We start from the raw sequence: 56944 nt of genomic DNA on the forward strand, positions 1-56944 counted from the left end.
GGGGCCCGGTGCGGTGGAATCGGGCGTGCCCGAGTTCCTCGACCGCCACATGCAGACACCCTACGCCGCCGGGGATATCTGGTACATGCAGGGCCCCTTCCTGGAAGCGCCCAGCGAGTTTGGCTACCAGGGCAAGCTGGCGCTGCGCGACATCCTGCGCGTGGGCATTGCTGCATTTGATGCGCAGTGCCGCCAGCAGCACCAGGGCAAGACCTTTGCGCAGCTGGACCACGCCGAGCAGGAAACGCTGCTGAAGGCGGCCGAGGGCGGCAAGCTCGAGCTGGAAGGCATTTCCAGCAAGTTGTTCTTCTCCAACCTGCTGGGTGAGGTGAAGAACGGCTACTTCGCCGATCCCAAGTACGGCGCGAACAAGGATATGGGGGCCTGGAAGATGATCGGCTACCCCGGCATGCGCGCTGATTACCTGGATTGGATTGGTGTACGGGACAAGGCCTACCCCTTGCCGCCCGTGGACCTGGCTGGACGGAGAGGCTGAAGCAGATGGCACTTGTGAAACCGAAGGTCGACGCGGTCATCGTCGGCATGGGCTGGACGGGCGCGATCCTGGCCAAGGAACTGACCGATGCGGGCCTGCATGTGGTGGCGCTGGAGCGCGGCGGCGACCGCGATACCCAGCCTGATTTCGCCTACCCCAACGTGGTGGATGAGCTGGAAGGTTCAGTACACCGGCGTTATCTGCAGAGCCTGTCACAGGAAACGGTGACCATCCGCCACAAGACTTCCGATACGGCTGTGCCCTACCGGCAGATGGGCTCGTTCAAGCCGGGTACCGGTGTGGGCGGTGCAGGCAGCCATTGGTCAGGCGCGCATTTCCGGCCGCTGCCGGAAGACATGAAGCTGCGCAGCAACGTGGAAGAGCGCTATGGCAAGGCCTTCATTCCGGCCGACATGACCATCCAGGATTTCCCGGTGACCTACGCCGAGCTGGAGCCGCACCTGCATATGTTCGAGCTGGTGTGCGGCACCTCCGGCAAGGCCGGTGTCATCAACGGTGTGGTGCAGCAGGGTGGCAACCCGTTCGAGGGCTCGCGCTCGGCCGAATATCCGCTGGGCCCCAATCCCAATTACTTGGGCGGTGAGCTGTTCTACAAGGCGGCCAAGGAAATGGGCTGGCACCCCTACCCCATCCCGGCCTCCAACGCTTCCGGCCCGTACGTGAACCCGTATGGCTGCCAGCTGGGGCCGTGCAACGCGTGCGGTTTCTGCAGTGATTACGGCTGCCTGAACTATTCCAAGGCCAGCCCGAATGCCTGCATCCTGCCGGTGCTGCGCCAGCGCCCGAAGTTCGAGCTGCGCACCCATTCGCAGGTGCTGAAGGTGAATCTGGATGGCAGCCGCAGCAAGGCCACGGGCGTGACCTACCTTGACGCGCAGGGCCGCGAAGTGGAGCAGCCGGCGGACATGGTGCTGCTGTGCGCGTTCCAGCTCTACAACGTGCACCTGATGCTGCTGTCCGGCATTGGCCAGCCCTACGACCCGGAAAGCAATACCGGTACGGTGGGCCGCAACTATTCCTACCAGAACCTCAACCGGGTGGTGCTGTTCTTTGACGAGACGGTGCAGGCCAACGGTTTCATCGGCATTGGCGGTGCGGGCACCACCATGGACGACCTCAACGGCAACCAGCTGGACAACGCCAAGGCGGGCTTTGTGGGCGGCGGTCTGGTGTGGGCGCGGCAGCCCGGTGCGGGCCCGGTGCGTGGCATCAACGTGCCCAGCGGTACGCCCGCCTGGGGCGCGAAGTGGAAGAAGGCGGCGGCGGACAACTTCCGCCACAACTTCTATTACGAGGTGCAGGGCGCGTGCATGTCCTACCGGCAGCACTACCTGAGCCTTGACCCGACCTACAAGGATGCTTTCGGCCGGCCGCTGCTGCGCATGACCTTCGATTGGCACCCCAACGAGATCAAGGCCTCGCAGTTCTTCGTGGACAAGGCCATGCAGATGAGCAAGGTGCTGGACCCGCTTTCGATGAGCGGCGATGCCAAGAAGGACGGCGAGCGCTACAACATCACCAAGTACCAGAGCACGCACACCTGTGGCGGCGCGATCATGGGCGCGGACCCGAAGACCTCCGCGCTCAACCGCTACCTGCAGAGCTGGGATGTCTCCAACGTTTTCGTGATTGGCGCCAACGCCTTCCCGCAGAACAACGGTTACAACCCCACCGGCCTGGTGGGCGGGCTGGCGTACTGGGCGGCCACGGCCATCCGTGAAAAGTACCTGCCCGACCCGGGCCCGCTGGTGCAGGCCTGAGGACGCGACCATGAAGAAGCTGTTCCTCTGGATGATGGCGGTTGGCCTGGTCGTGTTGCTGGCGGCCCTCGCCTACGCGTTTGTGCCGACCAGAACCCGTGTACTGGCCGATGGCCCTGCGCCCGATGGGGCCCTGATTGAACGCGGCCGCTACCTGGCGGCGGCGGGCGACTGCACCGCCTGCCACACGCGGCCGGGTGGAAAACCGTTTGCCGGCGGGCTGCCGGTGGCCTCGCCGCTGGGCAACATCTACAGCACCAACATCACCCCGGACAAGGACACCGGCATTGGTGGCTATTCGCTGGATGACTTTGATCGCGCGGTGCGGCATGGCATCGCACCCGATGGCCGCACCCTGTACCCGGCCATGCCCTACCCCTCGTATGCGCGCATCACCGATGAGGATGTGCGGGCGCTGCATGCCTACTTCCTGCACGGTGATATTGCCCCGGTGAAGGAAGCGAACAAGCCGGTGGAGATCACCTGGCCGCTGTCGATGCGCTGGCCGTTGGCCATCTGGCGCAAGACCTTCGCGCCACAGGCCGATGCGGTGGCCTTCGATGCCAGCCGCTACAGCGATGCGCAGCTGGCACGGGGCGCCTACCTGGTGCAGGGCCTTGGTCATTGCGGCAGCTGCCACACGCCGCGCGGGTTTGCACTGCAGGAAAAGGCACTGGACGAATCCGGCGCTGCATACCTCAGTGGTGGCCAGATCATCGATGGCTGGAACGCGGTGAACCTGCGTGGCAACCCGGCCGATGGCTTGGGCCGCTGGAGCGAGCAGGACATCGTGGACACGCTGCAGACCGGCCGCAACGCGCACAGCACCGTTGTGGGTACGCCGATGGCCGACGTGGTGGTGCACAGCACGCAGAAGCTGACCGAGGAAGATCTGCGGGCCATGGCGGTGTACCTGAAGCAGTTGCCGGGCAGTGGTCATGACCCCTCCTCGTTTGCTGCCAGCGATGCCACCGCGCGCAAGCTGCAGGCCGGTATCAACGACAGCCGCGGTGCCGAGCTGTTTGTGGACAACTGCGCGGCCTGCCACCGCACCGATGCCCACGGTTACAAGGACGTGTTCCCGTCCATTGCGGGTAACCCGACGGTGCTGGCGGACGACCCGACCTCGGTGGTGCGCCTGCTGCTGCACGGCAGCGCGTTGCCCTCCACCGACAAACGCCCCTCCAACCTGGGCATGCCGGGCTTTGCCGAGCGCCTGAGCGATGAAGAGATCGCCCAGCTGGCGACCTTCATCCGCCAGGAATTTGGCAACACGGCGTCTGCAGTGGATGCGGGACAGGCCAGGAAGGTGCGGGCGCAGTTGCAGAAGGAGCAGAAGCACGCTTCAGCAGCGCACGACCCGACCGATGCTTCTGACGATGAGGCGCCTGCCAAGTAAGCAAAGCGCCAGAGAGGTGGCGCGCCGGGATCAGCCCCGGCGCGCCTCAGAAGTAGAAGCCGATGTTGACGTTCAACCGGGAATGCCAACGCGAGGGGCCACCATCGTTGATGCCGATGCCTTCGCCGCCGGCAAACCACATGTCACGGCCTGCAATCCAGTCGACGTAGGTGGTCATGATGCCCTTCTGCAGGCTGCAGCCGGTGACGTTCTGCCACGAGTCGCGGGTGCCGGCGCTGTGCCCCACCGGGCGCGTCATGCTGAGGTTGTTGTAGCAGGTCAGGTCATCCAGCCGACCCTTTCGCGCAAACGAATAGGCGATGTTGGCACTCGGCACATCGGCCTGCGCTGCAATCTCGAACGGCGCCTGGAAGGCTGACATGGCGATGCGCTCGCCGGGGATGTCGTAGCGGTAACGGGCCCACTGCAGCTGCGTCGTCCAGCCATCGCGCTTCCACTGTGCGTGCACGGCTGCGCCCTGGTGACCGTGATGTCGGCGCGTCTGCGTGTTCTGCACCTTGCCCGCAAAGGCCGATGCACCCAGCAGCAGCTCGCCGCCTGCCCAGGCATGCGCCTGCTCTACCCGTGCATGCAACCGCTGCCGCTCGCGGTATGGCAGTGCGTCGGTCTGCGCCACATCGAACGAATAGCGATCGTAGCGGGCACCGGAGCCGTATTCGTCGCCGGAGAACCAGCCGACATGCCAGGTGGTGTCGCCACGGGTGTGCACCAGCACCAGGCCGGGGTCGTAGTCATCCTCGATGCCCAGGTAATAGCCGGAGCCGAACCAGAAGCTCTGCGAGGCGGTAGGCAGCAGCCCGAAGGGCACCTGCTGGATGCCGGCCTTCAGCTGGGTCTGGTCAGTGAACTGCCAGCCTGCATAGGCGTGATGCACGGCGTGGAAGCCGTCGTACCAGCGGTACTGCGCGGAAAAGGAGAAGGGGCCGGCCCCGGCATCCAAGTCTGCCTGCAGCAGTTCCAGCTGCAGGCGGCTGGTGGGCGCGTAGTCCAGCCAGCCATAGTTGAAGCGCACGGCGCCGCCGGGCTCGAAATAAGGTGTTGCATTCCGGCTGCGCTCTGATGCGCTGGCCTGGAACGTGATGCCTGCCAATACCGTGGCAACAACAAAGGAAATGGGTCTCACGAGGGCGCCGCACGCCTCCCTGTTCTGCGGGGAAAGCGCGCTAGTGTGCTGTAGCTGCGATGAAAGATGCGTCTGCTTGCAGCGCGCGCTCAGTGGCTGGGATGGCCCCGCTGCTGACGGCAGCGGTCTGAACAGTAGCGCACGTTGTCCCAGTCCAGCGCCCACCTGCGGCGCCAGGCAAACGGCCGACCGCAGGCGGCGCAGATTTTCTGCGGGAGGTCTGCCTTCTTCCTCATCTTCGCCATGCGCGCGTCCTCCTTTCAACGTGCCCTTGCCTACGCATTGAACGGGCCGCCGGATGCATCCGGAACGCCCTTGGGCGCGTAGACGTTCAGAAAGCCCAGTCTCATCCCCTGCGACCTGCCAATGCCCTTGAACCAGCCGCCGATGGCTATCTCTGGTACTCGCGATGATTCCGCGGCCTGCCTGCGGCTGGTGCTGGGCGACCAGCTCAACCTCGAGCACCCCTGGCTTTCCGAACAGCGGGACGACGTGGTGTATGTGCTGATGGAGATCCGCCAAGAGACGGATTATGTGTTGCATCACGCGCAGAAGATCCTGGCCATCTTTGCGGCGATGCGGCGCTTCGCGTCGCAGTTGCGCGAGGCCGGGCACCGGGTCTGCTATCTGGCCATTGATGATCCGTTGAACCGCCAGTCCCTGCCGGACAACCTGAGCGCGCTGCTGCAGCGCTACGCGGCCGAAGCGCTGGAATACCAGGCGCCGGACGAATGGCGGCTGGACCAGCAACTGCGCGGGTACGCGGCGCAGCAGACCATTGCCGTGCGCTGCGTGGACTCCGCACACTTCCTGACCACCCGAGAGGAAGTTGCGGAGTTCTTCGGCAACCGCCCTCAGTGGACGATGGAGGCGTTCTACCGCTATATGCGGCAGCGTCATGGCGTGCTGGTCGAGCCCGATGGCAGCCCAGTGGGCGGGCGCTGGAACTTCGACGCGGAGAACCGCAAGCCCTGGCGGGGCGACCCACCCGAGCCACCGGACCTGCGGCCACGCCATGACCTGAGTGCGCTTTGGCAGGCGATTGCCCAGGCCGGCGTGGCGAGCGTCGGTGATCCGCAGGCCGATGCGCTGCGCTGGCCGCTGGATCGCAGCGAGGCGCTGCAGCAGCTCGACGCCTTCATCGAACACGGCCTGCCGACGTTTGGCGATTACCAGGATGCGATCAGTGCGCAGGCATCGCGCCTGTTCCATTCGCTGCTGTCATTTGCCCTGAACGTGAAGATGCTCTCGCCGTGGGAAGTGATTGCACGTGCGCAGCAGGCTGGCCAGCAGGGCCTGGCGCCGCTGGCTTCGGTGGAGGGCTTCATCCGCCAGATTCTGGGGTGGCGCGAGTACGTGCGTGGCGTGTACTGGGCGCGGATGCCGGGCTACGAGCACAGCAACGCCTTCGGCCATGGCCGCCCGTTGCCGGAATGGTTCTGGACCGGAAACACCCGCATGGCCTGCGTACGCGCTGCGATCGGGCGCTCGCTGGTCAATGCCAATGCCCACCATATCGAACGGCTGATGGTGATCGGCAATTTTGCCCTGCTGGCCGGGCTGGACCCGCACGCCCTGCACCAGTGGTATCTGGGCGTCTACATCGACGCGTTCGAGTGGGTGGAGCTGCCCAACACCGTTGGCATGAGCCAGTTCGCCGATGGCGGCCTGCTGGCGACCAAACCGTACATTTCTGCAGCGGCCTACCTGCACCGGATGGGCAACCACTGTGGCCGTTGCCCCTACCGGCAGGATCAGCCGACCGGCCCCAGGGCCTGCCCGTTCAATGCGCTCTACTGGGATTTTCTGGCCCGCAATGCGGATGCGCTGAGCGGCAACCCCCGACTGGACATGCCCTACCGGCAGTTGGCGCGGATGCCTGCCAGCCGCCGCGACGCGCTGGCCCAGCAGGCTGACGCGCTGCGGCGCAACCTTGACGCGCTGTAGCCTGCACTTCGCCTTGTCGCGGTGGGCAGTAGGCTGGGGGCTCCTGCCGCCCAAAGGCCGCACCGCATGCCCAGCCCCGACCGACCTGCCGGATGCGCCCTCTGCCGCAATGCAGAGCCACTGCCGTTCGAGTTCAGTTACGCGTTCCAGCCGATCGTGGACACCCGCGCACGCCGGATCTACGCGCACGAAGCGCTGGTGCGCGGCACCGCAGGTGAGTCTGCCCATTCGGTGCTGTCGCAGGTGGTTGCCGAGCAGCAGTACGCGTTCGACCAGGCGTGCCGGGAAAAGGCGATCCGGATTGCCGCCTCGCTGCAGATGCAGTCCCATCTGTCGATCAACTTCCTGCCCAACGCCATTTACCGGCCCGAGGTGTGCATCCGCTCGACGCTGGAGGCTGCGCGCCGGTATGGCTTCCCGATCGAGCGCATCATCTTCGAGACGGTGGAAGGCGAGAAGATCGACGATGGCAGGTGGCTGGCGGAGATCCTGACGGAGTACAAGCGCATCGGTTTCAAGACGGCGATTGACGATTTCGGGGCGGGGTTTGCCGGGCTGAACCTGCTGGCCGACTTCCAGCCGGATATCGTCAAGCTGGACATGGCCCTGGTGCAGGGCATCGACCGCAGCCCGTCGCGACGCGCGATTGTTGCCGGGGTGGTGGCCATCTGCCGCCAGCTTTCCATCGAGGTGATTGCCGAGGGCATCGAGACAGGCGACGAGGCGCGCTGCCTGTCCGATCTGGGCATCACGCTGATGCAGGGGTACTGGTTTGCGCGTCCCCGGTTTGAGGCGGCCGCTTCCGAGGCGGATATTGCCTGGGAGGCCTGAGCGCCACACCGCCATCACGGGGTGACGCGCATAACACTGCCGGCCTCCCCTTCCGTGCCCTGGCAGCCGCCCTGTGATCGACCCCACCCCCGATGCGCCCGGGCGCCGGCGCGCCGAGCGCGGCCTGGATGGCCTGAATTTCTTCCTGGCAGACGTTCGCGATGGGCTGGGCCCCTACCTGGCCATCTATCTGCTGTCGGTACACCACTGGCAACCGGCCAGCATTGGTGCGGTCATGACGGTGTCGGCCATCATCGGGTTGCTGACCCAGACGCCCGCCGGCGCGCTGATGGACCGCATCCATGCCAAGCGGATCACCCTGGCCATCGCTGCCCTGCTGGTGACCGCCACCTGCCTGCTGCTGCCGTGGACGCAGGGCTTTGCGGTGGTGGCCTCGACCCAGGCGTTGAGTGCCGTAGCGGCCTCGGTGATCGCCCCGGCCATCGCGGCCATTTCGCTGGGTGTCAGCGGGCCGCGCGCGTTCGCGCGTCGGATGGGGCGCAACGAGACCTTCAACCATGCCGGCAACGTGGTGGCGGCCCTGCTGGCCGGTGGCCTGGCCTACCTGTGGGGGCCGACGGTGGTGTTCTACCTGATGGCGGTGATGACATTGGCCAGCGTAGCCGCCGCGGGCGCGATCCCAGGGGCGGCCATCAATGATGCACAGGCGCGTGGCCTGGCTGCCCAGCCGCAGGGGGCAAATCCACCCTCCCCCGGGCGCCTGCTGTTGCGGGACCGCCGGTTGTTGCTGCTGGCCGCGTGCAGCTGCCTGTTCCACCTTGCCAACGCGGCGATGCTGCCCCTGGTGGGGCAGAAGCTTTCGGTGAGCAGCCCTGCCCTGGCAACCACACTGACTGCCGGCTGCATTGTTGCCGCGCAGCTGGTGATGATCCCGGTGGCGTGGCTGGTGGGCGCGCGTGCAGATCGCTGGGGCCGGCGTCCGCTGCTGCTGGCGGGCTTTCTGATCCTGCCGATCCGTGCTGCCCTCTACCCCTTGTCCGATGCCCCGGCCTGGCTGCTGGGAGTGCAGCTGCTGGATGGCGTCGGCGCGGGCATCTTTGGTGCGCTCATCCCCATCATGGTGAGCGACCTGAGCGAGGGGACCGGGCGATTCAACGTCACCTTGGGCGCGGTCACCACGGTGTTCGGGGTGGGCGGTGCGCTGAGCCCCGCCCTGGCGGGCTTCATCGTGCAGCGCGAAGGCTATGATGCCGCCTTCCTGGTGTTGGCGGTGATCGCCACGGCGGCATTGCTGCTGGCGTTGAAGGTGCCGGAGACACGGAGTGCGCCGGCAATCGAGCGCTCCCCGTAGGGAGCGCAGGCGAGCTAGCTCTCCGTTACCCGGCCAGGGTGAAGACTGAGCCTGAGTCAACGCGGATGTTGGCGCCATTGATGAAGCTGGCGCGCTCGGAGCACAGCAGCAGCACGGCGGCGGCAACCTCTTCCGGTCGCCCACGACGCTTGAGCACCATACCGGGGCGCTCTTCATCCAGGAAGGTGCGGATGGCCTCTTCGAACGACATGCCCTTTTCCTTGGCACGCTTGTGCATCATGGCGTCGGTCATGGGTGTATGGATGAAGGCCGGCGACACGGTGTTGATCATGATGTTGTCCTTGCCGTACTGCTTGGACAGGCCCTTGGCCAGGCTCAGCACGCCCGCCTTGGACGCGCAGTACGGAAGTTCGTCGGTATACGGCTGCACGGCATCTTCCGAAGCAAACAGCACGATGCGGCCCCAGCCCTTGGTACGCATCGCGGGGATGGCCTGGCGGCACATGCGTACGGCACCCATCAGGTTGATATCCAGCGTGCGCAGCCAGCCCTCGTCGCCCACATCGAGGAAATCGCCGGTGGCCCCGGTGACGCCGGCCGCGTTGACGTAGATATCCGGGTCGCCCAGCGCGCTGCGTACGGTGGCCCAGATGCGCTCGACGTCCTTGGCTTCGGTCACGTCACCGGCGACAGCCATCACCTCGCCCAGCGGCGTCAGCTCCTGCAGGGCCTCATCCAGCGTGCCGTCGGGCACATCGGTGATGGCAACGCGCGCGCCGGCCTGCAGCAACTCGCGTGCGGTCTGCTTGCCCATGCCCGAATCAGCACCGCTGACCAGCGCAATGCGCCCTTCTATTCCGAGATCCATGGTGTGTCCTTCTTGGGGGAAAATGTGGTGCGGCGCGGTGGCTGCGTCTGCAGGAAGCGCTCGGCGGTGCGCAGGCCCAGCGCCATCTGGGTCAATGCCGGGTTGGCCGCCAGCGCGCTGGGGAAGGTGGAGTTGTCGCAGATGAAGAGATTGGGGATGTCGAAGCTGCGGCCGTCGCCATCCACAACAGCGGTTTCAGCCGAATCGCCCATGCGGCAGGTGCCCAGGGTGTGGGCCGAGCGCGCCGCGGCGAAGATGCCCGTAGCACCTGCGGCCTGCCAGATGCGGGTAAGCTGGGCCTGCGCGTGCGCGTCCAGTGCCCTTTCGTTCGCGCCATAGCTGAAATCGACCCGCGCGCGCCGCATGCCAAAGGCATCACGCTCGTCGCTGAGGGTCAGCTGGTTGCCGTCCTGTGGCAGGCACTCGCCGTTGATGCCGATGCCGGCCAGATGCCGGTAGGAAGAGAGCGCATCCACCAGTGGCTGGCCCCACAGGCCGGCGCCCCGGGCCAGTGTATTGGCCAGTGTGGCCGGCTGCACGCCCAGGCTCTGTACCAGGTAGCCCCCGGCGAACGAGGCGTCGTGCGGGCGCACGAAATCTTCTGTGATAAGCGAAGACGGGTAGCCGCGGTTCATGCACATATCGGCGTCGAAAAATCCCCACACCTGGGTGGCCACGTGGGCCATGAAGTTGCGGCCGACCTGCCCACTGGTGTTGGCCAGCCCCAGGTTGAGCAGCAGGCGCGGTGTTTCCACGCCGCCGGCACACAGGAAGGCAGCGGCGCATTTCACCCGGTGCAGGCGATGTTCGCGTTGATAGACCACTGCAGTGATGCGGCCGTGGGCATCGCGCTCCAGGTCCACCACCCGGCTTTGATCACGGATCGCGGCACCGTGTGCCACGGCCCACGGCAGCCAGGAGGTATCCATGGTGGCCTTTGCGCCGTTGCTGCAGCCTTGGTGGCATGCGCCGCAGTGGTTGCAGGACTGGCGCAGACCCCAGTGCGGCTGCTGCCGTGCCTGGCTGACCAGCGCGGCAGGCGCATCCGTGGCGCGCACGCCCAGTGCATCACAGCCACGCTGCATGGCCTGGGCGGACGCGTTGCGCAGTACGGGTGGATAGCTGTACTGGCGGGAGGCGTCCCACGGATAGTGGGCAGGGCCGGATACACCAATGAATGCCTCGACGCGCTGCACGTACGCCTGCAGCTCTGCCGCTGCGATGGGCCAATCGGCCCCCTGCCCTGTCAGCGAGCGCAGGCGCAGATCGCGTGGGTCCGGCCGTGGGCAGAAGGCACCCCAATGGAGGGTGGAGCCACCCACGCCCTGCCCGGAATTATTGGCCCCGAAGGCGGTGGGGGTCTGGCCGCCACTGAGCCGCTCTTCCATCCAGTAGATGTCGGTGGCCAGTTCGTCGGCGAGGTGGTCGTCAGGTGCGAATGTTCGACCCGCTTCCAGCACCAGCACCGATACGCCGGCGTCAGCCAGACGGGCTGCCAGCGGCGCGCCGCCCGCGCCGCTGCCGATGATGACGGCGTCGAACGACTGGTCTGCGCTGTGGCTTGGCTCGGCGCGACTCAGCATGGGAGCTGCCACGCGTCGATCATGTCGGCCGCTGTGTGCTCGTAACCTGGGCTCCGCGCACCTTTGCCGCCGACAGCGAAACCGTCATAGCCGATGGCGGCCCAGGTCGAGGGAAGACTCATCCAGGTTCTGGCATACAGCGCTCTCGCGTCCTCAAACCAGTGCGCCAGTTGGACGGGATCCAGCACGGCGTTGTCTGATGTGAAGGGGCTCTGCTGCTGCACCCGATCAAGCAGCGCGTGCTGTTCGGCAAGGGCAAGCGTGGTGAATCCGTTGGCGGCCACATCCAGTTGATCCAGGGCCTGCGCCCACGCCTCTGCGTCGGCAGGCAGATCGGCAAAGCGCCAGCCATCGCTTTCGTGATCCACCAGCGCGTGACCGATACGCAACGCCAGATCGTTAGGGTCTGCGGCGGGTACGAGGCATATCGCCAAGGCAGCCAGCAGTTCCAAGTGCCGTGCAGGCATTGCCGACGTCGGCAGCGGTAGCGGTCTCGCATGCCGCGCCAGCAGGCGGGCGCGCATGCGCGGTGCGACGCGTTCGGCGTTGAGCAGCTGAATGAATTGCGGTGGCAGCGCGACTGCGGCCAGCGGGAGGGCCCACGCGGCGATGTGCTGGGCAAGCCATTCGGGCTGTTCAACGGGGATCAGGTGCGCGGCGGCAGGCGCGGCCTCGACGGATGCATGCAGATAGTGCGGTGCGTTCAGTACGCGTTGTGCCGCTTCGCCCAAGTCACCGTCCTCGGCGCCGGCCAGTATCAGCGCGGGGATGTGCAGATGCGCGGCCTCTTCCTGGTGGTGCTCGCGGCTGCTCTGCTGCAGCCAGGCACGCCAGGCTACCGGGTCGGTGCGCAGCACATCGAGGATGGCGACTTCGCGGGTCGCACCCTGCAGGGGCCGATGTGTGTTGGCGTCGATGAATGCTTCAGCATGGACGCGCGCGGGTGCTCCGTTGGCGAACCAGCCGAGCATCCTTTCCCGGCGTGCCTCTTCCATGGGCTCGGGGCACGGCGGCGATGCGGCGACCAATACCACGCCCGTCAGACCTGCCAAGCCCTGTACGCCATCGCGGCTGCGGGCGGCGAGCAGCGTGGCGATCTTGCCGCCCATGCTATGGCCGACGGCAAACCAGCACGCGGGAGCACGCGTAGTGACTTCCTGCTGAAACCAGTCCACGAGGGCGTCGATGTCGGTCGCACCGTCTGCAATGGTGCCGCCGAATCCAGGAATATCCAGCGCGACACACTCGAACGCGTCGCCCAGGGCGCGCTGTACGGCACTCCATTCCCGATGGCTGGCGCCCAGGCTGTGCAGGAGGAAAAGGACGGGACGTTGCATGCTGACCTCGGGATGTAGCGGCGCGAGCATGGTCGTCGGCCTGTCCACGTGGCGTGCAAGCATGCGTCAACGCAGTGCAACGATCACGTGGCGTTGAGCACTGCCTCACTCTGCCTGCGCATGTGGCTCTCTAGGTTCAATCCACCCCACGTCTGGACATCCACCATGTGCACCCCCGCCGCTGTTCCGGCAGCCTTGCATGCTCGCCGGAGGGTGCGTTGATGTCGACGTTGCCCGAAGTTGCTTCCCCCGATGCGTCCCCTGTGAGCGATGCCCCGGTTTCCATCGAGCGCAGGAAGGACGGTGCGCTGCCCATCGAACAATACTCGGCGCTGGGCGAAGGCCGCTCCGTTGCCTTGATCGGCTGCGATGGTTCCATCGATTGGTGGTGTGCGCCCAACATGGACAGCCCGCCGTTGTTTGATCGGCTGCTGGACGGCAACAACGGCGGCTACTTCAGCATTGCGCCTACCGAGCCCTGCACCGTCGAACGCCAATACCGGGCGGACAGCAACGTGCTGGAGACGGTCTTTACCACGGCATCCGGCCGTGCGTCGCTGACGGAATCGTTGAACAGCGGCAATGCGGGTCGCCTGCCCTGGTGCGAGCTGGCGCGGCGCATCGAGGGCCTGGAGGGCGAGGTGCGTTTTGCTGTGCACATCTGCCCCAGCACCCGTGCGCAGTCTGCCAGCCCGTACTGCTCCTCGATTGGCGAACACACGGTCTTCCACGTGCAGCGGTTGCTGGGCGTGGCCATTCATCACCCGGCATTGCAGCTGCGCTGGACCGACGAAGGCGCGCGCGGTGAATGCACGGTTGGTGCCGGCGAGCGGGTGACCGTGGCGCTGGTGGTGGGTGAGGATGAGCCGCTGGTTGCGCCGTCGGTGGAAGAAGTGGATGGCCGCATCGACCTGACCGACCGCGAATGGAAAGCCTGGGCGCGCAATGTGTCCTACGACGGCTGGGATCGCGCGACGTTCGTGCGCAGTACGCTGGCGTTGAAGCTGCTGCTGTACTCGCCCTCGGGTGCCATCGCAGCGGCCGCCACCACGTCGCTGCCCGAGCGTATCGGCGGTGACAAGAATTTCGATTACCGCTATGCCTGGGTCCGCGACGCTGGGTACACCATCCAGGCCTTCCTGGCCGCCGGTCTGGAAGCGGAATCCAAAGCGGCGTTCACCTGGCTGCTGCGACAGCTGCGGCGCCATGGGCCGAAGGTGGTCTTCACCCTGGATGGCGAAAAGGTGGAGCCGGTGCAGGAACTGCCCATGCGCGGCTACCGCGATACGCAGCCGGTGGTGAAGGGCAACCTGGCCGGTGACCAGCACCAGCACGGCATCTATGGCGACATCTTCGAGACCGCGTTCTGTTTTGTGGCGGCTGGCAACATCCTGGATGGCGCCAGCGCGGAGCTGCTTTCCCGCATTGCCGACCTCTGTGCGGACCACTGGCGCGCAAAGGACTCGGGCATCTGGGAGCTGCCGGAGCTGGAGCATTACACGATGTCCAAGATCAGCTGCTGGCAGGCGCTGGCGCGGGCGGTCGAGCTGGCCGACCAGGGCCAGCTGCCGACGACCTGCCGCGACCGCTGGCAGCGCGAACGCGACCGCATCAGTGACTGGATCGAGACACATTGCTGGTCCGACGCCCTGCAAGCCTTCGAGATGTACCCCGGCAGCGGCAAGCTGGACGCGTCCGTGGCGCTGGCGGTGCGCTTCCGCTTTGACGGCAGGGACCGCCTGCTGGCCACCCTGCGCGCCCTCGACCGTGAACTGGGCCAATCCGGCTTCCACTACCGCTATTCGGGCATGCCCGAAGAAGAGGGCTGCTTCATTGCCTGCTCCTACTGGATGGCAGAAGCGTATGCGCGGCTGGGCTTCGTTGAGGACGCCCGGGCGCGAGTGGATGCATTGAACGGCGCCCTCGGCCGCTGCCAGGGCGTGCTGAGCGAAATGGTGGACCCGGCCACGGGCCACTACCTCGGCAACACCCCGCAAGGCTTGAGTCACCTGGCCCAGGTAATGGCCATGGCCACGATTGCAGATACCCAGGGCTGCCCTTGAGCCGCCCACTCTCCCCCGCCCCACGATAAGGATCGACCATGAATGACCGTCTGAAAATGCAGGACCCGCGCAGCCAGTATCCGCAGCCGCCTTTCCCCGCCCAGCCGCAGCCCGTGCCGGGCAAGGCGGCAGCCATGGATCCGGTGCCGGACCACGGTGAAACCAGCTACCAGGGCTCGGGCAAGCTGAGCGGACGCCGTGCGCTGATCACCGGCGCCGACAGTGGTATCGGCCGCGCTGCGGCAATTGCGTATGCGCGCGAGGGTGCCGATGTCGCCCTGTCCTACCTGCCCTCCGAAGCGTCGGATGCGGAAGAAGTGTTCGCGTTGATCGAGGCCGAAGGCCGCAAGGCACTGGCGCTGCCGGGTGACATCACCGACCCGGAATGGTGCAAGACCATGGTGGAGCGCACCGTGGAAGCCTTCGGCGGCCTGGACATCCTGGTGGTCAATGCGGCCCGCCAGCAATACCGCGAGAGCATTGCCGAGCTGAGCGCGGAAGACTTCGACAAGACGATGAAGACCAACCTGTATGCGATGCACTGGATCTGCCAGGCGGCGGTTCCGCATCTGCCGGCAGGCGCGTCCGTCATCACCACTGCCTCGGTGCAGGCGTACGACCCTTCGGCGATCCTGCTGGATTACGCCACCACCAAGGCAGGCATCGTCGCCTACACCAAGGCGTTGTCGGCACAGCTGGTCGAAAAGGGAATCCGCGCCAACGTGGTGGCGCCAGGCCCGTTCTGGACGGCGCTGCAGTCCTCCGGTGGCCAGCCGACCGAGGCGGTGACCAAGTTTGGTACGCAGGTGCCGATGAAGCGCCCGGGCCAGCCGGTGGAGATCGCGCCGATCTACGTGCTGCTGGCCAGCCAGGAAGGCAGCTATTTGACCGGTGAAGTGTTCGGCGTAACCGGCGGCGCAGGCATCGCCTGAGGGACAGCGTTGGCGCGGGCATGAGCCTGCGCCAACGTCCAACGCACTAGCATTCTGTAACTCGTCTGTGAAGCGCCAGACGCTTTTTCTGAATTGTTAATGATGAACGCGGTCACAAAATGCTGTTTGTGGCATCGTGTGCGCCTTCAAACGCTCCAGCGATTGGACGGAGCAGTTCCCCCGCTGCCAAAGGAAGTGCGTGTCGAACGATCAATTCAAGGGATTCCCCTCACCCGCTGTCAGAAGCCACCAGCAAGCCGGCGTGGGTGACAAACGGTCGGATATCTTCTTTAGCGCGGTGGAAACCACGCGGATGCCGATGATCATCACCGACCCGCACCAGCCCGATAACCCCATCATCTTCGCCAACCGGGCCTTCGTGGAAATGACCGGCTACGAGCGCGAGGAGTTGGTTGGCCGCAACTGCCGCTTCCTGCAGGGTCCGGACACCGACCCTGATGCGATTGCCGAGATCCGTGAGGCCATTGCCGAGACCCGCGAGGCGGCCACCGAGGTGCTGAACTACCGCAAGGACGGTTCGACCTTCTGGAACGCCCTTTTCGTGTCGCCGGTCTTCGACGATGACGGCACGTTGGTGTACTTCTTCGGTTCCCAGCTGGACGTGTCGCGGCGACGCGATGCGGAGGATTCGCTGCGCCAGGCGCAGAAGATGGAAGCGCTTGGCCAGCTGACCGGCGGCATCGCGCACGATTTCAACAACCTCCTGCAGGTGATGTCCGGCTACCTGGAAATGATCACCGGCACCTCCGAGCAGGAGCTTGGGCCGGACAGCTTTGTCAGGCGCGCGGCGACGCAGGCGCAGTCGGCGGCCAACAAGGCGGCGGTGCTGACCCAGCAGTTGCTGGCGTTCTCGCGGCGGCAGAAGCTGGAAGGCCGCACGGTCAACCTGAACTCCCTGGTGTCCTCCACGGTGGAACTGGCCGCCCAACGCGTGGGCGCCGAGGTGGAACTGGAGATGGATCTGGCGCCGGGCCTGTGGAACTGCAGGATAGACACCACCCAGGCCGAAGTCGCCATCCTCAACCTGGTCATCAATGCGCGTGACGCGTTGAAGGGACGTCCCGATCAGCGGGTGCTGCTCGCCACGCGCAACGTGGAGGTTTCCAAGGGTGCCGCCTCCGGTGACCTCGACCATCTGCCTTCCGGGCGCCTGGTCTGCATTTCAGTGCAGGACAACGGCAGTGGCATGTCGCCGGATATCGTGCGCCGGGTGATGGATCCGTTCTTCACCACCAAGGACGAAGGTGAAGGTACCGGGCTGGGACTGTCCATGGTGTATGGCTTCGTCAAGCAGTCCGGCGGCACCGTGCGCATCGCCTCCGAGCCAGGCGTGGGCACGACCGTCAGCCTGTATTTCCCTGCGACGACCGATGCGCTGACCAAGGATGTTGCGCCCTCCAACATGGCCATGGACCGCGGTGGCAGCGAGCGGATCCTGATTGTCGAGGACCGCGATGACGTCGCTGAACTGGCGCAGATGCTGCTGGAGGCCGGCGGCTACCAGACCCGCGTTGCCAACGATGGGGCATCGGCGCTGTCGCTGCTGGAACAGGGCGAGGTGTTCGATCTGCTGTTCACCGATCTGATCATGCCGGGCGGCATGAATGGCGTGCTTCTGGCGCGCGAAGCGAAGCGCCGGTTGCCGAGAATGAAGGTGCTGCTGACCACGGGCTACGCCGAAGCCGGACTCGAGCGCACCGATGCGGGCGGCTCGGAATACGAGGTGCTGAACAAGCCGTTCAACCGGCAGCAGCTGCTGCGCAAGGTGCGGCTGGTGCTGGAGGGGCCCACGGGCGTTGGCTGAGCGTTGCACTGCCCTGCGGCGGGCAACCTGGGCTGAATCCCGTCATGGCATTGCATTGCACGCGCGGCGCGCAGCTCCCACCTGATCTCTGCGCCCACGCATGGGCGCTCTCAGGAGAAATACATGCCGCACCATGAAAAAATCGCCTTGTCCGGCGTCGTTGAACACGTGTTTGCCCACCGCTTCACGCTGCTGGCAGATGGCCAGCCCTATTTGGCCGATCTGGGGCCCAAAGGTGCCGACGCGTTTTCCATCGAGCCGGGTCTTGCAGTCACCCTGGAGGGTGAACGGCGGCCGTCGGAGATCAAGGTGCTCAACATTGCCCGTACGGGCGGCAAGCGGGTGGAGATCGAGCACAAGAAGCCGCACCACGGGCTGGCGCATCATGCGGGGAAGCACGCAGACGCAGATCCCGCCGCAGCACTGGACGCCGTGAAGCAGGCGGGGTGGACACCTGCCGGTGAGCCGCAGCGTCACCCCAAGCACTTCGAAGTACTGGCCCGGCAGAAGGGCGGCGACTGGATGGAACTGCACGTTGATTTCGGCGGGACCATTTACAAGCAGAAGCCAGCAGCCGCGCACAAGTGGGATATTGCGTAAGTAGTTGAAGCCCCGCGTGAGCGGGGCTTCTTTGTAATGCTCAGCCTGCAGCCGCCGTGCCGCACCGGAAAACGGTCAGGCTGCGTGGCGGGGCCAGGAAGTGGCCAGCGCCCTTCACGGCCTGTTCGCCGGTGAGACCCGCATCGGTGGTCAGCAGCATCGACCAGTCCAGCGCCGCACCTTCGTCGTCCGGCAGCGCAAACTCGACGCCCTCATGATAGGCGTTGATGACGATCAGCAGGCTGGCATCGCTCGCATGTTCACGCACACCGGATGCCTGTGCCCTGCCCTCCAACAGCAGCCCGACCGAACGCGCGCCGGCGTCATTCCAATCGTCATCGGTCATTTCCCGGCCGGCCGGGTTGAGCCAGGTCAGATCGCGCACGTCGGCCTGCTCGTTGTACTGGCCGTTGAGGAAGCGGCCGCGGGTCAGGATCGGATGGCTCTGGCGCAGCGTCAGAAGGTCACGCACGAACTGCGCCAGCCTGCCTCCGGTGGTATCGCGTCCCCAGTCGATCCAGGCCGTTTCGTTGTCCTGGCAATAAGTATTGTTGTTGCCGCCCTGCGTCTGCGCCCGCTCGTCACCGGCCAGCATCATCGGCGTGCCCTGCGAAAGCAGCAGGCTAGCCAGCAGATTGCGCATCTGCTGCTCGCGCAGCGCGTTGATGCCCGCGTCGTCGGTCGGACCCTCGGCACCATGGTTGCAGGACGAATCGTTGTTGGAGCCGTCCTGGTTCCCTTCGCCATTGGCGTCGTTGTGCTTCTCGCTGTAGCTGACCAGGTCGTTGAGGGTGAAGCCGTCGTGCGCGGTGATGAAGTTGACCGATGCCCACGGGCGGCGGCCGCGTCGGTCGAACAGGTCCGCAGAGCCGGTCAATCGGGTGGCAAACTCAGCCAGCTTGCCTTCATCGCCTTTCCAGAAGCTGCGCGCGGTATCGCGGAACTTATCGTTCCACTCTGCCCAGCCCGGCGGAAAATGCCCGACCTGATAGCCGCCGGGGCCACAGTCCCAGGGCTCTGCAATCAGCTTGACCTGGCTGAGCAACGGATCCTGGCCGACCGCATCGAGGAACCCGCCCCGCTGGTCGAAACCGGTCGGTTCCCGGCCCAGGATGGTGGCCAGGTCGAAGCGGAAGCCATCCACGTGCATGTCATGCGCCCAGTACCGCAGGGAATCGCAGACGAAGCGGATGGCCTGCAGGTTGCTCAGATTGAAGGTGTTGCCGGTGCCGGTATCGTTGATGTAGTACCGCTTGTCTTCGGCCAGGCGGTAGTAGCTGGCGTTGTCGATGCCCTTGAACGACAGCGTCGGCCCCAGTTCGTTGCCTTCGGCGGTGTGGTTGTAGACCACGTCCATGAAGACCTCGAGCCCTTTCGCGTGCATGGCCTTGACCATGTCGCGGAACTCGTCGCGGTGCCCGCTGGCCAGGTAGCGGCGCTTGGGCGCAAAGAACGCCAGCGTGTTGTAGCCCCAATAATTGCGCAGGCCCTTGTCCAGCAGATAGTTGTCATCCAGATAGGCATGGACCGGGAGCAGCTCTACTGCGGTGACGCCGAGGCCGCGGATATAGTCCAGCACGGCAGGCTGGGCAAGGCCGGCACAGGTTCCGCGCACGTCGTCGCTGACTTCGGGGTGGCGCTGGGTAAAGCCGCGCACGTGGGTTTCGTATACGACGGTGCGGTTCCAGGGCGTGAGCAGGCGCTCATCGCCTTCCCAATCATAGGTGTCTTCCACCACCACGGCTTTGGGCATGAACGGTGCGCTGTCGCGTTCATCAAAACTGAGATCGCCATCGGGGTGGCCGATGGTGTAGCCGTAAAGTTCATCGGCCCAGGTCAAGTCACCATCGATTTCACGTGCGTAAGGGTCGAGCAGCAGCTTGTTGTGGTTGAAGCGGTGCCCTTCCGCTGGCGCATAGGGGCCATGCACCCGGTAGCCGTAGCGCTGACCGGGCTTCACATCGGGCAGGTAGCCATGCCAGATCTCGTTGGTGTACTCGGGCAACTCGATGCGCTGCTCGTTGCCGTCCTCGTCGAACAGGCAGAGTTCAACCTTGGTGGCGTGTGTACTGAAGAGCGCGAAGTTCGTACCTTGCCCATCGAATGAGGCGCCCTGCGGGAACGGGCGGCCTTCGCGGATGCGGGACGGGGTGGCGTAGCGGGAGGATTTGACCTGGTCGCGCATGGGGGAGGCTCTGTATGCCGGCTGCGGGCTTGCAACCGGTCTGTATGCCGGCTGCGGGCTTGCAACCGGGGAGCGCAGAGCATCCCTTTCGTGCTGTAGAGGCCGCGTGGCGGCGGCATCACACAGAATTGCGGCGGCCGGAGCTTGGCAGGCTGTCAAAGACTCCTTGGCCGATCGCCTGGCGATTGCTGCAATGGGTGCAGCTCAATACGGCGCCCCCGGAAATCGCTGTCAGTCCGACAGGCTCGCGCGCGACGAAGTCGCTGTCGCAGGTGTGGCAGTGCGCGTGCACCTTGACGATGCTTGGCCCGTCCGGTCGAGCGACGTCCAGGCATTCAACCTGGTCCAGTCGAAAGCGGCCGGTTTCGCCGGCGGCACCGCAGCTGTGGTGTTCCTCTCGCTCGCACATGTGATTTCCAGCCGTGGTGTTTGGTGCAGCATCCTGCTTTGCCGGGGAACATGGCGTGCTGCGCCCCTGATCCCTGCGTGAAGACGGGTGAAAGGCGGGAAATCCACTGGGCGGAAATGGTCAAGCGGACCACGGCTGGAAGGAGTACCTTGTCTGCAACCCATGACCGGACCCCTCCATGCTGCGTGCTGTCGCCTACCGAAGTGTTGCCGTGCAGGGAATTGATGCGCTACGCCTCGAGCGCATCGTGGAGGGCGCCCAGCGCTTCAACCGGATGGCGGGCGTGACCGGTGCCATGCTGTTCGATGGGGCACGCTTCCTGCAGTACGTCGAGGGGCCAGCGGACGGCATCGAGGGGGCGATCGGGCGCATCCGCGCCAGTGCCGACCATGATCGGTTGCACATGCTGGGCGACGCCGTGATCGATGCGCGTCGATTTCCCGCGTGGGACATGAGCTGCCTCATGCAGCCCAATACCGTGCTGGACCGGTTGTTCGTCGCTCGCTGGGGACGCGTGGATCACGCGCTTGATGATGCCGGCACGCCTGCCGGTGGGGTGGTTCTCCTTCGCCGATTGTTGGAGCGACCAGACGCGTAGCCGGTAAAAGGCGCACAAAGCGCTCGGTGCATCGGACCGATGAGCCGAATAGCTGGTCTATTCGGCTCACTCAATGAGCCGAATAGCCGCCTTTCGTGGCTCGGTGCAGAAAAGGGCATAGGTCTGCACCTCATTGGATCTGGCACCGCCCCGGCTGGCCTGCCTTCACATGGGACGCAACAGCAGTTGCGGGACGGCTGCGCGAACGCCAGCAGGTCCAGGACCAGCTGCTCGGCATGGCTGGGGCTGCTACGGGCGAGCAGGTCAAGGTGCTCAACCGCATGCTCGACGGCGGCGAGCGAGGCTTCGAGCACGGCATCAGTGCGGCTCAGTACCAATCAGCTGCCAAAGTTTCCAAGGCCACCGCTACCCGCCACTTGGCGGACCTGCTGAGAAAGGGCTGCATGCATCGTCTGCCAGGTGGCGGCCGTAGCACCCGGTATGTTGTTGACATACCTGCGTCGGACATCGCGTTGCCCGAGCGCCTGGCCCGAGGCAGCGCCACCTGAGAAGCGGGGCCAAGGCCTCAGTCCAGGACCACGGTGAACCGGATGGCCAGCGCTGACGGTATTACGGCCACCCCTCGCCGCTTCAATTCCACCAGGCCGTAGCGTTCCATCATCTTCAGGGTGCGCGAGAGACTTGGCACCTTCCGTCCGGTCAACCCGGCAAGTTCGGTCAGGGATTGCGGCTCGCGCTGGTGCAGCGTGTGCAGGAGGCGACGGTTCTCATCGCTCAACACCGCAGCCAACGAAGACAACGATGCGAAGGTGATCGTATCTGGCTGCTGCTGCTGCTGCTGCTGCTGCTGCTGCTGCGGCGGCGCGGAGCGCCCTTCCCGTTCGCCGCCGATGATGCAGCGGCGGCAGGCGGTCGTTGGGTGGATGGGAGTGCGGTCTGGCTCGTTCATCAGAGCAATCGGTTTGAGCAGCGCTGTAGTTTCGCGTTCCGCCCCGGGGTGGGATTGAACAAACCGCGCAATCGCGTGCTTCTGGCCGAACGTGTGTTGATGGTTTGCCGGCCAGCGGCCGGCACTACCGAGCATCGGCCGGAAAGAATGCCGACGCAGATCCGGCGGCGGGGCTTCACTTCACAAGCAGCTGCTCGGCCAGGCCGCGATAGATCGGCACCGGGCAGACCAGCCCGGACACCGCGCGGGCGATCAATACCGTCGCCAGGATGGGCAGCAGCAGGTCGCCGCTGTCGGTCAGCTCAAGCGAGATGACTGCCGATGTCAGCGGTGCCTGGGTCACGCCGGTGAGGTAGGCGCACATGCCCAGCAGCACGAAGGCGCGCGGGTCGACGGCGGGCATCAATGCGGCAAGGTTGTGGCCGATGCCAGCGCCCACGGCCAGTGCCGGCGAGAACAGGCCGCCGGGAATGCCCGCAATGTACGAGGCCAGGTTGGCGAGCAGTTTCATCAGGCCGAACTCGTGCCCCACCTCGGCGTGGCCCTGCACCAGGCTGCGTGCCTGCTCATAACCGGTGCCGTACGCCCCATCCCCGAATGCGGCGGCCAGGCCGACCACCACCAGGCCGCACCCTGCGGCGAGCAGCACCGGGTGCCGTTGCCGCAGCGTGCCCAACCAGCGCGGCCGGCCGGCAACACTGGCCAGCACCATGCGTGCGAATACCCCGCCCAGCAGGCCGGCGACCACCCCGCACATCAGGATGGCCAACCAGGCCTGGCCGAGCGGCATGCGCGCGGTCACGTGGCCGAAGTAGGTGTAGTTGCCGAGCAGGCCCAGCGAGACTACGCCGCCCACGATGACCGCGGTCAACAGCGTGCCCGAGAACCGATGCTCGAAGCGCCCGCTCAACTCCTCAATGGCGAACACGATGCCGGCCAGGGGCGTGTTGAACGCCGCCGCGATACCGGCAGCACCGCCTGCCAGCAGGAAGTGCGACAGCTCTTTGGGATCCTTGAAGCCGAACCAGCGCCCGAACAGATACATCAGGCTGGCGCCGACGTGGACGGTGGGGCCCTCGCGGCCGACTGATGCGCCACCGAGCAGCGAGAGCGAGGTCAACAGGAGTTTGCCGGCAGAAACCCCGGGCGAGAGATTGACCTGGCGGAAGGATTCATCGGGCTTTTCCAGCGCGGCGATGACCTGGGGAATGCCGCTGCCCCGGGTCGGGCGCAGGGCGCCGCTGGTCAGCCAGGCGAGCAAGGCGAAGATACCCGGCGTGAGCAGCAGCGCCCACCACGGCGAGTGGTTGATGGCGCGCTGGAACAGGCCGAACGCTGCGTCGCTGGCCTTGGCGAACAGGATGGCGACCAGCGCGACGGCCACTGCGCCGATCCACAGCGCGGCGCGGCGACGCCAGGCCTCGCTGCGCAGATGGCCGGCCAGAGAGGCCTGGATGCGGCGGAACGGGTTCATGGGCAGCAGTATGGTCAGTCTGGCGGGCCTGCGAAAGCAGCCACCGTGGCGGCCCACCTTGCGGCATGCGGCGGCTGGCCCCGGAAAAGCGGGTGCCGAACTCGGCCAGCGCCCAGGTGTAAAGCCGAGCCAATGCTCGGCTGCTCTCCGCCAAATGCAGCCGAGCACGGGCTCGGCTCTACCCGCTGATCAGTCGAGCAAGCTCGACTCTACAGATGATCAGTCGAGCAAGCTCGATGCTACCCGCGCGTCGAGCCACTGCTCCAGCGCGCCCTTCGGCATCGGCGGGGCGAACAGATAGCCCTGGAAGTGATCGCAGCCCAGGCCCACCAGCAGCTCCCACTGCGCGGTTGTTTCCACGCCCTCGGCCAGGGCGCTCATGCCCATCACCTGGGAAATTTCCAGGATCTTGCCGAGCAGGCGCTGCGCATTCTCCTGGCTCACGGCTTCTACGACAAACTGCCGGTCGATCTTCAACTTGCGCACCGGCAGCGTGCGCAGGGTGGCCAGCGAAGAGTAGCCGGTGCCGAAATCATCCAGCGCCCAGGTCAGCCCCAGGGACTCGAGCGCTTTCATCTTCTCGATCACGATGCCAGCATCGTGCGACAGCGCGGATTCGGTCAGTTCCAGTTCGATCAGCGCCGGATCGACCTCGGCCTGGGCGATGACTGCAGCCACCGAAGGCACGAACGCATCGTCGAGTACCTGCACCGGGCTGATGTTGACCGCCACGCGCAGGTGCCGTGCATGCGCTGTGCTGGACCATTGCTTGAGTGTTTCGCAGGCCTGCCGCAGGACTTCCAGGCCGATGTCCCGGATGGCGCCGCTCTCCTCCGCCTGCGCGATGAACGCGCCCGGCGGCAGCAGATCGCCGGAGGGCCGCCGCCAGCGCGCCAGCGCTTCCACCCCGGTGACCACGCCATTGCCGTGTACCTGCGGCTGGTAGTGCACTTCGATCTCACCATTGCGCACCGCACGGCCGAGCTCGCGCTCAAGCCGCAGGCGGTTGCCGATGTCCTTGCGGTAGATCGCAAAGATCGCGGCCAGCAGGATCATCGAGATAACCGTATTGGAACGCGCGCCCCACACGCGTACTTCGATGGGCGGCGACGTGCCGGGCGCGAGGAAATCCAGCGCGCCGATGGCAAACGCGGCGAACGTGGCCAGGCAGACCAGCGGGAAGACCAGGGATCCGTAGCGTTCGCGCGCATCGAAGGTAAAGGCGGCACCGGCGGCCAGCGGCAGCAGGAACAGATGCCCCGAACGCGGTACCCAGGCGATGGGAGCGTCGATGATGGCCACGCCCACGACCGACAGGAAAACGCCATGGGCAACGATCAGCAGGGACGTGCCATCGGCGCGGCGGCTGCGGACAACGGCCAGTACGCCCACCGCCATCACCCCGAGGAAAGGCGCGGCCAGCTCGGCACGGTCGACGTACAGGTAGCACGCCGTCCAGCCCAGGCCCAGCAGGATCGAGGAAATGCCTGCCAGTGACAGGATGGTGCCGATCTTCCTGCGGCGCGGTGCCTCCTGGAATTTCGGCAGGCCCTGCCATTTCCGTGCTGCTCTGTTGGGCATCTGCCGAAGCGTCCTCTTGGCGTCCGGGACGCGCGTGGTCGCGCCCCGGACGAAGGGTAGCAAAGCCCGCGCGCGGGCCAAATAGTGCCGTTTTTCTGGCGCGTGCCGGGTCTACGGCGCCTGTCCTTCGTCACGCCTTGTCAACGTCGTTGAACCATTCAAAAGACGGTTGCAATCGGCCGCATCCAAGCGCCCTGCATCACTCGTAGAGATAGGCACAACGCGCTGGCAAGGCTCCCATGGGCGCGTTATCCGCAGGCATTCCTGCATTCATGAAGAGGCCGAAGGGCCTCGTCCAGCGAGGACACGAACATGCGTAACCAGATCCAGCGTCTTGCCATTGCCGCGGGCATCGCGGTTGCTTGTGCCGCACCCGCAGCGTTTGCCGCCGATAACCCGATGGTGGGCGGCGTGCCGATGTATGCCAACAAGACCATCGTGGAAAACGCCTCGACGGCCAAGGACCTCAGCACCCTGGTGGCTGCGGTAAAGGCCGCCGGCCTGGTGGACACGTTGAGCGGCAAGGGCCCGTTCACGGTATTCGCGCCCACCAACCAGGCCTTCGAGAAACTGCCCGCCGGTACGGTGGACACCCTGCTGAAGCCTGAAAACAAGGCCAAACTGAGCAAGCTGCTGACCTACCACGTGGTGTCAGGCACCTACACCTCCACCCAGCTGATGGCGGCCGCGCGCAGCCATGGTGGCACCAGTACCCTGAAAACCGTGCAGGGTGAGCCGCTGACGGTGAAGCTGCAGGACGGCAAGGTCTGGGTGATCGATGCCAAGGGCGGCAAGGCGTCGGTGACGACTGCCGATGTGATGCAGTCCAACGGCGTGGTGCATGTGGTGGACAGTGTGCTGATGCCGAAGTAACGGCTGCTGGCGGAACCCGTGGTCAGCCATGGGTTCCGCGCTGCTGCGCGCGCTCAGTGCACCTGCGGCTGGCGGCGCGCATCCAGCGCTTCCTTGATGCGTGCAATATCGCTGCCGCCTGCGTCGGCCAGTCGACGCACCTGCTGTCGCTCGAGGGGCGGCAGCGGCGGCAGTGGTGGCGCTGCCTGGGGAGGCGGTGTGGCATTGACCAACCGTGCCACGGCATCGCGCAGCCGCAGTTCCGGGTAGAGACGTGCTGCGCACCAGCGCTCGGCAAAGCGTTTGCCCTGGCGGATGCTGGCAGCACGCACATCCTTGGTCTGCCACATCTTCTGCCCCTTCATCCAGAGACGAACGCCCGGCCGCCCGTCCGGGGCGACCGCGGCGATTTCGCGTGCGTTCCACCACAGCGCCCAGCGCTCACCGGTCTGCACCCAGCCGGAGACGATGCGTGCGCGATTGACGTCTTGATGTGCGGAGGGCGTAAGCATGGCCCAGAGGATACGGAGGGCGGTCTCACGGCCTGCGACGCCAGCGGGAGCAACGCAAAGGCCCCGGCACATGACGGGGCCCCGTCACTCACTTTTCCTGCAGGAAGGTCAGCAGGTCCTGGTTGACCTTGTCCTTGTGGGTGTCGGTCAGGCCGTGCGGTGCACCCGGGTACACGATCAGCTTTGCGCCCTTGATGAGCTTGGCCGACTGCCGGCCGGAGATGTCGATCGGCACGATCTGGTCGTCATCACCGTGGATGACCAGGGTCGGCACATCGAACTTCTTCAGGTCGGCGCGGAAATCGGTGGCCGAGAACGCGGCGATCGAGTCGTAGGTGTTCTTGTGGCCACCCTGCATGCCCTGCGCCCACCAGGCGTCGATCAGGCCCTGCGAGACCTTCGCCCCCGGGCGGTTGAAGCCGTAGAACGGGCCGGACGGAATGTCCTTGTACAGCTGCGCGCGGTTGTCCATCTGCGCCTTGCGGATACCGTCGAACACTTCGATCGGCAGACCGTTGGGGTTGTCGGCGGTCTTCAGCATGAACGGCGGCACCGAGCTGATCAGCACGGCCTTCTTCACCCGGCCGGTGCCATGGCGGCCGATGTAGCGCGCCACTTCACCGCCGCCGGTGGAGAAGCCCACCAGGGTCACGTCGTGCAGGTCCAGGGTGTTGATGACCGTGGCCAGGTCATCGGCGTAGTGGTCCATGTCGTTGCCATCCCAGGGCTGGCTGGAACGACCGTGGCCACGACGGTCATGTGCGATCACCCGGTAGCCGTGATTGGCCAGGAAGATCATCTGCGATTCCCAGCTGTCCGAGTTCAGCGGCCAGCCGTGGCTGAAGGTAACGACCGGGCCGTCCTTCGGGCCCCAGTCCTTGTAGTACAGCTGCACGCCATCGGCGGTGGTGATGTAGCTGGCGGTGCGCGCGATGCTGGTGACGGCTGCCGGCTTGGCCGGTTCGGCGGCGTGTGCGGACAGGCCAGCCTGGACAGACAGGGCCAGCGCGGCGGCGGCCAGGGTACGGGTGAAGGTGTTCATGGATGAACTCGCTTGGGTGGGTGGTGTGGGACGTACTGTGCGCCCGATTTCAGGCGCATCGGTGATGTATGGTCCGGAATACTTGATGGATCGTCTTGCACCATTGTGCGGATCACGGCCGCACGCAGGCGACGGCGTCGCAGCCGCCGGCAGCGATGCGGCCCTTCTCCAGCACCAGGATCCGGTTGGCGGCCCACAGCGCGCAGGACATGGCGATGCAGTCACAGCGCGCAGGTTGCTTCTGCTTTTCCCAGAGCAGCTCGAAGTAGCCCTCGCCGACCCGGCCGCGGATGGTGCCGGCCGCCTCGTGCTGTACCGATCCACTGCAGGTCAGTCCCCGGTGCAGTCCCCAGCGATGCAGCTCGGGCAGTGATTTCGAGCGCAGCGCCTCGTCGACCAGGCCCATGAGGCCTGCGGATGTCTGTGTTGCCAGGTACTGCATTGGGGTTTCCGGAAAGGCCTGATGTGCGCAGGGCGCCTTGTGGGGCGCCCTGCGGTGTAGCCACGTGCGGCAGACAACGGCGTTGTCAGATGTCCTGGTGGTGGTGTGCAGGCGGAGCCACCGGCGCATCGCCGCCGCCCACGAAGTGGCGGACCACCGGGGCGCGCTCACCCCTGTGCAGCGCCCGCAGCGCTTCCTGGATCTGCTTGTCGTCGGCGGTGATGCGTTCGTGCTGGCGCAGGTGTTCCAGCCAGGACGCGGCGACGAAGTACTCCAGGTGGATGCCCGGGCTGGCCACATCCTCGACGACACCCCAGACCACGGCACCGTCGCGGCGGCGGATGATGCCCAGCTGATGCATGTGTGCGTGGAATGCCGCGCGATCCGCTTCGTCGATGCGGTACTCGAGGGTGACCAGCACCGGGCCGCGGTCATGCGAGACGGCCACCGACAGTTCCGGTGCAGGCCAATGCCCGGCCGGGCGCAGGTTCAGTTCTTCGGTACCGGCAATACGCACGCGCCAGACCAGCAGGCCACCGACCACCGCGCCGATGGCGGCCACCAGCAGGGCCAGCTCCGGCGACGTCCGCTGCGCGAGCGCGCCCCAACTCAGGCCACCGGCGGCCATGCCGGCCGAGAAGATCATGATGTACAGCGCCAGGGCACGCGCACGCACCCAGGCCGGCACCGCGGTCTGCGCTGCGATCTGCAACGAGGACAGCACGGTGATCCAGGCAAAACCATTGATCATCATCACCGGCGGCAGCAGGTACCAGCTGCGCAGCAGTGCCAGGCCCACCAGGCTGGCGGCCAGCGAGAGCGTGGCCAGCAGTACCAGCAGGTCGCGGTCGAGCTTCGCGCGCAGCTTGGGCAGCAGCAGTGCGCCACCGACGGCACCGATGCCGATGCAGCCCAGCAACATGCCGTACTGCCCTGCCCCGCCGTGCATCTGGCCGCGGACGACGACCGGCAGCAGCGCGTTGGCGGCGGCAGCAAAGAAAAAGAAACCGACCGACTTGATCAGCACCGCCTGCAGCTTGCCTGCCTTCGTGGCGTAGCGGATACCGGCCTTGAGGCCGGCGCCGAAGCCTTCCGGCGGCAGGCTCGAAGCGGTTGCATCGCGCTTCCACGCCCACACCACCACCAGCATGGCGGCAAAGGTGATGGCGTTGAAGGCAAACGCGTACATCGCGCCGAGCTGGGACACGATGACGCCACCGATGGCCGGACCAATCGAGCGCGCGATGTTGATGCCGATCGAGTTGAGTGCAACCGCCGAAGCCAGCATCGGCTGCGGCACCAGTTCGGACACGATTGCGGCCTGTGCCGGCATCGCCATGGCCGCGCCACAGCCCATGCAGAACGTCAGCAGCACCAGCAGCTCCGGGGTGAGCATCTGCAGGTGGGTCAGCACGGCCATCACCAGCGCCACCAGCAGCATCCAGCCCTGGGTGAACACCAGGTACCTGCGGCGATCGACGATGTCAGCCAGCGTGCCGGCGGCCAGCGCCAGCAGCACGATCGGCACCGTCGTGGCCGACTGCACCAGGGCCACCATCAACGGCGAGCCGGTGCGCTCGGCCATGACCCAGGCCGCGGCCACGTCATTCACCCAGGTGCCGATGTTGCTGGCCAGGATGGCCAGCCACAGCGATCGGAACATGCCGATCTTCAACGGGGACCAGGCACCGGCCTGGGAAGTGTTCTGTGATGCGGCTGCATTCACCATTGCCATGCTCCAACGATCGAGGCGAACAGCGTGTCCTGGCCGCCGGCCTGCTTCAGTGCAGGACCCGCATCCATCCAGGCGAGCTGCAGCTGCCATTGCCAGTCTTCGCTGGCCTGCCAGCGTGTTTCGGATTTGTATTGATTGCCGATGCGGCGGGGGCCGCCTGCCGTACCTGGCAGGGCCACCAGCGGTGCCGGCGTGGTGTAGACCGCATCGGCGCGGCGGTGCTTCCAGGCCAGCTGCACGCCCAGTTCGGTGGTCACCTTTTCATGCAGGCGCAGGGCCAGCGTGGGCTGGATGTCCATCAGGTTGGCCGGCGCCAGCAGGCTGGCTTCACTGAAGTAGGCCGACTTCGGGTACAGCGCATTGAACGTGCCCAGGCGGCTATCGTGCAGGTTGCCATCGCCACTGGCGATGTCCGCCTTGACGCCCAGCCGCGGCTGCAGGGGCATGCTCTGCCACTGCCAGCCGGTATCGGTGGCGACCGTCCAGGCACGGATGTCCAGGTCGGCCGCTGCGGTGCGCAGTTCGCCGCCCTGGGCGACCAGCTCGGTGTTCCAGTCCAGGCCGCCCGCGCGGCCGAACCAGCGTGCACCCAGGGTCTGGCGGCGCTCGATGCCGCTGCCGGCGGCAAAGCGGCCCGCCTCCCTGCGGTAGTCGAGCAGGTACAGGTCCCACTGGCCGGGCCCGTGGCCGCGGGCGGTGGTGGCATAGGCACCCGACAGGTGCGCGCCCCGTTCGCCTCGGTCATCAAACGCGCCCGGGCGGTTCTCGACCGCGCGCAGTGCCATCAGGTCCAGCGTGCCGAGGCGACCGTTCCAGCCGACGCGTGCACCGTCGAACGCCAGGCGGATGTTCGGCCCGTCACGCACGGACAGCAGCCGCGAGCTGCCGTAGCCGGCTTCCTGCCGCCCCAGCTGCACGTGCATGCCGTTGTTTTCCCAGCGCCAGTACGCCTGCTGGATGTCGAGCGCGCCACGATCGGTCTTGCCCGGGCCGCCGGCCTTGCCTTCCTCGGCATGGGCGCCCAGCTGCAGCATGGCCTGCCAGTTGTCCTGGCGGTACCGCGCCGATGCCAGGGCGCGCAGCAGTCCATAGCCATCCTCGCTTCCGCCGATGCCGAACCGGGTCGGGTCGTAGTACATGCCGCGCAGGCGCAGCGAGGCATCCAGCTGCAGCTGGCCATCGCCTGCGTCGGTACAGGCGCCACCGCCGCAGGCCAGGGCCAGCGACGGCGTGGCCAGCAGGGCCAGGGTCAGAACGCGAAGCATGAGCATCCCATTGCACCCCAGAACGAGGTCAGTTCATTGGTCGGCGCGGCGTGCAGCGCCGCATGGCCGTGCGCGCCGTGGGCACCGCAGGGCGCGCCGTGGTGGTGGTGATGGGCCATGGCCAGGCCGGTGGCGGTGCCGCCGACGTGGTAGCCACCGAACGTGTTGACCGGCGACCAGTCCGGCATCGCCGGCGGCAGCGGTGCCGCGAGGCCTTCGAAATCGCCATCGGAGTGCACGATCCTGCCGCCGACCACGGTCAGCAGGCTGGTGATATCGGCAATCTGGCTGTCGTCGACGCGGAAGAAATCCGACGACAGGATGCTGAAGTCCGCCAGCTGGCCGACCTTCAGGGTGCCCTTGGTGTTCTCGTCACCCGAGAACCACGCGCTGCCCTGCGTCCACAGGCGCAACGCCTGTTCGCGCTCCAGCAGGTTCTCTTCGCCATACAGCGCCAACCCACCCACGGTGCGTCCGGTCACCAGCCAGGACAGCGCCACCCACGGGTTGTAGCTGGCCACGCGGGTGGCATCGGTACCGGCACCCACCGGCACGCCTTCGGCCAGCATGCGCTTGACCGGCGGCGTGTGCCGCGCGGCCTGTACGCCGTAGCGCTCGACGAACGCCTCGCCCTGGTAGGCCATGCGGTGCTGCACGGCGATGCCGCCGCCCAGCGCACGGATGCGCTCGATGTTGCGCGGGGTGATGGTTTCGGCGTGATCGATGAACCAGCGCAGGCCGTCGAACGGGATTTCGCGGTTCACCTGCTCGTAGACGTCGAGGATGCGGGTGATGCTCTCGTCATACGTGGCGTGGATGCGGAATGGCCAGCGTTTCTGCACCAGCAGCTTGACCACGTCGTGCAGTTCGGGCTCCAGCTCCGGCGGCAGTTCCGGGCGGGGTTCGTTGAACAGTTCGAAATCGGCCGCCGAGAACACCAGCATTTCGCCGGCCCCGTTGTGGCGCAGCAGGTCATCGCCCTGGCGCGGCGTGAGCATGTCCGTCCAGCGCTCGAAGTCGGCCATCTCCTGGCCCTGCTTCTGGGTGAACAGGTTGTAGGCGATGCGCACGGTCAGCTGGTCATCGCGGTGCAGCTTCTCGATGACCTGGTAGTCCTCGGGGTAGTTCTGGAAGCCGCCGCCGGCGTCGATCACCGAGGTGATGCCCAACCGGTTCAACTCGCGCATGAAGTGACGGGTGGAATTGGCCTGGTACTCGATCGGCAGGCGCGGACCCTTGGCCAGGGTTGCGTACAGGATGAGCGCGTTGGGCTTTGCCAGCAGCAGGCCGGTCGGGTTGCCCAGCGAGTCGCGCACGATCTGGCCACCCGGCGGATCCTTCGTATCCTTGGTGTAGCCCGCCGCGCGCAGCGCCGCGCGATTGAGCAGTGCGCGGTCGTACAGGTGCAGCAGGAACACCGGCGTATCCGGTGCGATGTCGTTGAGTTCCTGCAGCGTGGGCAGGCGCTTTTCCTGGAACTGGGTGGCGGTGAAGCCGCCGACCACGCGAACCCATTGCGGTGCCGGGGTGCGGTCGACCTGGGCCTTCAGCATGGCCATGGCATCGGCCAGCGAGCGCAGGCCATCCCAGCGCAGTTCCAGGTTGTAGTTCAGGCCACCGCGGATCAGGTGGGTGTGGCTGTCGTTGAGCCCGGGGATGAGCCGGCGCCCCTGGCCGTCGAGGATGGTCGCCTCGGCGGCCCAGCCCCGCATGACCTCTTCGTTGGTGCCCACGGCCACGATCCGGCCATCCTGCACGGCCAGCGCCTCTGCATGCGGCATGGCCGGGTCGAGGGTGGTGATGCGGGCGTTGCGGATGACCAGGGTGCTCATCCGCTTGCTCTGCTCGGGCGAGAACACCTTGGCGAAGCTGCGGCCGACGAAGCCCATGGCCAGGGCGGCGCCTGCGCCGACGATGACGTTGCGGCGCGACGGGAGAATCGGTTCGTCACTCATGATCTGGCATCCAGGTTCGCGGCCCGCAGGCCATCAATGGAGAAACGACCGCCGCCGAGCAGCGCGACCGAGAGCAGTGCCGCCAGCCACATCAGCGGGTATTCCACGCCCGTGCCCATCCAGAACCAGCCGTGCGGCAGCGCGATCCACACCGTGGTGGCGATGAAGCCGGCAGCAACGATCGCGGAGATGCGGGTCCAGGCGCCGAGCAGCACGGTCAGGCCGAACAGGCTCTGCACCACGGCCAGCACCAGGGCGACGGCCGGCGTGGCCGGCAGGCCGAACTGGGCCAGCTCCTGCACGAAGCCGCCCAGGCCCGGGCCGCCGAACCAGCCGAACAGCTTGCCCAGGCCGTGCGGCAGCAGGAAGCCGCCCGCACTGAGCCGCAGAAGGAGCACGGCAGCATCACGTTGAAGGTTCACTTCTGCGGCCTTTTCCATCAGTGGCCGCCTTCCTGCGCGCCGAACATGGTCTTGGCGTACTGGATGCCGATGCCGTAACCGCCGGCGTGATCGCGGGCGATGCCGGTGGTCAGGCCATAGGTCTCGCCGCGTGCCCAGTCGCGCTGCAGTTCCAGCAGGTACTGCACGCTGGTGATCGGGCGCGCGCCGGCCTGCACCATGCGGGTGATGGCACGCTCATGTGCTTCGTCACTGACATCACCGCAGGCATCGGTGATCACGTAGACCTCGAAGCCCTGCTCCAGCGCCGACAAAGTCGGGCCGACGATGCACACGCTGGTCCACAGGCCCGCCAGCACCAGGCGCTGCTTGCCGATGCGGTTGATCTCATCGATCACCGGCTGGTCTTCCCAGGTGTTCATCGAGGTGCGGTCGAACACGGCCTGGCCGGGGAAGATCTGCGGCAGTTCCGGGAACATCGGGCCGGAGAACGACTGCTCGGCAACCGTGGTCAGCACCACCGGCACGTTGAAGCCCTTGGCCCCCTTGCTGATCAGCGACACATTGTTGCGCAGCGCGGAGATGTCGATGGTGTGGGTGGCGAACGCCATCTGCGACTGGAAGTCGATCAGCACCAGGGCGTGGTCGGTCGGGGAAAGCAGGCCCTTGGCAGGCGTGGCGGTAGCGGTGGTCATGTCGATGTCCTTTGGGGGGTCAGGTGCTTCGTGCGGAATAGAGCGTGGGGGTGCAGCCCATTTCTTCGCGGAAACACCGCACGAAATGGCTCTGGTCGAAGAAGCCGAACTGGGCTGCGATCTGGGCGATGGGCTGGCGGCGCCGGCGCAGTGCCAGGCTGGCCTGCTGGACGCGCGTGCGGCGAACGTACCGGGATGGCGTGGTTCCCAGCCCGGTGCGGAACAGGCGCGAAAGGTGGAAGCGGCTCACGCAGGCGGCGGCCGCCACGTCCTCGATGCGCAGTGGCGTGTCCAGGTGGCACGCGATGTAGCGCAGGGCACGATCCAGTGCCGCGCTCTGGCTGTGTGCCTTCGCTGGCCGCGCGGCATCGGAGGGGACGGTGTGGGCCATCGACCGCAGGGATTCGTGGGGGCAGCACAGCTTGCCGGTGCCCTGCCCAACGGCGTAGCCCTGTTGGTTGGCCGCGTTGGTTACTCTTTCGGGTTACGACCCACGCCTACCAGATCGATCACACGGCGGCCGAAGGAGCACGCATCCAGCGAATACGCACCTGGCCCGAGCAGCAGCAAGCCCAGTGGAAGCAGCACCTGTGCGGTCAGTGGTCCGGTCCAGAGCATGACGCCGGTCGCCAGCAGCACCGCGAACAACGTCAGCCATCCGGCCGCGACGAGGGCCGAGACCAGCAGCGATGCCGCGGTGTGCCAAGGGTCATCGCCGATCGACAGGCACAGCGATGCGGCCAGGCACAGGCGCATCCAGAGCAGCCCGATGCCGGGCGCCCTGTCAGGGAACATTACGTAGAGCCGCTGCAAGATCGCTCCCCCTGGGCCATGAAGCGCATTAGTAGCCGATGTAATCGGTTTCCACCTGCCCCGAACGGGGTATGTCGGACCCCTGCGCAGCGCGGGCGACTACTGCCATTTCGTTATGGCTGCGTGGCGTGAACGGCTGCTAAGCTCGGCCCGCTCCCTGCTGGCTGGCCACTGTCCGCGCCCTCGGGGCCATCCCCTACCCCGCAGTATCCCCGCCGTATTTCCCGCATGATTCTCTGCCGCGCCTTTCCCCGCCGCTCGCTCCGCGGGCTCCTGCTGAGCGCGTTGCTGGCGGTGTGTCCGGTTGCCTGGGCCACGCAGAACCCCCCTGTGCACGTCGGTTTCAGTGGCTACAACCACACGGCATGGCGGGCGGGCCAGGGTGCACCCGGTGATATCTGGGATATCCAGCAGGACGAAACCGGCCGGCTGTGGTTGGCCACGGGTTCGGGCCTCTATACCTTCGATGGCCAGCGCTTCGAGCGCCAGGAAAGCGTGGCCGGCGCCGGCGCGCCCTCGCTGAACATGATCACGCTGTTTGCCGATCGCCCCGGCAGCATGTGGATCGGCTACTACCACGCAGGCATCGGCCACCTGGCCGAGGGCCGCACGCTGAAGACCTACCAGCGCGGCGAAGGCGTGCCGCCCGGCGTGGTGTCCAGCTTTGCCTATGACGACCAGGGCGTGCTGTGGGCGGCCGTGGAGCAAGGCCTTCGGCGCTTCAGGAACGGGCGCTGGGAGAAGCTGCCGGCCTCGATGGGCGTGCCCGAACGGCGTGGCCACTGGCTGCTGAAGGATTCGCGCGGCACCTTCTGGGCGCTGGTCGGCCAGCAGGTCTGGTACATCCCCAAGGGCGGCGCGACGTTCATGGCGACCGGCATCGGCGTCGCACAGATGTCCACACTGGCCGAGAGCCCGTCTGGCGAAATCTGGCTGGCCGACCGCGGTCGCGGCACGATGCCGATCGCCGATGCGCACGGCATGCTGCCCGAGGCCGAGCGCGAGGCGCGCCGCCTGCCCGGCATCATCGCCAGCCGCCTGCATTTCACTGCCGATGGTGTCATGTGGGCACCGATGCGCGGCATCGACGGTGTCGGCGGTGCGGCGCGGGTGATCTTCGACGGCAAGACGGCGGTGTCGATGGAAACCTTCAACGTCGCCCAGGGCCTGACTTCCCCGGCGGCGGTACCCGTGTTCGAGGATCGCGAAGGCAACATCTGGATCGGAACCAATCTCGGCCTCAGCCGCTTCCGCGCGCAGAGCGTACGCACGCTCAGCGAGGGGCCAACCGATCCGTACCGCGTGGTCGGGCGCAACACCGCGGGCGAACTGCTCGGTTATGGCGAGGATCCCGTTCCCTACGCCCTGCAGCGGCAGACACTCGGCCTGCCGCGTGCCGGCCTGCAGGCGGCGGCCCTCCGCAACAGCACGCCGTTCTGGCAGTTTGAATGGACCAACCTGGTCATGCGGCGCGGGCGCGAACTGCAGCGCATCCAGTTTGCCGGCTCGGCTGAAGGCCTGCAGCCGCAGGCGCTGTATTTTCCCAATGCCCACGAAGCCTGGGCCTGCGTGCAGGGAACCTTCCTCAGCCATTACGACCATGGCGCGTGGCGCAGCCCGGTGGACCTGCAGCGCAACAGCTGCAGCGCGCTGGCCGCCGATGGCCGGGGCGGCCTGATCGCCGGGTTCGCCGATGGCGCCGTTGCGCTCTACGACGGCAAGCGGCTGCACACGCTGGGAAAGGCCGATGGGCTGGACGTCGGGCCGATCACCTCGATCCTGGCGGCGGGCGACCTGCTGCTGGTTGCCGGTGAGAAGGGCCTGGCCATTCGCCGTGGCGCGAAGGCGTTCGGCGAGGTCAGGACCGATATCGCCGGCGTGCTGGAAGGCATCACCGGCATCGTGGTCGATCGCTCACGGCAGCTCTGGCTCAACGGCGGCCGCGGCCTGGTGCGGCTCGATCTTTCCACCGCCCTTGAGAGCGCGACCCAGGGCATCGTGGTCTCCCCGCGCCTGTTCGATGATGTCGATGGCATGCCGGGCGTCGCACTGCAGAGCGGGCCGCTGCCGACCGCGCAGCTTTCGCCGGATGGCCTGCTGTGGCTGGGCACCAACCAGGGCCTGGCATGGCTGGACACCCTGAAGCCCAACCGCAGCCGCTCCGCACCGGTCACCAGCATCGGCAACATCCACTATGGCGATGAGCAGGAGCCGCTGGCGGACGGTGCGACGATTCCGGCTGGCATCACCCAGCTGCAGATCGATTTCATCGCCCAGTCCCTCGCCCGGCCGGAACGCAATCGCTACCGCTACCGCCTGTCCCGCGTCGATGCCGGCTGGCGCGATGCCGGCAGTGCCACCACCGCGTACTACACCAACCTTGGGCCCGGCACCTACACCTTCGAGGTCATCGCGGCCAGCGAGGATGGCGTCTGGGGCACTGCACCAACCACGGCGAGCTTCACCATCGAGCCGCTGCTGACGCAGACGTTCTGGTTCCGCAGCCTGGTGGCCATTGCCATCATCCTGCTGATTGCAGCGGCCGCACGCATGCGCGCGAGAAACATCACCGCGCTGGTGAAAGCGCGCTACGAGGAGCGCCTGCACGAGCGCGAACGCATCGCGCGCGACCTGCATGACACCCTGCTGCAGGGCAGCCAGGGGCTGTTGCTGCGGCTGCATGCGATCAGCGTGATGCCTGCCCTGCCCCCCGGTGCACAGGAGCGCCTGGAATCGGCCATGCAGGCCGCCGAAGACAGCCTGCGCGAGGGCCGCAACCGCGTCACCGCGCTGCGCCAGGAAGCAGACCACCGCGCCGATCTTGCTGCTGCCCTGTCGGACGTGTTCCGCCAGGACACGCAGCCCGATGATCGCCGGCTGCGCGTGACCGTGGAGGGAGAGCCGACCCGGATCCGTACCGAGGCACTGGAAGAGATCTACCTGATCGGCCGCGAGGCCATCCGCAACGCCATCGAGCACTCGGGCGCCTCGGCCATCGAGGTGGAGATTGCCTACGGCACGACGTTCCGCCTGCATGTGCGTGACGATGGCCAGGGCATGGCGCCGGACCGGGTGCGGGAAGGCCATTGGGGCCTGCAGGGCATGCGCGAACGTGCCTTGCGCCTGGGCGCGGAGCTGAAGATCTGGTCGCGCCCCGGGCTGGGTACCGAGGTTGCGCTGTCCATTTCCACGCACCGATTGAACCATTCCCGGGCGGCCGCGCCGTGGTCGCGCCTGCTGAAACGGCTGAGGAGCTGACATGAACCTTCCGATCCGCATCCTGGTCGTGGACGATCACCCCCTGCTGCGCGAAGGCCTGCTGGCCCTGCTGCAGAGCAGCCCCGACATGGAGCTGGTGGCCGAGGCCGGCGATGGCGTGCAGGCCGTCAGCGCCTACTTCGAACATCGCCCGGACGTGGTGCTGATGGACCTGCAGATGCCGCGCATGGATGGCATCGAGGCGATTGCACGGATACGTGCCACCGCGCCGGAAGCGCGCATCATCGTGCTGACCACCTACAGCGGTGATGCGAAGGCGGTGAAGGCACTGCACGCCGGTGCAAGCGCCTACCTGCTGAAGGACATGCTGCGCCACGACCTGCTGTCGACCATCCGCCTGGTGTATTCCGGCAGGCGCGTGCCGTTGCCGGCCGAGGTGGCCACCAACATCGCTGCACATGTCACCCACGACGCGCTGTCGCCCCGGGAGATCGAAATCCTGGTGCTGGTTGCCGCCGGCTGTTCCAACAAGCGCATTGGCGACCAGCTGGGCATTTCCGAGCAGACGGTGAAGGCACACATGAAGAATTCGATGGGCAAGCTGGGCGCACGCGATCGGACGCATGCCGTGACGTTGTCACTGCAGCGCGGGATCCTCAGCCTGGGCGAGGACGGCCTGGACCCGCACTGACGTGCCTGGGTAGATTTACTGACGCCGCAGGCGCATGCCTCCACGCCGCATTCATGGCTGCCGCGCAAGGCTGCTGCAGGTCATCCCGACCCGGTGTGCCGCCATGTTGCCTGCCACTGTTCGACGCTTTGCCATCCTGTTGTTCGAGCGCGGCGTGCTGCAGCAGGTCTTCGAGAACGCGCGCAATCTCGCCGTGGCCTCGCTCATCACCGCGGCGGGCCTGGAGGTCGTGCGCTCCAGCCCTGGCGAGCTCGATCTGGCCAATCCCACCATCGTTGGCTATTTCGTGACCGCGATCGGTGCGGGCCTGTTGCTGCTCAATCTCTCGGACGGATTGTGGCGGCTGGGCAAGCTGAAATCGCACCTGACGCTGCAGCTCCTGCTCTGCGCGGCGTACGTGTTCATCACCCTGCGTGTTGCCCAGCTTGTGTTGAGCCTGAAGGCGACCAGCGGGCTGCTCTAGCACCGCCCGGCGTGAAGGGATCGGGCCGGTTCCTGCGTACTTTTCCTGAGCGCGCATGCCGGCCGTTGGCGGCATAGTAGCCGGGTACGGCTGGCACTGGATCCGGCTCTCATCCTGGGGATGCGCTCATGACTGTGCTCTCTCGCCTCGGCAACGATCCCACTTCCATCGGCGTGGCCATGCAGGCCCGGTGGCGGCTCATGCTGGTGCTCGGCGCCGTGCTGGTGGTGCTGGGCATCCTTGGGCTGTACGCATCCTCGCTGGTGGCGCATGCCATGACCCTGCTGGTGGCGGCATTGCTGGTCATCGCCGGTGCGTTGCAGCTGTCGCAGGCGTTCCTGCTGCGCGGCATGCTCAGCTTCGCCATCACCATCGCACTGGGTGCCGCGCAGGTGATTGCCGGCGTGGCGATCTACACCCATCCCGAGTGGGCGGCCTACGCGATCGCGCTGACGGTCACGGTGGTACTGGCGGTGCAGGCACTTGCGCTGATCGGGCTGGCGCTGCGCTTTGAAGCAGGCGGCAAGCGCTGGGTGCCGCTGGTATCCGGCCTGGCGGCACTGGTGGCGGCCTTCCTCTCGGTGGCCGGGGTGGCGTGGGCCGGGCGCGCATCGGCGTCGTGGGGCGTAGGCCTCGCGCTGCTGTCGATGGGCCTGGCCTATATCGGCATTGCCCTGCTGCTGCGCCGTGACCGTGCGCGTGGGCGCGGCGGCCCGGAGGGTCAGAACGCGCCTTCCAGGTAGGCATAGATGTAGTTGGACCCGCCATCGACGGTGCCCAGCATGCGCGCCGAACCGAAGATGCCCGAGCGGTGCGAGATACCCACGCCGAAGTAGAGATCGTGCAGGCGCGGGTTGCCAATGATGTCGCCTACGCTGACATCGAGGCTGGGATCCAGGTAGTTGAGCAGTTTGGAGGTATTGCGCTCGCGGCGCGCCTGCGATTGCACTTCGGTGTGCGGCACGCGCTCGGCATACGACAGGCCGAAGCCGAACCCGATGCGGGTATTCACCCGGTGCGACCATGGAAAGCCGTAATAGAAGGCTTTCATGTAGGCATCGATCTGCCAGGCATCGGGCTGGATGCCGCGCTCTTCGTGGCGCAGGATGCCGACATACCCCACCAGGTCCAGCGACCAGCCGTTGAGGCGCGAGACGAAGGGCCGTCCGATGTGCACGCCCCAGATGTCGGTGGGGTCGTCGGAATTGAGGCGGGTGCAGCTGAGGGTCATGATCTTGACCATGTGGCAGCCCTCGGCCGAGTCGCGCCCGTAGAACACTTTCACCCAGGTCGGCGTCTGCGGCTTGTTCCAGGCGACGTTGCCGTTGCCGAAGTCGTAGGCCGCGCCGAGCATGGCGCCCCATTGCAGGTCATCGCGCGCGAGCGGGCTGTTGCCGATGGCGCTGGCATGCCGGGTCAGATAGGCGCCACCGAGCACGCTCCAGTTCTGCAGCACGCGCCGGCGACCGTAGAGGCCGGCGGTGACATCCAGCCCGGAGCCTGCGGCGTACGCTGGCCGCAGTTCGTCGGCCTCATCCTGTTCCACGCCGAAGTAGTAGTCGTTCAGCCTGGCGCTGCGCCACTGCAGGCTCAGCATCGGTTGCAGGGCCCAGCGTTCGCCGCGCCATGTGTAGCCGTAGGACGAGCGCACTTCGCTGCCCTTGGAGGTGCGCGAAACATCCTGGCGGACGGTCAGGTCCAGCAGGTGTGCATCGCGCTTCCAGTAGACGCGCACGCCCAGGTCAGCCTCGCTGTTGCGGGTGCGCAGGCCCTCCAGGATCAGCGGCGTCTCATCCTCCGGATAGCCCTCCAGGCGACGCTCGACGAACAGCTCGATGCCCTGGTCCTCGCGCTGGGTCAGCTTGATGCCGGCCGTGTTGGAGCGCAGGAAGAAACGATCGCCCTCGTACAGATACAACGGCAACAGGTCGACACGGTCGTCAGCGCCCTTGTAGGGTGATGCTTCGATCCGCATCAGCCCACCCAGTCCCGCGCTCTGCGGCTCCTCGAGGAGCGAGCCGAGGGTCGCGTTCTGGGCCGCTGCCAGCGGCGAAGCGCATATCGCCGCAGCCAGCAGGCCAGGGCGCAGAAAGCACGGACGGAGCACCGGATTCATGGTCGGTCACCGGATGAAGTCGTACTTCAGCGCGGTCTGCACGCGGAACACATCGCCGCTGGCACCATCCTGCTGCTCCAGCTTTCCATACAGCACTTCGGCACCCCAGCTCCAGCTCGGGGCCGGTTGCCAGATCAGGTTGACGGCCGCGTAGTCGCTGCGCCGGAAGATGCTCGGTGCAAGCAGGGGGTCGCGCTCCAGGCGCAGCTGGCTGTAGGTCACGGTCGAACGCAAGCGACCGGACCACAGGTGCGTATAGCCGACCCAGCCACCGTACTGCTGCAGGGTCTGCAGGTCACCGCGTGCATCGACCACGCCATCCAGGTCCAGGCCGCCCAGATCACCCAGGTAGGAGGCAATGCCCTCGCCGCCCACGGCGCCAAACACGAAGTAGTCGCCGCTGTCGATATTCCACGAGCCACTCAGGGCCAGGCCGCCGGCATAGGCGCCATCCCTGCCCTCGCCACTGTCGCGGGCCGAATCGTAGGCGAGGTAGCGCATCACCCCGGACAGCTGCAGGTGGCCCCAGTCGGCCTCATGCCTTGCAGCGGCGACGAGGCTGGGCGCGGCATTGCGTGATTGCTGGGTCGCGCCGGGCAGCTGCAGTTCGGGCGAGCGGTGCTCGGCCGCCACCAGCAACTGGTTGCCCTTGCCCAGCGGGAAGTACTGCCGGATGCTGGCCACGCGCGCCGATGGCGAGGCGCCCGGGCCGGCGAAATCAATCAGGTCCGGGCCCGAATCGAGGTCCATGAAGGCCGACCAGCCGAAGCCCGCATAGGTATTGCCGAGCTGGCCCCAGGCGTGGCGCAGGCGGTAGCCGTAACTTCCACCGGAACCGAAGAAATCGTTCTGCAGCAGCATGCGCAGCTGGCCGCGGTCGGTATCGCGGCGCGCCTCGAAGGTGAAGCGGGTCTGCCGCGCATGCATGTTGAAGCGACTGCTGTCGCGGCCGCCATCGACGGGAATGTCCGAGGTGATGAACTGGTCGCTGTCGCCGGCATCGCCGTTGTCCCACATCGCATCCAGCTTGGCGTAGCCCCCCAGGCGGATCCACGTCGCCGTGCCGGGCACCTGGAAGAAGCCGTCCAGGTCCGAGCCCGCCGGCACTTCGTTGTCGGCACGGGCCGAGGCCTGATCGTCCTCGTCGAACGATTCCCGCGCAGGCAACGGGGAGATGATCAGCTTCAGTGCCGTCGGCATCGTCAGCGCGGGCGCAGCGGAAGTGCCGGCCGCCTGGGCGGTGGCGCCAGCCAGTGCAGGCGTTGCCGCGCCCGGTGGCGTGGCGGCCTGGCTGGCTTCCAGCGCCTGGATGCGTGCGGTAAGAACCTCGACGGTTTCGCGCAGCTGTTTCAGCTCCGCGTCCTGGCCGGCATCGCGGCTCTGGGCCAGTGCATAGGCGGGTGTCAGCGAAGAAGCAAGGCAGATGGCGCGAAGAAGCACGTGCATGGCAGCAGCCTCCGGGGGATGGAAGGTCGATCGGTCAGCGTGGCGCGTCGGTGGGGCTGGCCTGGCCGCCACCGAGGGCGGCGTACAGGTTCACCGCGTCCTGCAGGGCATTGGCCCGCAGCTGCAGCAGGTTCTGTTCGGCACTGAAGTGGTTGCGCTCGGCATCAAGCACCTCCAGGTACGGCGTCAGGCCGACGCCATAGCGGTCCTGCGCGGTGGCCACCAGCGCGGCCTGCACGGCCACGGCCTGCACCTGGGCGGCAATCTGCACATCGTTCTGCTCGGTGGCCTGAAGGCCACCCGCCACTTCACGGAATGCGTTCTGCACCGTGGACTGGTAGCTCAGTTCGCGTTCTTTTCGTGCTGCGTGCGCGGCGTCGACACGCGCACGGCGTGCGCCCCAATCAAACAGGGGCAGCAGTGCACCCGCGCCGAAGGACCAGACCCGATTGCTGTCGGACACCAGGCCGGACAGCTCATTGGAGGCATAGCCGCCTGCGCCGGTCAGGGCAATCGTGGGGAAGTACAGCGCACGGGCCGCGCCGATATTGGCATTGGCCGCACGCAGCTGCTGTTCGGCCATGCGGATGTCCGGCCGCGCCTCCAGCAGTGCCGAGGGCGTTCCCGCGGCCAGCCGGGCCAGCTGGGCGTCGGGTTGCAATGGCAGGCCCTCGGGCAGCGGCGATGGCAGCGGCGCACCCACCAGGAACTGCAGCAGCTGTTCGGCCAGCGCACGACTGCGGCGCAACTGTGCCAACTGCAGTTCAGCCTGCAGCACCAGGGCCTGCGACTGGTTGAAATCGATGGATGAGGTCAGTCCCGCGTCCATCCGCAGCTGGGCCAGTTCCAGCGTCTGCCGGCGGCTGTCCAGCGAGCGTTCGGCCAGGTCGATGCCCTGCTCGCTTGCCCGCAGCGCGTAGTAGCTGGCTGCAACGTTTGCCACCAGGCTCAGTTCGCCGATGTTGCGCGCTTCCACCGTGGCCAGGTACTGGCGCCGGGCAGCCTCACTGAGGTTGGCGACACGGCCCCAGAAATCCAGTTCGAAGCTGGGCACGGCCACCTGCACCGCGTAGCTGTCCACGGTTACCCGCGGCGCGTCGTCCGCCGCACTGAGCGGGGTACGCACGCGCTGGGCCGAGCCCCGCGCATCCAGTGATGGCAGGCGTTGGCTGTTCTGGATGCGGTACTGCGCGCGGGCTTGTTCGATGCGGGCCGCGGCCGCGCCCAGGTCGCGGTTCTGCTGCAGCGCCTGGCCGATCAGCCCGACCAGCACGGGATCCTTGAAGTACGCCTGCCACGGGGGCGGAGCCACGGCCGTGGCGGTCGCGTCGGCCTGCGGATAGTGCTCCGGCACGCTGCCGTCAGGGCGCAGGTAGGCCGGGGCGAGGTTGCAGCCGCCCAGCAGCACCGCGAGTGTCGCGCTGGCTGCCAGCACGAAGAGACGGTCAGGCCGCATCGTCGGCTCCCTGCTCCTGCCCCCGCCGGCGCTGCCCGCGCCAACGGCGCAGCAGGTAGTAGAACAACGGGGTGAAGAAGATGCCGAGCACGGTGGCGCTGAGCATGCTGCCCAGCACGCCGGTGCCCACGGCCTGGCGGCTGGCCGCACCGGCGCCGCTGGCGATCACCAGCGGCACCATGCCGACGATGAAGGTCAGGCTGGTCATCAGGATCGGCCGCAGGCGCTGGTGCGCGGCCTGCAGGATCGCCTCGCGCACGGGAACCCCGCGCGCCTCCTCGTCCAGGCCAAACTGCACGATCAGGATCGCGTTCTTGGCAGCCAGGCCGATGATCGTCACCAGGCCCACGGTGAAGTACACATCGGCGGACATGCCGCGCAGGGCGGTGAACAGCACCGCGCCGAGAATGCCCAGCGGCACCACCAGCAGCACGATCACCGGGGTCAGCCAGCTTTCGTACAACGCGGCCAGCAGCAGGAAGGCGACCACGAAAGCCAGGCCGAGCAGCAGGCCCACCTGCCCGGCTGCCTCGCGCTCCTCGCGCGCCGTCCCGGTCCATTCAAAGCGCATGCCCGAGGGCAGCACCTCGGCAGCGATACGTTCCATTTCCTCAAGGGCAGCACCACTGGAAACGCCGGCCGCGCCTTCGCCGGAGACCGTTGCCGAAAGGAAGCCGTTGTACCGTTCCACCTGCTGCTCGCCGGTGGTCCAGCGGGTGCGCGCGAATGCCGAGAGCGGTACCGACTGCCCGCCACTGCCGACCACGCGCAGATCGCTCACATCCTCGGCACGCATGCGCTGCTCAGCATCGGCCTGCACGAACACCCGCAGCACGTTTCCCTGGCGCACGAAATCATTCACGTAGGCCGAGCCGAACAGGATGCCCAGCGCCTGGTTGGCCTGCGACAGCGGCACGCCCAGCGAACGCGCCTGCGTACGGTCGATGTCCACGAACAGCTGGGGCGCGCGCGGCATGCCTTCCGGGCGCACCCCGGTCAGTCTGGGGCTGGCGGCGGCGCGGGCGGTGATGCCCATCGCCGCCGCCGCAAGCGCCTGTGCACCGGCGCCGCCACGGTCCTCGATCTTCATGGTGAAGCCGGAGGCGTTGCCCAGCGCCTGGATGGCCGGCGGATTGATCGCAAACACCTGTGCCTGCGGAATGCGCGAGAACGCCATGTTCATGCGGTTGGCCAGCGTCATCGCGCTGTGTGCCGCGCCACGCCGCTCCGCCCACGGGTGCAGATCGACGAAGGACATGCCCACCGACTGCCCCTGGCCAAAGAAGCTGAAGCCCACCACGGTCACCACGTTGCGCACCTCCGGCTGCTGGTGCAGGATCGCCTCGGCCTGCGCTGCTGCCGCGCGGGTGCGCTCCATCGTCGAGCCCGGCGCCGCGTTGTAGGCTACGAACAGGTAGCCCTGGTCTTCGGTGGGCAGGAAGCCGCTGGGCAGGCGCACGTACATCGCCGCCGTCAGCAGTACCACGCCCAGGAAGATGCCGATCCACAGCCAGGGCCGCACCAGCATGCGGCCCACCCAGTCGGTATAGGTCCGGCTGCTGCGCTCCAGGCCGCTGTTGACCGCCGTGTACAGGCGGCGCAGCGGGCCGCCACGGCCCTTTGTTTCATCCCTGGGGCGCAGCACCGCCGCGCAGATGGCCGGGGCCAGGGTGAGCGAGAGGATGGTCGACACCACCAGCGAAATGCTCAGCGTCACCGCGAACTGCCGGTAGATGCCGCCTGCCGATCCGGGAAAGAAGCCCATCGGAATGAACACCGCCAGCAGCACCAGCGTGGTGGCGATGATCGCGCCGGTCAGCTGGCCCATTGCCTTGACGGTCGCCTCATGCGGCGGCAGATCTTCCTCGCGCATGATGCGCTCGACGTTCTCCACGATCACGATCGCGTCGTCGTTGAGGATGCCGATGGCCACCACCATGGCGAACAGGGACAGCAGGTTGATGGAGACGCCGAAGGCCAGCAGCCCCATGCAGGCACCCAGCAGCGAGACCGGCACCACGATGGTGGGCAGGAACACCGCGCGCCAGCTCTGCAGGAACAGCAGCACGACCACTGACACCAGCACCAGCGCCTGCACCATGGTTGTGGTCACCCCACGCACCGATTCGGTGATGAACGGCGTGGTGTCGAACGGGGTCACCCAGGACATGCCACCGGGGAAACTGGCCTGCAGGTCGTTCATGCGCGCACGCACGGCGTTGGCGGTGGCCAGCGCGTTGGCACCGCTGGCCAGCGAGACCGCCAGGCCGGCCGTTTCGCGGCCATTGAGGCTGAGTGAGAAGGCATAGTTGTCGCGTCCCAGCTCGACCCTGGCGACATCGGACAGGCGCACCGTGGCAGCGCCGGGCGTGGCCCGCAGGATGATCTGGCGGAACTGCTCGGGCGTGCTGAAGCGCCCACGCAGCACGATCTGTGCTGTGGTTTCGGTGCCTGGCGCGATGGGCTGCAGGCCCAGGCCACCGCCGGCGGTCTGCGCGTTCTGTTCGCGGATGGCGGCGATCACTTCGCCCGGGGCCAGCCCATAGCTCAGCAGCTTCTCGCGGTCCAGCCAGATGCGCATGGCGTAGCTGGAGCCAAACAGGGAGACATCACCGACGCCAGGCACCCGCCGCAGTTCGTCGGCCACGTTGTTGGCGGCAAAGTCACCCAGCTCCAGCGCCGAAAAGCGGTTCTGGTCCGAGGTGAGCGCGACCAGCATCAGGAAGCCGCTGTTGGCCTGGGTCACCCGCACGCCCATCTGCCGCACTTCATCGGGCAGGCGGGGCTCGACCCGCGCCAGCCGGTCCTGGATCTGCGACCGGGCGATATCCAGGTCGGTGCCACTGCGAAAGGTGACGCGGATCTGCGCGGTGCCGTTGGCACGGCTGGTCGAACTCATGAACAGGAAGTCATCGACCCCGCTCAGCTCGTTCTCGATCACCGAAGTGACCGTGCGGTCGAGCGTCTGTGCATCGGCACCCACGAACGTGGCCGAAATGCTCAGCGACGGGGGAGCTACGTCCGGATACTGCTCCACCGCCAGCTGCTGGAAGGCAATGCCACCAAACAGGATCGCGAACAGGGCGATCACCCATGCCAGCACCGGCCGGTAGACGAAGACGCTGTTCACGGCGCCTTGCCTTTGCCCGGCGGCGCCGTGTTGATGGCCACCGGCTGGCCGGGTTGCACCTTGTGCCAGCCGTCCACGACCACGCGGTCACCTGCTGCCAGCCCGGCACTGACGATCCAGCGGCCACCGGCCTGGCCGGCCAGCGTGACCGGCCGACGTTGCGCAATGCCCTCCGCCGTCACCACCATCACCGAGGATTCGTCCTCGCCGATCTGCACGGCGCGCTCGGGCACGCTCATGCCATTGCGCAGGGTGCCGACCGCCAGTTGGCCGCGCACGAACTGGCCGGGCAGCAGCCGGCCCTCCGGGTTCTTCAGCCGGGCCCGCAGCACCCGGCTGCCGGTGGAGGGATCGATGGCGGCTTCGCTGAAGTCCAGCGTGCCGACCATGGGCGGGCGGGCATCGCCCTCCAGCAGCAGGGTGACGTCCACCCGCTGGTCTGGCCCGAGCACCACCCTGCCCTCGCTGACATCGCGCTCCATCGCGTCCATCGCCACGTGCGAGGGATTGAAGATCACGAACGCGGGGTCGAGCTGGTCGATGCGGGTGAGCAGCGTTGCCGTGGCGGCGCTGGCCAACGCGCCCTCACTGACCTGGGCGCGCCCGGCGCGGCCGGCAATCGGCGCGCGCACCAGTGCATGGTCGAGCTGCAGCCTGGCCCGCGCAACGGCGGCCTGCGCCTCCTGCAGCGCGGCATCGGCCTGGCGGAAGCCGGCCTGCGCGGACTCGAACTCCTGCACGCTCACGGCCTTGCGCTGCACCAGCTGGGCCAGCCGGGCGCGCAGTGCGGAGGTCTGTGCGCGTGCGGCCTGGGCCGAGGCCAGCGAGGCGTTGGCCTGCTGCAGCCGCGCGCGCAGATCGCGGGGGTCGATCTGGAACAGGGGCGCGTTCGCGGCAACCGTGGTGCCATCCACGTACAGCTGCTGCTCGATGATGCCGTCGGCGCGTGCGCGCACCTCGACCGAGCGCCCTGCCTCGACCCGGCCCGGCAGCTCCACCAGGTTCGGTACCACCTGCGCCTGCACGACTTCCACATCCACCAGCGTCGGCGGCCGCGCGCCACCGGGGGCGTTGGCGCTGCGGTCGCACGCAGCCAGCAGCGGCGCGGTCAGCACCAGCCAGGCCACACATCGCAGGGTAGGCATCATCGTGACCTCCGCACCGTGGCGCGCCGGGCTGCCCGGCCGCGCAGGAAAGCCAGGCTGGGCCCGGCCGGCCTAGAACTGCACCGGGTCGCGGATCAGCGGGCAGGTCATGCAGTGCCCACCACCGCGGCCACGGCCGAGCTCGGCGCCGACGATGCTGATCACCTCGATGCCTTCCTTGCGCAGGCCCGTATTGGTGGCGGTGCTGCGGTCGTAGGCCACCACCACGCCGGGCGAGACCGCCACCAGGTTGTTGCCGCTGTCCCACTGCGAGCGTTCGGCGGCGTAGCGGTCGCCGCCGGACTCGACGATCCGCAGCTTCTGGAAGCCCAGCGCCTCGGCCACCACGTCATTGAAGTGGCGCTTCTCGAACACGATCTCGAAGCCGGGTTCCTTGTCGCTGGGGTACAGCGAAACCGGATGGATCTGGTCGACGATGCCGGGGAACACGGTCACCACGTCGCGGTCGGCGAAGGTGAACACCGTATCCAGGTGCATGGCCGAGCGCAGCTTGGGCATCACCGCCACGATGATCCGGGTGGCCGCGCCGTTGCGGAACAGCGACTGTGCCAGCTGGGTGAGGGCAGTGCGCGAGGTTCGCTCGCTCATGCCGATCAGGACGATGCCGTTGCCGGCGATGAGTACGTCGCCGCCTTCCAGGGTGGCATTGCCATGGTCGACGGTGGGGTCGCCGAACCAGATGGGGAAGTCGGCCTTGGCGAAGTCCGGATGGAACCGGTAGATCGCCGTGGTCAGGATGGTTTCCTCGTGGCGTGCCGGCCAGTACAGCGGATTGAGGGTCACGCCCTGGTAGATCCAGCAGGTGGTATCCCGGGTGTACAGGGTGTTGGGCAACGGGGGCAGCAGGTAGCCCACCAGCTCAGGCATGGCGCGCATGGTCTGCAGGGTCGGGCCGGCGAAGTCCTCGGGCAGGTCGAGCACGCTCAGGCCGCCGATCAGCGTCTCGGCCAGGCGCCGTGGCGGCAGCTCCTGCAGGTAGGCGCGCACCTCGGCCATGAACTCCAGGCCCACCTCGTTGGCATTGATCTGGTGGTCGAGGATCCAGTTGCGTGCCTCGTCGATCTCCAGGGTCTCAGCCAGCAGGTTGTGCATCTCGACCACGTCCACGCCGCGGTCGCGCATCTTGGACATGAAATCGAAATGGTCGCGCTTGGCGTTGTCCACCCAGATCACGTCATCGAACAACAGGTCGTCCTTGTTGCGCGGCGTCAGCCGCATGTGTGCCAGGCCCGGTGAACACACCATCACCTTCCTGAGAACACCCACTTCAGAGTGGACGCCATACACCGGTGCGCTGGACATGGAAGACTCCGCATCAACGAAAGGGGTGATCGCATCCTAGTCGCCGGAATGCGGGAAATGGCTTGTTTTACGTAGAAAACAGTAGAAATACCTACCCCGCTGGCGGCGCGCTCGTGCGCGTATTTCAGTATCGTTGGCCCTGAGGTAGCGCTGCGCCAATCGCACGCAGCGAGGAAGGTTCCCTGCATGCCAGGGATGCTCGGCTGGCAATCGATAGTTCCCTCACTCCCTGCTGGAGAAGCATCATGAGCTTGCGAAACGTGAGCGCCGCATCGGCGCTGCTGGCGTCGTCCCTGCTGCTTGGCGCCTGTGCCACCCACACCACCCCCAGCACGTTCAACCGGTCCGAGGTAGGCCGCGCGCAGACCGTCGAATGGGGCACGATCCAGTCCATTCGTGACGTGCAGATCCAGAACGACTCACGCGGCGTGGCGACCGTCACCGGCGCTGCCGTCGGCGGCATTGCCGGCAGTACCATCGGTGGTGGCCGGCGCGCGAATGCCGTCGGTGCGATCGTCGGTGCCGCTGCGGGCGGTGCGGCCGGCAATGCGCTGGCGCGCGGTGCACGCAATGGCGTGGAGATCACCGTACAGCTGGAAAACGGCCGCACCGTTGCCGTCGCGCAGGATGGCAATGCCGCCGACTACCGGGTCGGTGATCGCGTCCGCGTCTCCAGCGATGGCGTGACCACCCGCGTCAGCCGATAAGCCCGCCTGAAAGGAGAGGTCGCCATGCGTACTGTCCTGTTGTCCGCCCTTGCGTTGGCGCTGGCATCCAGCTGCAGCACCACCCCCACGATGACCACCAACGAGCGCATCGCGCTCTACTTCGAGCACGCGGGCGACCCGGTGCCCTCCTTCCGGCTCACCCGCTTCGTGCGCCAGACCCAGTGGACGCCGCTCGGTGACCGCGCGCTTGCGGTGTGGACCACACAGAGCCGCGGCTACCTGCTGCAGCTGCGCGGGCGCTGTACGGGCCTGTCGTTTGCCCACACCGTGCAGATGACCAACTCGTTCGGCATCGTCAGCGCCCGCTGGGACAGCGTCATCCCACGCACGGCCAGCATGCCCATGGCGCAGCAGTGCCGCATCATGCGCATCCGCCCGCTGGATGCCACCGGCCTGCGTGACGCGCGGCGCGAGATGCGCAGTACCACCCGCAGTGATCGCGCGACCGATGTGAGCCAGGACAACGGGCCGGACGTCAGTGATCGGCCGGCGGACTACATCGGCGAGCCGGCCAGCTGATGTCCCGCCTGCGCACCCTGCTGGCCCGCGGCGTATCGCGCAGCCTGTTCGATGCGCGTTGGATCATGGCGCCGTTCTACTTCGGACTGGTGGTGGCCCTGGTGCTGCTGCTGGTGGTGTTCCTGCGAGAGCTGGCGGAGGGCCTGCTGGCCCTGCCCCAGCTCTCGCCGGTTGACGCGGTGATGCTCACCCTCAGCCTGATCGACCTGTCACTGGTGGCAAACCTGCTGCTGATCGTCACCCTGGCCGGCTACGAGAACTTCGTCGCGCGCATCGATTCGGGCGAGGAGCGGCGCCCGTCGTGGATGGGCACGGTCGATTTCGCGGCGATGAAGATGAAGCTGATGGGCTCGATCATCGCCATTTCGGCCATTGCCCTGCTGCGTACCTTCATGAAGCTGGAAGAAGGCAAGCACGTCGAGCCGGAACTGCTGCGGATGATGGCGGTCATCCATGGCCTGCTGCTGGTGTCTGCCCTGGTGCTGGCCATCACCGAGCGCCTGGCGCGTACTTCGAAGGCCCCTCCCCCCTAGGGTCTGCTTTGGTGTGGCAATCGATCAGGCCGTCCGGCCCGGACCTCCCCTCCCCGCGTGCCGGACGGCTCCCTTTTTCAGGGAACGTGCCTTCACAGCCGCAGGTGCCCGCTTGCCAGCGCGGCCAGGCCGATCAGCGCCATCACCGTGAGCAGGGCCAGGGTCAACCGTTCGCCGCGCTGCAGCCTTGCGCCGCGGCCACGCTGCCAGGCCCAGTACATCAGCGAGCCCGGCACGTACAGCAGGCTGGACAGCAGCAGGTAGCGGGTGCCACCGGCCAGCAGCATCGCCGCGGCGTACAGCGTGGCCAGCGCCGCCACCCAGCGCATGGAGGCACCCTCGCCGCCCAGCGACAGCTTCAACTGGTAGGCGCCCACCAGCAGGTAAGGCACCAGGGTCATGGCGCTGGTCATCATCAGGGCCAGGGTGAAGGCGTACTCGGCGAACCAGCTGACCAGCAGGAACAGCTGGATCACGCCATTGGTCAGCCACAGGGCGGCGGAGGGCACGCCGCGTGCATTCTCGCCCGCCAGCTGCCCCGGCATCGCATCGTGGCTGGCGGCCGAATGCAGCACCTCGGCCGCCAGCAGCGACCACGACAGGTAGTTGCCCAGCACCGACACCAGCAGCCCTACGCTGATGAACAGCACGCCCCAGCGCCCGACCATGGCTTCCATCACGCCGGCAACGGACGGGGTGCGCAGCGCCGCCAGTTCGGCACGCGGCAGAATGCCGTAGGACAGCAGCGTGACCATCACCAGCAGGCTCAGCACGCCCAGGAACCCAGCGACCGTGGCAATGCCCACGTCCTCGCGGCGGCGCGCATGGCGCGAGTAGACACTTGCCCCTTCAATGCCAACGAACACGAATACGGTCACCAGCAGCGTGCCGCGCACCTGCTGCCACAGCGGCTCGGGAGCACCGTCACTGCCGCCGGCCAGGTTGGCGATGAAGACATCGGGCTGGAAGTGCAGCAGCAGGAAGAAGACGAACACCCCCAGCGGCACCAGCTTGGCCACGGTGGCGACGGTATTGATCAGCGCCGCTTCCTTGATGCCGCGCAGGATGAGGAAGTGGAAGCCCCACAGCAGCAGCGATGCGGACGCAATCGCCAGCACGGTGGTGCCATCCCCAAACGCCGGAAAGAAGTGCCCGAGGGTGGCCTTGATGAGGATGAGGCAGGCCACGTCGGCCAGGCAGCAGCCCAGCCAGTAGCCCACCGCCGAGAGAAAGCCGGCATAGGGCCCGAAGCCGGCCCGCGCATAGGCGTAGATGCCCGAATCCAGCTCCGGCTTCAGCCGCGACAGCGATTGGAACACCAGCGCGAGCATCAGCATGCCGCTGCCGGCGATGGCCCAGGCGATCATCGCCCCCTGGCCGCCGGTGCGCAGCGCAAAGGCCGCAGGCAGCGCGAACATGCCTGAGCCGATCATCGAGCCGACCACCAGGGCGGTCAGCTCCAGCCGGGAAAGCTGCCGGGTCTGCGCCGGGTTCATCGTGCACCCCTCTCCGGCTGCGCTCAGATCTCGATGTACCCGGTCGCGATCCAGTAGACGCCCACGAGGGCGGCGATGATGGCCAGCACCAGGATCGCGGCGTCGGAGGGCCGGGCGATGAATTTCTGCCCCTGCTCGCGCCGCGCCCACAGATACAGCAGGCTGCCCGGCGCATACAGCACGGCCGAAAGCACGATGTACTTGATGCCGCCGGCCCAGAGCAGGAAGGCGGTGTAGATGGTGGCGGCCACGCAGAGGAACAGGTCGCGCCCCCTGTCCTGCGGCCAGACGTCATAGGTTTCCCCTTTGCGCGTCAGCTGCAGCCCGTAGGCGGCCACCAGGAAGAACGGAATAAGGGACATCGCGCTGGTCAGGTTCAGCATCAGGCTGAAGGCATCGCGCGACCAGTAGGTGCTGATGACGATCAGCTGGATGATGATGTTGGTGGCCCACAGGGCCGCCGAAGGCACGCCGTTGGCGTTTTCACGGGCGAACACCTTGGGCATGTCCCGGGTGCGCGCGGCTGCGGACAGCACTTCGGCGCAGATCAGCGACCAGGTGAGGTAGGCGCCCAGTACCGATACCAGCAGGCCGACGCTGACGAAGATCGCGCCCCATTGCCCGACCACCGCCTCCAGCAGCGCGGCCATCGACGGCTGGCGCATCGCGGCGATGTCTGCACGCGGCACCACCGCATACGGCAGCAGGGTCACCAGCACCATCAGCGTGGTCACCACCAGGAAGCCGGTAATGGTCGCCGAGCCGACATCGCGTCGGTCCTTGGCATAGCGCGAATAGACGCTGGCCCCCTCGATGCCGAGGAACACGAACACGGTCACCAGCATGGTCGCGCGGACCTGGGCGAAGATGCCGCCCTCCAGGTCACCGCCGTAGAAGTTGAGAGTGAACATCTCCGTACGGAACGCGAAGACCATGATGGCCAGGAAGACCAGGATGGGAATGACCTTGGCAATGGTCACGATCTTGTTGATGGCCGCTGCCTGCTGCACGCCGCGCAGGATCATGAAATGGAACAGCCAGATGCCGATCGACGCGACCAGGATGGCCACCACGGTATTGCCATCGCCGAACACCGGGAAGAACGCACCGAGCGTGGACTTGATCAGCACCCAGTAGGACACGTTGCCGATGCAGCTGCCGATCCAGTAGCCAAACGCCGAGAGGAAGCCGGGATAGTCGCCGAACCCTTCCTTGGCGTAGGCAAACACGCCCGCATCGAGGTCGGGCTTGCGTTCGGCCAGCAGCTGGAACACGCGCGCCAGCGTGTACATGCCGAGGCCGGCGATAAGCCAGGCCACCACCGCGCCCAGTGGCCCGGTGGCGCCGGCAAACGTGCGTGGAAGGGAGAAGATGCCCGCACCGATCATTCCGCCGACCACCATGGCGGTGAGCTGGGTGCGTGTCATCTTGATCAGGTGGGAGGAAGACATGGCAAACGCTCCACCGGCTGGCAAGGTCAGTGGGCGCATAGTGGCCCATTCCCCTTCGCTGCGCCTCAGTACTTCTACCGGTTATGCCGCGTCTTCTGCGCTGGCCATCACTAAAAGTGACGCGTCGCGCTTTCCACCAGCCCAAGCTCGTGTGCGCGGCGCACCAGCTCGATGGTGCCGTGCACGCCGAAGGCCTGCATCAACGCATACTTGTGCGATTCCACCGTGCGCACCGAGATGCCCAGCGAATAGGCGATCTGCTTTGAGCGCAGGCCCAGCGCGACCTGGCCGAGAATCTGCCGCTGCTTGTCGGTGAGCGGTGGCGTGCGGCACGACCCGCCTGCGATCACCGGTGCCGCCAGCGCCGGGCTCACGTAATGGCGGCCGTTGATCACGTCCTCCACAGCGCGCAGCAGCTCTTCGCCGGCCGCGGATTTCAGTACGTAGCCCATCGCACCCGCGCGCAGCGCATCCCTGGCCAGCCACGGATCGGCGTGCATGGTGAGGAAGATGAAAGGCACCTGCAGCCCCGTGGCGTACAACTGGCGCATCGCATCCAGGCCGTTGGCGTGCTGCATGCTGATATCGGAGATGACCAGCGCGAAGCTGCCGGACTGCACCTGCTGCAGCAGCCGCTCAGCGGAATCGACGCGTACCACCGGGTGGCCCGCTGTACGCAACAGGCTCTCCACTCCTTCGGCGACGAGCACGTGGTCGTCCGCAACAAGTATCCGCGTTTGCGCTTGGGGGCTGGACATCGTGGCTCCGCACAGAGCTTCCGTTCCGCGTTACGCGGGCGCGCCATTCGTGCTCGATCATTGGTGCCAACTCGTGAAGGAGGTGTCAGTTCGGCGGCTGCAGGCGCCTGCTTCGGTAGATTTACTTAGCCCCTGCCCGGCGTGCCCTGGCCGCGGCCAGCGTCTCCACGGGCAACTCCTCGAACAGATGCCGGTAGTCAGCGGAGAAGCGCCCCAGGTGGCTGAAGCCCAGCTCCATGGCCACGCCGGTGACACCGTCGGCAGGCGCGCCAGTGGCCAGTCGGCGGCGCGCTTCATTCAACCGCGCCAGCTTGTACCAGCGGCACGGGCCCATGCCATGGACCTGCTTGAACAGCCGCTCAAGCTGCCGGGGTTGTGTATCCAGCCCACTGCACAACGCCTCCAGTTTCATGCCCTCGGCCAGGCTCTCCTCCATCATCCGCTCGGCCTGGGCCAGCGCACGCAGGCGGCGCTGCAACAGCTCGTTGACGTGGAAGGGCTCGGCCGTGCACTCCACCACGGCGTCGACGAAGGCATCGATCAGGTACTGTTCGACCGTGGCAAAGGCGGACTGCTGCGCCGTTTCGTCCCAGCGGGATGCACTGTCGAGGACGGAAAGAATGCGCTCGCACAGCAACAGGCAGCGCTGGGTAGGCGGTGCCAGCAACTGCCAGCCGATCCGTGGCAACCGTGGTTCGACGCCCAGGCGCTGCTGCGCCGTGCGCATCAACAGTTCGCGCTCGATGCGCAGCACGCACCAGCGCCAGTGCGCAGGAATGGAGACGTCCACCGCGTACTGCTCGGCAAACACCATCAGGCGGCCGCGCTCGACTATGTGGCCGCTGGCCCACAGTGGCTGATCGCAACTGACGGCCATCGCGATCGTCATCACATCGCGATCGAATTCCCCACGCGCCAGCACCGGCAGCGAGTACACCCCGCAATCCAGGCTGCACCGCTGCAGGCTCAACCGCTCCACCCGCGCGGTAAAACCGCCGCCGGCCAGCAGGCGCTGGTCGAAACAGCTGTGATGGACCACGCCCCGCAATATCTCTGGATCAAAACCACTCAGCGTGAAGGCGCTGAAACGTGAGACTGAGGCACAGGTTTCCATCTGCAACACCTGTAGATGTCGGGAAATGGATAGCGCAGCTTGAATGGTGTCTTAACATCATCGGCGGTCCAACACAACCGGACTCCATGAGCGAGTTCATCGACCCTGTGCGTCCGGCCTCCCCCGCTCCCCCACGCCTGGACGCTGGTGCGCTGACCCAAGGCAAGGCAGACCCCGGGTCGGCCGTGCTGCTGCCGGCCGTGCTTATTGCCGTGTCCGCCGCGCTTGGGCAGCTGGCCACGATGGACGTCTGGCATGCCTCCTCCAGCCCGCAAGGCCTCTGCCTGCTGGGTGCAATGTTCCTGTGCGTGCTGCTGTCCACCCATGGCACGCGCGCCATCGTCTGGTCCAGTGCCGTCTGGGTCGGCGGCATTTCGGCGCAGATTGCGACGGACGTCGCGTTTCCCG

Annotated in this window: 49 protein-coding genes and 2 pseudogenes (2 of these 51 cut by a window edge); 22 read left to right on the forward strand and 29 right to left on the reverse strand. The window is 66.7% G+C overall.

What is annotated here, in order from left to right; translation table 11 throughout:
* The 3 genes in view from IAE41_RS00800 to IAE41_RS00810 are tightly spaced (at most 10 nt apart) and all read left to right on the forward strand, a layout consistent with a single transcriptional unit that may run on beyond the window.
* A protein-coding gene (locus IAE41_RS00800) for a gluconate 2-dehydrogenase subunit 3 family protein (RefSeq protein WP_200731631.1) crosses the window boundary here: on the forward strand, positions 1–496 show its 3' portion. It extends 233 nt beyond the left edge of the window; the window shows 496 of its 729 coding nt (coding positions 234–729); its start codon lies off the left edge, out of view; its stop codon occupies positions 494–496.
* Between the two features lie 5 nt (positions 497–501).
* Positions 502–2277 (forward strand): GMC family oxidoreductase, encoded by a 1776-nt coding sequence (locus IAE41_RS00805; protein WP_200731632.1) that lies wholly within the window; start codon positions 502–504, stop codon positions 2275–2277.
* A gap of 10 nt (positions 2278–2287) precedes the next feature.
* Positions 2288–3676, forward strand: coding sequence for a cytochrome c (locus IAE41_RS00810; RefSeq protein ID WP_200731633.1), 1389 nt, complete (start codon positions 2288–2290; stop codon positions 3674–3676).
* 46 nt (positions 3677–3722) lie between these two features.
* Here the strand turns inward: IAE41_RS00810 and IAE41_RS00815 are convergent, their stop codons facing one another.
* Positions 3723–4709, reverse strand: a complete 987-nt coding sequence (locus IAE41_RS00815) for a hypothetical protein (RefSeq protein WP_325166965.1) — start codon at positions 4707–4709, stop codon at positions 3723–3725.
* A gap of 200 nt (positions 4710–4909) precedes the next feature.
* Positions 4910–5056: a DUF2256 domain-containing protein gene (locus tag IAE41_RS00820; RefSeq protein WP_200731746.1), complete on the reverse strand. Its 147-nt coding sequence runs from the start codon at positions 5054–5056 to the stop codon at positions 4910–4912.
* 151 nt (positions 5057–5207) lie between these two features.
* On the opposite strand from IAE41_RS00820, the gene IAE41_RS00825 reads away from it, so the two are divergent.
* The 3 genes from IAE41_RS00825 to IAE41_RS00835 all read left to right on the forward strand — a co-directional run bounded on the left by IAE41_RS00825 (position 5208) and on the right by IAE41_RS00835 (position 8910).
* Complete coding sequence (locus IAE41_RS00825; RefSeq protein WP_200731634.1) at positions 5208–6767, forward strand: cryptochrome/photolyase family protein; 1560 nt, start codon at positions 5208–5210, stop codon at positions 6765–6767.
* 66 nt (positions 6768–6833) lie between these two features.
* Positions 6834–7598 carry an EAL domain-containing protein gene (locus tag IAE41_RS00830; RefSeq protein WP_200731635.1) on the forward strand — a complete coding sequence of 255 codons (765 nt, stop codon included), beginning with the start codon at positions 6834–6836 and terminating at the stop codon, positions 7596–7598.
* 73 nt (positions 7599–7671) lie between these two features.
* On the forward strand, positions 7672–8910 hold the full coding sequence (locus IAE41_RS00835) for an MFS transporter (RefSeq protein WP_200731636.1): 1239 nt from the start codon (positions 7672–7674) through the stop codon (positions 8908–8910).
* A 25-nt stretch (positions 8911–8935) separates the two neighbouring features.
* On the opposite strand, the gene IAE41_RS00840 is transcribed toward IAE41_RS00835, so the two are convergent.
* The 3 genes and pseudogenes from IAE41_RS00840 to IAE41_RS00850 form a co-directional block, all read right to left on the reverse strand.
* Positions 8936–9739: an SDR family oxidoreductase gene (locus tag IAE41_RS00840; RefSeq protein WP_079221895.1), complete on the reverse strand. Its 804-nt coding sequence runs from the start codon at positions 9737–9739 to the stop codon at positions 8936–8938.
* 50 nt (positions 9740–9789) lie between these two features.
* Positions 9790–11322, reverse strand: a pseudogene (locus tag IAE41_RS00845) (GMC family oxidoreductase); the annotation flags it as partial.
* The gene (locus IAE41_RS00850; protein WP_200731638.1) at positions 11316–12659 is read right to left on the reverse strand and encodes an alpha/beta hydrolase; all 1344 of its coding nucleotides are present in this window, start codon (positions 12657–12659) and stop codon (positions 11316–11318) included. The gene IAE41_RS00850 and the pseudogene IAE41_RS00845, both read right to left, overlap by 7 nt.
* 221 nt (positions 12660–12880) lie before the next feature.
* On the opposite strand from IAE41_RS00850, the gene IAE41_RS00855 reads away from it, so the two are divergent.
* The 4 genes from IAE41_RS00855 to IAE41_RS00870 all read left to right on the forward strand — a co-directional run bounded on the left by IAE41_RS00855 (position 12881) and on the right by IAE41_RS00870 (position 18079).
* Positions 12881–14722, forward strand: coding sequence for a glycoside hydrolase family 15 protein (locus IAE41_RS00855; RefSeq protein ID WP_200731639.1), 1842 nt, complete (start codon positions 12881–12883; stop codon positions 14720–14722).
* 38 nt (positions 14723–14760) lie between these two features.
* Positions 14761–15654 carry an SDR family oxidoreductase gene (locus tag IAE41_RS00860; protein ID WP_079221898.1) on the forward strand — a complete coding sequence of 298 codons (894 nt, stop codon included), beginning with the start codon at positions 14761–14763 and terminating at the stop codon, positions 15652–15654.
* Between the two features lie 262 nt (positions 15655–15916).
* Positions 15917–17479: a histidine kinase famiy protein gene (locus tag IAE41_RS00865; protein WP_283220251.1), complete on the forward strand. Its 1563-nt coding sequence runs from the start codon at positions 15917–15919 to the stop codon at positions 17477–17479.
* Positions 17480–17602: 123 nt separating this feature from the next.
* Complete coding sequence (locus IAE41_RS00870) at positions 17603–18079, forward strand: hypothetical protein (protein WP_200731641.1); 477 nt, start codon at positions 17603–17605, stop codon at positions 18077–18079.
* 40 nt (positions 18080–18119) lie between these two features.
* On the opposite strand, the gene glgX is transcribed toward IAE41_RS00870, so the two are convergent.
* The gene (gene glgX / locus IAE41_RS00875; protein WP_200731747.1) at positions 18120–20264 is read right to left on the reverse strand and encodes a glycogen debranching protein GlgX; all 2145 of its coding nucleotides are present in this window, start codon (positions 20262–20264) and stop codon (positions 18120–18122) included.
* 166 nt (positions 20265–20430) lie between these two features.
* On the opposite strand from glgX, the gene IAE41_RS00880 reads away from it, so the two are divergent.
* The 3 genes and pseudogenes from IAE41_RS00880 to IAE41_RS22750 all read left to right on the forward strand — a co-directional run.
* Positions 20431–20754 carry a hypothetical protein gene (locus tag IAE41_RS00880; RefSeq protein WP_200731642.1) on the forward strand — a complete coding sequence of 108 codons (324 nt, stop codon included), beginning with the start codon at positions 20431–20433 and terminating at the stop codon, positions 20752–20754.
* A gap of 97 nt (positions 20755–20851) precedes the next feature.
* Entirely contained in the window at positions 20852–21271 is a 420-nt protein-coding gene (locus IAE41_RS00885; protein WP_200731643.1) for a BLUF domain-containing protein, read from the forward strand.
* Positions 21272–21528: 257 nt separating this feature from the next.
* Positions 21529–21780, forward strand: a pseudogene (locus tag IAE41_RS22750) (DUF4172 domain-containing protein); the annotation flags it as partial.
* Between the two features lie 17 nt (positions 21781–21797).
* On the opposite strand, the gene IAE41_RS00895 reads toward IAE41_RS22750, so the two are convergent.
* The 3 genes from IAE41_RS00895 to IAE41_RS00905 all read right to left on the reverse strand — a co-directional run bounded on the left by IAE41_RS00895 (position 21798) and on the right by IAE41_RS00905 (position 25236).
* Positions 21798–22181: a helix-turn-helix domain-containing protein gene (locus tag IAE41_RS00895; RefSeq protein WP_200731645.1), complete on the reverse strand. Its 384-nt coding sequence runs from the start codon at positions 22179–22181 to the stop codon at positions 21798–21800.
* 175 nt (positions 22182–22356) lie between these two features.
* A complete protein-coding gene (locus IAE41_RS00900) occupies positions 22357–23655 on the reverse strand; it encodes a chloride channel protein (RefSeq protein WP_200731646.1) in 1299 nt (432 codons plus the stop codon).
* A gap of 219 nt (positions 23656–23874) precedes the next feature.
* Positions 23875–25236 (reverse strand): EAL domain-containing protein, encoded by a 1362-nt coding sequence (locus IAE41_RS00905; RefSeq protein ID WP_200731647.1) that lies wholly within the window; start codon positions 25234–25236, stop codon positions 23875–23877.
* Positions 25237–25548: 312 nt separating this feature from the next.
* Here IAE41_RS00905 and IAE41_RS00910 point away from each other — a divergent pair, with 312 nt between their 5' ends.
* On the forward strand, positions 25549–26109 hold the full coding sequence (locus tag IAE41_RS00910) for a fasciclin domain-containing protein (protein ID WP_200731648.1): 561 nt from the start codon (positions 25549–25551) through the stop codon (positions 26107–26109).
* Positions 26110–26162: 53 nt separating this feature from the next.
* On the opposite strand, the gene IAE41_RS00915 is transcribed toward IAE41_RS00910, so the two are convergent.
* The 10 genes from IAE41_RS00915 to IAE41_RS00960 all read right to left on the reverse strand — a co-directional run bounded on the left by IAE41_RS00915 (position 26163) and on the right by IAE41_RS00960 (position 34948).
* Positions 26163–26600 (reverse strand): hypothetical protein, encoded by a 438-nt coding sequence (locus tag IAE41_RS00915; protein WP_200731649.1) that lies wholly within the window; start codon positions 26598–26600, stop codon positions 26163–26165.
* 88 nt (positions 26601–26688) lie between these two features.
* Positions 26689–27642: an alpha/beta hydrolase gene (locus tag IAE41_RS00920; RefSeq protein ID WP_200731650.1), complete on the reverse strand. Its 954-nt coding sequence runs from the start codon at positions 27640–27642 to the stop codon at positions 26689–26691.
* A gap of 112 nt (positions 27643–27754) precedes the next feature.
* Positions 27755–28084, reverse strand: a complete 330-nt coding sequence (locus tag IAE41_RS00925; protein WP_200731651.1) for a hypothetical protein — start codon at positions 28082–28084, stop codon at positions 27755–27757.
* Between the two features lie 85 nt (positions 28085–28169).
* A complete protein-coding gene (locus IAE41_RS00930; protein WP_200731652.1) occupies positions 28170–29813 on the reverse strand; it encodes an MFS transporter in 1644 nt (547 codons plus the stop codon).
* Positions 29807–31090: an alginate export family protein gene (locus IAE41_RS00935; RefSeq protein ID WP_200731653.1), complete on the reverse strand. Its 1284-nt coding sequence runs from the start codon at positions 31088–31090 to the stop codon at positions 29807–29809. The genes IAE41_RS00930 and IAE41_RS00935 overlap by 7 nt, the downstream gene beginning before the upstream one ends.
* A complete protein-coding gene (locus tag IAE41_RS00940) occupies positions 31069–32916 on the reverse strand; it encodes an amidohydrolase (RefSeq protein ID WP_200731748.1) in 1848 nt (615 codons plus the stop codon). Before IAE41_RS00940 ends, IAE41_RS00935 begins: the two co-directional genes overlap by 22 nt.
* A gap of 119 nt (positions 32917–33035) precedes the next feature.
* Complete coding sequence (locus IAE41_RS00945; RefSeq protein WP_200731654.1) at positions 33036–33479, reverse strand: DoxX family protein; 444 nt, start codon at positions 33477–33479, stop codon at positions 33036–33038.
* On the reverse strand, positions 33479–34135 hold the full coding sequence (locus IAE41_RS00950) for a hydrolase (protein ID WP_079222173.1): 657 nt from the start codon (positions 34133–34135) through the stop codon (positions 33479–33481). Before IAE41_RS00950 ends, IAE41_RS00945 begins: the two co-directional genes overlap by 1 nt.
* A gap of 19 nt (positions 34136–34154) precedes the next feature.
* Entirely contained in the window at positions 34155–34526 is a 372-nt protein-coding gene (locus IAE41_RS00955; RefSeq protein ID WP_200731655.1) for an AraC family transcriptional regulator, read from the reverse strand.
* A gap of 80 nt (positions 34527–34606) precedes the next feature.
* A complete protein-coding gene (locus IAE41_RS00960; protein ID WP_200731656.1) occupies positions 34607–34948 on the reverse strand; it encodes a hypothetical protein in 342 nt (113 codons plus the stop codon).
* Between the two features lie 330 nt (positions 34949–35278).
* Here IAE41_RS00960 and IAE41_RS22680 point away from each other — a divergent pair, with 330 nt between their 5' ends.
* The 4 genes from IAE41_RS22680 (at position 35279) to IAE41_RS00980 (ending at position 40064) form a co-directional block, all read left to right on the forward strand.
* The gene (locus tag IAE41_RS22680) at positions 35279–38206 is read left to right on the forward strand and encodes a sensor histidine kinase (RefSeq protein WP_200731657.1); all 2928 of its coding nucleotides are present in this window, start codon (positions 35279–35281) and stop codon (positions 38204–38206) included.
* Between the two features lies 1 nt (position 38207).
* Positions 38208–38858, forward strand: coding sequence for a response regulator transcription factor (locus IAE41_RS00970; RefSeq protein ID WP_200731658.1), 651 nt, complete (start codon positions 38208–38210; stop codon positions 38856–38858).
* Between the two features lie 103 nt (positions 38859–38961).
* A complete protein-coding gene (locus IAE41_RS00975; RefSeq protein WP_108746715.1) occupies positions 38962–39321 on the forward strand; it encodes a hypothetical protein in 360 nt (119 codons plus the stop codon).
* 128 nt (positions 39322–39449) lie between these two features.
* Positions 39450–40064 (forward strand): DUF308 domain-containing protein, encoded by a 615-nt coding sequence (locus IAE41_RS00980; protein WP_200731659.1) that lies wholly within the window; start codon positions 39450–39452, stop codon positions 40062–40064.
* On the opposite strand, the gene IAE41_RS00985 is transcribed toward IAE41_RS00980, so the two are convergent.
* The 6 genes from IAE41_RS00985 to arcA all read right to left on the reverse strand — a co-directional run bounded on the left by IAE41_RS00985 (position 40043) and on the right by arcA (position 49937).
* Positions 40043–41437, reverse strand: coding sequence for a MipA/OmpV family protein (locus IAE41_RS00985; protein ID WP_200731660.1), 1395 nt, complete (start codon positions 41435–41437; stop codon positions 40043–40045). The two genes, IAE41_RS00980 and IAE41_RS00985, sit on opposite strands and share 22 nt — an antisense overlap.
* 6 nt (positions 41438–41443) lie before the next feature.
* Complete coding sequence (locus IAE41_RS00990; RefSeq protein ID WP_200731661.1) at positions 41444–42883, reverse strand: DcaP family trimeric outer membrane transporter; 1440 nt, start codon at positions 42881–42883, stop codon at positions 41444–41446.
* Positions 42884–42917: 34 nt separating this feature from the next.
* A complete protein-coding gene (locus IAE41_RS00995; protein ID WP_200731662.1) occupies positions 42918–44339 on the reverse strand; it encodes an efflux transporter outer membrane subunit in 1422 nt (473 codons plus the stop codon).
* Positions 44329–47469: a multidrug efflux RND transporter permease subunit gene (locus IAE41_RS01000; RefSeq protein ID WP_200731663.1), complete on the reverse strand. Its 3141-nt coding sequence runs from the start codon at positions 47467–47469 to the stop codon at positions 44329–44331. Before IAE41_RS01000 ends, IAE41_RS00995 begins: the two co-directional genes overlap by 11 nt.
* Positions 47466–48614 carry an efflux RND transporter periplasmic adaptor subunit gene (locus IAE41_RS01005; RefSeq protein WP_200731664.1) on the reverse strand — a complete coding sequence of 383 codons (1149 nt, stop codon included), beginning with the start codon at positions 48612–48614 and terminating at the stop codon, positions 47466–47468. The genes IAE41_RS01000 and IAE41_RS01005 overlap by 4 nt, the downstream gene beginning before the upstream one ends.
* A 72-nt stretch (positions 48615–48686) precedes the next feature.
* Complete coding sequence (arcA, locus tag IAE41_RS01010; RefSeq protein ID WP_200731665.1) at positions 48687–49937, reverse strand: arginine deiminase; 1251 nt, start codon at positions 49935–49937, stop codon at positions 48687–48689.
* A gap of 245 nt (positions 49938–50182) precedes the next feature.
* Here arcA and IAE41_RS01015 point away from each other — a divergent pair, with 245 nt between their 5' ends.
* Genes IAE41_RS01015 through IAE41_RS01025 form a run of 3 tightly spaced genes read left to right on the forward strand, consistent with a single transcriptional unit; the run spans position 50183 to position 51717 of the window.
* Positions 50183–50644, forward strand: a complete 462-nt coding sequence (locus IAE41_RS01015; protein WP_108746722.1) for a glycine zipper 2TM domain-containing protein — start codon at positions 50183–50185, stop codon at positions 50642–50644.
* Between the two features lie 24 nt (positions 50645–50668).
* Complete coding sequence (locus tag IAE41_RS01020; RefSeq protein WP_079221933.1) at positions 50669–51184, forward strand: DUF6491 family protein; 516 nt, start codon at positions 50669–50671, stop codon at positions 51182–51184.
* Positions 51184–51717 carry a YqhA family protein gene (locus IAE41_RS01025; protein WP_200731666.1) on the forward strand — a complete coding sequence of 178 codons (534 nt, stop codon included), beginning with the start codon at positions 51184–51186 and terminating at the stop codon, positions 51715–51717. Before IAE41_RS01020 ends, IAE41_RS01025 begins: the two co-directional genes overlap by 1 nt.
* Positions 51718–51809: 92 nt before the next feature.
* On the opposite strand, the gene IAE41_RS01030 is transcribed toward IAE41_RS01025, so the two are convergent.
* From IAE41_RS01030 to IAE41_RS22685, 4 genes are all read right to left on the reverse strand, one after another.
* Positions 51810–53213 (reverse strand): basic amino acid/polyamine antiporter, encoded by a 1404-nt coding sequence (locus IAE41_RS01030; RefSeq protein WP_200731667.1) that lies wholly within the window; start codon positions 53211–53213, stop codon positions 51810–51812.
* 23 nt (positions 53214–53236) lie between these two features.
* Positions 53237–54664: a basic amino acid/polyamine antiporter gene (locus tag IAE41_RS01035; protein WP_200731668.1), complete on the reverse strand. Its 1428-nt coding sequence runs from the start codon at positions 54662–54664 to the stop codon at positions 53237–53239.
* Positions 54665–54774: 110 nt separating this feature from the next.
* On the reverse strand, positions 54775–55422 hold the full coding sequence (locus IAE41_RS01040) for a response regulator transcription factor (protein ID WP_200731669.1): 648 nt from the start codon (positions 55420–55422) through the stop codon (positions 54775–54777).
* A gap of 121 nt (positions 55423–55543) precedes the next feature.
* Positions 55544–56461, reverse strand: a complete 918-nt coding sequence (locus tag IAE41_RS22685) for an AraC family transcriptional regulator (protein WP_200731670.1) — start codon at positions 56459–56461, stop codon at positions 55544–55546.
* Positions 56462–56511: 50 nt separating this feature from the next.
* On the opposite strand from IAE41_RS22685, the gene IAE41_RS01050 reads away from it, so the two are divergent.
* A protein-coding gene (locus tag IAE41_RS01050; RefSeq protein WP_200731671.1) for a histidine kinase crosses the window boundary here: on the forward strand, positions 56512–56944 show its 5' portion. The gene runs 1331 nt beyond the window's last position; only the first 433 of its 1764 coding nucleotides appear in the window; the start codon lies at positions 56512–56514; its stop codon lies beyond the right edge, outside the window.

The organism is Stenotrophomonas sp. S39 (assembly GCF_016624665.1).
GTDB lineage: Bacteria > Pseudomonadota > Gammaproteobacteria > Xanthomonadales > Xanthomonadaceae > Stenotrophomonas.

Excerpts from the sequence above, each read along its gene's own strand:
- IAE41_RS00805 (WP_200731632.1), top strand. The coding sequence starts at position 502 with ATGGCACTTGTGAAACCGAAGGTCGACGCGGTCATCGTCGGCATGGGC.
- IAE41_RS00810 (WP_200731633.1), top strand. The coding sequence starts at position 2,288 with ATGAAGAAGCTGTTCCTCTGGATGATGGCGGTTGGCCTGGTCGTGTTG.
- IAE41_RS00820 (WP_200731746.1), bottom strand. The coding sequence starts at position 5,056 with ATGAGGAAGAAGGCAGACCTCCCGCAGAAAATCTGCGCCGCCTGCGGT.
- IAE41_RS00825 (WP_200731634.1), top strand. The coding sequence starts at position 5,208 with ATGGCTATCTCTGGTACTCGCGATGATTCCGCGGCCTGCCTGCGGCTG.
- IAE41_RS00830 (WP_200731635.1), top strand. The coding sequence starts at position 6,834 with ATGCCCAGCCCCGACCGACCTGCCGGATGCGCCCTCTGCCGCAATGCA.
- IAE41_RS00840 (WP_079221895.1), bottom strand. The coding sequence starts at position 9,739 with ATGGATCTCGGAATAGAAGGGCGCATTGCGCTGGTCAGCGGTGCTGAT.
- IAE41_RS00850 (WP_200731638.1), bottom strand. The coding sequence starts at position 12,659 with ATGCAACGTCCCGTCCTTTTCCTCCTGCACAGCCTGGGCGCCAGCCAT.
- IAE41_RS00855 (WP_200731639.1), top strand. The coding sequence starts at position 12,881 with ATGTCGACGTTGCCCGAAGTTGCTTCCCCCGATGCGTCCCCTGTGAGC.
- IAE41_RS00860 (WP_079221898.1), top strand. The coding sequence starts at position 14,761 with ATGAATGACCGTCTGAAAATGCAGGACCCGCGCAGCCAGTATCCGCAG.
- IAE41_RS00870 (WP_200731641.1), top strand. The coding sequence starts at position 17,603 with ATGCCGCACCATGAAAAAATCGCCTTGTCCGGCGTCGTTGAACACGTG.
- glgX (WP_200731747.1), bottom strand. The coding sequence starts at position 20,264 with ATGCGCGACCAGGTCAAATCCTCCCGCTACGCCACCCCGTCCCGCATC.
- IAE41_RS00885 (WP_200731643.1), top strand. The coding sequence starts at position 20,852 with ATGCTGCGTGCTGTCGCCTACCGAAGTGTTGCCGTGCAGGGAATTGAT.
- IAE41_RS00895 (WP_200731645.1), bottom strand. The coding sequence starts at position 22,181 with ATGAACGAGCCAGACCGCACTCCCATCCACCCAACGACCGCCTGCCGC.
- IAE41_RS00900 (WP_200731646.1), bottom strand. The coding sequence starts at position 23,655 with ATGAACCCGTTCCGCCGCATCCAGGCCTCTCTGGCCGGCCATCTGCGC.
- IAE41_RS00905 (WP_200731647.1), bottom strand. The coding sequence starts at position 25,236 with ATGCCCAACAGAGCAGCACGGAAATGGCAGGGCCTGCCGAAATTCCAG.
- IAE41_RS00910 (WP_200731648.1), top strand. The coding sequence starts at position 25,549 with ATGCGTAACCAGATCCAGCGTCTTGCCATTGCCGCGGGCATCGCGGTT.
- IAE41_RS00915 (WP_200731649.1), bottom strand. The coding sequence starts at position 26,600 with ATGCTTACGCCCTCCGCACATCAAGACGTCAATCGCGCACGCATCGTC.
- IAE41_RS00920 (WP_200731650.1), bottom strand. The coding sequence starts at position 27,642 with ATGAACACCTTCACCCGTACCCTGGCCGCCGCCGCGCTGGCCCTGTCT.
- IAE41_RS00925 (WP_200731651.1), bottom strand. The coding sequence starts at position 28,084 with ATGCAGTACCTGGCAACACAGACATCCGCAGGCCTCATGGGCCTGGTC.
- IAE41_RS00930 (WP_200731652.1), bottom strand. The coding sequence starts at position 29,813 with ATGGTGAATGCAGCCGCATCACAGAACACTTCCCAGGCCGGTGCCTGG.
- IAE41_RS00935 (WP_200731653.1), bottom strand. The coding sequence starts at position 31,090 with ATGCTCATGCTTCGCGTTCTGACCCTGGCCCTGCTGGCCACGCCGTCG.
- IAE41_RS00940 (WP_200731748.1), bottom strand. The coding sequence starts at position 32,916 with ATGAGCACCCTGGTCATCCGCAACGCCCGCATCACCACCCTCGACCCG.
- IAE41_RS00945 (WP_200731654.1), bottom strand. The coding sequence starts at position 33,479 with ATGGAAAAGGCCGCAGAAGTGAACCTTCAACGTGATGCTGCCGTGCTC.
- IAE41_RS00950 (WP_079222173.1), bottom strand. The coding sequence starts at position 34,135 with ATGACCACCGCTACCGCCACGCCTGCCAAGGGCCTGCTTTCCCCGACC.
- IAE41_RS00955 (WP_200731655.1), bottom strand. The coding sequence starts at position 34,526 with ATGGCCCACACCGTCCCCTCCGATGCCGCGCGGCCAGCGAAGGCACAC.
- IAE41_RS00970 (WP_200731658.1), top strand. The coding sequence starts at position 38,208 with ATGAACCTTCCGATCCGCATCCTGGTCGTGGACGATCACCCCCTGCTG.
- IAE41_RS00975 (WP_108746715.1), top strand. The coding sequence starts at position 38,962 with ATGTTGCCTGCCACTGTTCGACGCTTTGCCATCCTGTTGTTCGAGCGC.
- IAE41_RS00980 (WP_200731659.1), top strand. The coding sequence starts at position 39,450 with ATGACTGTGCTCTCTCGCCTCGGCAACGATCCCACTTCCATCGGCGTG.
- IAE41_RS00985 (WP_200731660.1), bottom strand. The coding sequence starts at position 41,437 with ATGAATCCGGTGCTCCGTCCGTGCTTTCTGCGCCCTGGCCTGCTGGCT.
- IAE41_RS00990 (WP_200731661.1), bottom strand. The coding sequence starts at position 42,883 with ATGCACGTGCTTCTTCGCGCCATCTGCCTTGCTTCTTCGCTGACACCC.
- IAE41_RS00995 (WP_200731662.1), bottom strand. The coding sequence starts at position 44,339 with ATGCGGCCTGACCGTCTCTTCGTGCTGGCAGCCAGCGCGACACTCGCG.
- IAE41_RS01005 (WP_200731664.1), bottom strand. The coding sequence starts at position 48,614 with ATGCCTACCCTGCGATGTGTGGCCTGGCTGGTGCTGACCGCGCCGCTG.
- arcA (WP_200731665.1), bottom strand. The coding sequence starts at position 49,937 with ATGTCCAGCGCACCGGTGTATGGCGTCCACTCTGAAGTGGGTGTTCTC.
- IAE41_RS01015 (WP_108746722.1), top strand. The coding sequence starts at position 50,183 with ATGAGCTTGCGAAACGTGAGCGCCGCATCGGCGCTGCTGGCGTCGTCC.
- IAE41_RS01020 (WP_079221933.1), top strand. The coding sequence starts at position 50,669 with ATGCGTACTGTCCTGTTGTCCGCCCTTGCGTTGGCGCTGGCATCCAGC.
- IAE41_RS01025 (WP_200731666.1), top strand. The coding sequence starts at position 51,184 with ATGTCCCGCCTGCGCACCCTGCTGGCCCGCGGCGTATCGCGCAGCCTG.
- IAE41_RS01030 (WP_200731667.1), bottom strand. The coding sequence starts at position 53,213 with ATGAACCCGGCGCAGACCCGGCAGCTTTCCCGGCTGGAGCTGACCGCC.
- IAE41_RS01035 (WP_200731668.1), bottom strand. The coding sequence starts at position 54,664 with ATGTCTTCCTCCCACCTGATCAAGATGACACGCACCCAGCTCACCGCC.
- IAE41_RS01040 (WP_200731669.1), bottom strand. The coding sequence starts at position 55,422 with ATGTCCAGCCCCCAAGCGCAAACGCGGATACTTGTTGCGGACGACCAC.